We start from the raw sequence: 54,811 nt of genomic DNA, 5'->3' as shown, positions 1-54,811 counted from the left end.
CGCATGGTGGAGGGCGACGACGAGTACCATGAGCCCAACCGGACAGTGCGCATCGTCGTGGGCGTGTTGGGCGTGGCGCTGGTGACGTTCTTCGCCGGCTTCCTCGCCTTGTACGCGGCGTAAGCGGGCGGCACCGTGCGCAACGACATCAAGCGCCTGCGCAAAGCGCTGGGCCTGCGCCAGGAGGACCTGGCCCAGCGTTGCGGCGTGAGCCGCCAGACCATCGTGGCCGTGGAGAACGACAAGTACGACCCCACGCTGCCCCTCGCCCTGCGCCTCGCCCGCGAGCTCGGCACGACCGTGGAGGAATTGTTCCACCTGGAGTGACCGCCTCCCCATCTCGCGCAGGCCGGGGTCCTCGCAGGCACGTCCCGGCAACGTGGGAGGCGGATCGGCCGGGTTGCGGTATAATTCATCCCCATGGAAACCATCATCACGAAATCACAGGTCGCGGACGCTGTTTACGCGGCCATCCCGCGGCTGGCGTGCGAGCTGCCGGCCGACATCGAGGCGGGGATCGCCGCGGCGCGCGCCGTGGAGGACAACCCGCGCGGTCGGGCGGTGCTCGACCAGCTGGCGGAGAACGCGCGCATCGCGCGCGAGGACCGCGTGCCCCTCTGCCAGGACACCGGCACGGTGTGGGCGAGCCTCGAGATAGGCCCCGACGTGCTCGTGGCCGGCGACGTGTTCGCCGACGTGGACGACGCGGTCGCCCGCGCCTACGACGAGGCGCGCCTGCGCAAGTCGGTGGTGCGCGACGCCATCCTCGACCGCGCGAACACCGGCGACAACACGCCCGCGTTCTGCGACATCCACCCGGTGGACGAGCCGGGTGCGGCGCGGCTGCACCTCATGCTGAAGGGCGGCGGCTCGGACAACGCGAGCCGCGTGGTCATGCTCGTGCCGGGCGCCGGCAAGCAGGGCATCGTGGACGAGCTTGTGCGCTGCGTGCGCGAGAAGGGCGCGAACGCCTGCCCGCCGCTGGTGATCGGCATTGGCATCGGAGGCACGTTCGACAAGGTGGCGAGCCTTGCGAAGCGGGCGCTCATGCGCCCGGTGGACGAGCCGGCGGCCGATCCGCGTCTGCGCATGCTCGAGGAGGAGCTGCTCGCGGCCGTGAACGACACCGGCGTGGGCCCCGGCGGCCTCGGCGGCGCCACGACGGCGCTCGCCGTGCGCGTGGCCACGGCTCCGTGCCACATCGCGGCGCTGCCCCTCGCCATCAACATGGGATGCTCCGCCATGCGCCGGTGCACGATCGACCTCGCATCGGAAGGGGGCGCGCGATGAGCGACGAAGCGATCCGCCTGTCCCTGCCGCTCGACCGCCCGCGGCTCGCCGAGCTCCATGCCGGCGATGCGTGCCTTCTCACGGGTCCCCTGTACACGCTGCGCGATGCCGGGCACGTGCGCCTCATGGCCGAGCTCGAGGCCGCGGACGGCACGCTGCCCTACGGCCTGGACGGCCAGGCCATCTTCTACGCCGGCCCCACGCCCGCGGCCGCCGGCCGGCCGTTCGGCGCGGTCGGGCCCACCACGGCCAGCCGCATGGACTTCGCCGCCCCGGCGCTGCACCGCGCGGGCGTCGTGGCGACCGTGGGCAAGGGGCGCCGCTCCGCCGAGGTGCGCGACGCCTGCTGCGCCACGGGTTCCGTTTATTTCGTGGCGTGCGGCGGCGCTGCGGCCTACCTGGCCAAGTGCGTGGCATCATCGGAGACGGTGGCGTACGACGACTTGGGAACCGAGGCGCTGCGCCGCATCGAGGTGGTGGACTTTCCCGTGTTCGTGGGCGTGGACGTCCAGGGGCGCGACGTGTACGACCTCGCCTGAGCGCGCCGCTTCCGGCGCTGACCGTTAGGATCGAAAAGACACTGTGACGCAGGAACTTGCCGAAAACGATGCCCCGCGCGGCATCTTCATAACGTTCGAGGGTGGCGAGGGCGCCGGCAAGACGACGCATATCCGCTTCCTGTCCGAGAAGCTGTGCGAACGCGGCCGCGAGGTCGTGCGCCTGCGCGAGCCCGGCGGCACCGCCGTGGGCGAGGAGCTGCGCGCCGTGGTGCTGGACCCGAAGAACGACAACCTCTCCGACGAGGCCGAGCTGCTCATCTACGAGGCCGCCCGCGCGCAGATCGTGGCGGAGGTCATCCGCCCGGCGCTCGAGCGCGGCGCCGTGGTGCTGTGCGACCGCTTCGCGGACTCCACCATCGCCTACCAGGTGCACGGGCGCGGGCTGGACGCCGCCTTCGTGGAGCAGGCGAACGCGTTCGCCTGCCAAGGCGTGTCGCCCGACCGCACCATCCTGCTGACCACGGGCGGCTCGGCGCGCACGGGGCTCTCGCGCGCCACGCACCGGGGCGCCGACCGCGTGGAGCGGGCGGGCGAGGAGTTCCACACGCGCGTGAACGAGGGCTTCCTGGCCATCGCGCGGGCCCACGCCGACCGCGTGCGCGTGGTGCAGTCGGCCGCGCGGAAGTCGCGGACGTCGGAGCTCGTGTTCCGCGAGCTGGCCGACCTCTTCCCGTGGATGGCGGACGTCGTGGACGACCCGCCGTACTTCGCCTCGCTCGACGTGCGTCGCCCGCGCCCGCAGGGAGCGCGCGGCGGCTCGGGCAACCGCGGCGGCGGCAACGGCAACAACCGTGGCAGCGGCGGCACCCGCAACGGCGCCGACGGCGGCGCGAAGGGGAAAAGCGGCAACCGCGGCAACCCTGGTGCGAAAGCCGGCCGCAGCGGCGGCGGCCGTGCCAGGCAGGAGAAGCCCTCGCAGGGCTCGAGCGGCAGCGCCCCGCGCGGCAAGGGCCAGGGGAGATAGGCCGTGGCCGACGCCTTCGAGAACATACTCGGGCAGCCGCAGGTGCGCGAGTTCCTTCGCGCGAGCGTGGCGAGCGAGCGCGTGACGCATGCGTACCTGTTCACCGGCCCTGCCGGGTCAAACAAGACGATGGCCGCCTACGCGCTGGCCCAGGCGCTGCTGTGCCCGAAGGGACCCCACGGCCCGCGGGGCGGCGAGTGCGGCGCCTGCGACATCTGCCGGCGCGTCAAGCGCAAGAAGCACCCCGACGTGCGCTACTTCGCGCCCGAGGGCGCCGGCGGCTACCTGGTGGACCAAATCCGCGACATCGCGGCCGACACGGTGCTCGCGCCCATCCAGGCCGACCGCAAGATATACATCCTCGACCGCGTGGACCTGCTGGGCGTCCAGGCGGCCAACGCCTTCCTGAAGACGCTGGAGGAGCCCCCGTCCGACGTGGTGCTCATACTCCTGGGCCGCACGCGCGAGAGCGTGCTGCCCACCATCGTGTCGCGCTGCCAGGTGGTGCCGTTCCGCCACATCCCGGCCAGCGAGGCCGCCGGCATCCTGGCGCAGAACACGGGCGCGTCGCGGGAGAAGGCCCGCATCGCCATCGAGGCGTGCGACGGCTCCATCACGCGCGGCATCGAGTTCCTGAAGTCCAACGAGCGCCTGGCGTTCCGCGCCCGCGTGCTCGAGGCGCTGGCCCTGCTGCGCAACGCCGACGACTGGGACCTCGTGGGCCAGGCGGGCGAGCTCGTGGTGCTGGCGAAGGCCCCGCTCGACGTCGTGCGCGCCGCGCAGGAGGAGGAGCTGGCCGAGAACGCGGACTTCCTGGCGAAGTCGGCCATCCGCCAGATAGAGGCGCGCAACAAGCGCCAGCTGACGGCGAAGAGCCTCGAGTCGCTGCGCCAGCTCACGGCCATCATCCGCTCGTGGCTGCGCGACGTGCTGGCCGTGTGCGCCGAGACGCCCGAGCTCGTGATAAACGTGGACGCCCGCGGCGCGATAGAGGACGCCGCACGCGCCACCGACGAGGCCCGCGTGGCCGCCGCGCTTTCGGCCGTGCGCCGCTGCGACGAGGCCATCTCGTATAATGTATCCCCTGAGACATGCATCGACGCGCTGCTCTTCGAAACAAGGGACGCGCTCTACCGCCCCCGCCCGCCCGCGGGCGCCGGGGCCGTGAGATAGAGAGGTATCGGCAATGGTTCGCATAGCGCCCATCAGGCTCGCCTACAACCCCAAGACGCTCTGGTTCGACCCGGGCGACCTGGAATTGAAGAAGGAGGACCCCGTCGTGGTGTCCACGGCGCGCGGCCTGGAGTTCGGCCGCATGGCCGATGACGTGTTCGAGGCCGACGAGGCCCAGGTGAAGAAGCTGAAGACCGCGCTCAAGCCGGTGAAGCGCCTCGCGAGCGAAGAGGACGTCGCCCGCGCAGAGGAGATGTGCCGCCGCTCGGAGGAAGCGCTGCCCGTGTTCAAGCAGATGGCGGCCGAGGCGAGCGAGGACATGCACCCGGTGTCCGTGGAGTTCCTGCTCGACGGCGACAAGGCCGTGTTCTACTTCGAGGCCGAGGAGCGTGTGGACTTCCGCGAGCTCGTGCGCAGGCTGGCCGCGCACTTCCACGTGCGCATCGACATGCGCCAGATCGGCGTGCGCGACGAGGCCCGCATGGTGGGCGGCCTGGGGCATTGCGGCCAGGAGCTGTGCTGCAAGCGCCTGGGGGGCGAGTTCTGCCCCGTGTCCATCCGCATGGCCAAGGAGCAGGATCTCTCGCTCAACCCGCAGAAGATATCGGGAGTGTGCGGCCGCCTCATGTGCTGCCTGCGCTACGAGTTCGACGCGTACAAGGACTTCAAGAGCCGTGCGCCTAAGCAGAACTCGCAGGTGGAGACGCCGGCGGGCATGGCGAAGGTCGTGGACTTGGACGTGCCGCGCGAGATCGTGTCGCTCAAGGTGGAGGGCGAGAAGCCGGTGCGCGTGCCGCTCGCGGACTTCGAGCCGCCCGACGAGGGCTCGAACCGCCCGAACCGTGTGGGGCAGGACGCCTGGAACGAGGCCACGACGCAGGCCGTGATCGGCGTGGCGGGCGAGAGCTCCATCTTCGCCACCTCGCAGCTGACAGGCTCCGACAAGCTGGCCGATCCGAAGGCCGTGCGTCGCACGGGATCGGGCGGCAAGGGCGGCCCGAAGGGCCGCGGCGGCGCAGGGAAGGGATCCGGCACGGGATCGGGCGGCAGCTCGGCCGGCTCCGGCAACGAGTCGCGCAAGCCGCGGCGGCGCCGTTCCACGAAGGTGGCGGCCGACGGCACGGTCCAGCCTGCGACGACCGAGGAAACGCCCTCCAAGCGCAAGCCGAAGCAAGGAGGCGCGGCGGCCTCCGGAGGGGGCAGGAAGCAGGGATCGAAGAAGGGCGGCAACGGCGCCCAGGGCGGCGGAAACGGCGGCAAGAAGGGCTCCGGCTCCCAGAACGGCCAGGGGCGCAACGGCGGTGCTCCGACAGGCGGCGGCCGCGGCGGCGCGGACAAGAACGCCAAGAAGCAGGGCACGAAGGGCGGCCAGGGCGCTTCCAAGCAGGGACCGCGTCCCGGCCAGCGCTCGTCCGGCCTGCGCCAGCAGGGCGCCGGGGCCTCCGCGTCGGGCGCTCCCGGGGCCGCGCCGGGCGGCGAGGGCGGACACCGCCGGGCGCGCCGCCGCAGCCACAAGGCCGGCGGCCCGCAGGAGGGCCAGGGTGGCGCCGCGGGCGGCAAGGCCGAGTAGCCGGATGCTCGGGGAGGCGGCCCGCACCCTTGGCGGTGCCGCCGGGACGCTGCCGGCACCGGAACGCTGACGGAACGCCGCATGCTTGAGGAGGATGCATTGAAGCTCGATTACGCGCTGCTCACGGACCTGTACCAGATCACCATGGCGCAGGGGTACTGGGAAAGCGGGAAGGGCGCCACGGAGGCGTGCTTCCATATGTACTTTCGCGATTACCCGTTCAAGGGCGGCTACGCCGTGGCCTGCGGCATGGCCCAGCTCGCCGAGCTGGTGGAGGGCTTCGCGTTCTCCGAGGAAGACCGCGCCTACCTGGCGTCGCTCGACGCGCCGGGCGGTGGAAGGCTCTTCAAGCAGGAGTTCCTGGACTACCTGGCCGGCTACCGCCTGTCCGTGGACATCGACGCGGTGCCCGAGGGCACGGTGGTGTTCCCGCACGAGCCGATCGTGCGCGTGTGCGGCCCCATCATGGACTGCCAGCTTATCGAGACGGCGCTTCTGAACTGCGTGAACTTCGAGACGCTCATCGCCACGAAGGCGGCGCGCGTGTGCCAGGCGGCCCAGGCGCCCGTGGCGGAGTTCGGCCTTCGCCGCGCCCAGGGCGCGGCAGGCGGCCTCTGGGCGAGCCGCGCCGCCGTGGTGGGCGGCTGCGCGTCCACCTCCAACGTGCTGGCCGGCAAGCTGTTCGGCATCCCCGTGTCGGGCACGCATGCGCATTCGTGGGTCATGTCGTTCCCCGACGAGATATCCGCCTTCCGCGCCTACGCCGAGGCGTTTCCGAAGAACTGCATCCTTCTCGTGGACACCTACGATGTGGCCCAGGGCGTGAGAAACGCCATCACCGTGGGGCTGGAGATGCGCGCGCGGGGCGAGCGCCTGGCCGGCATCCGCATCGACTCGGGCGACCTCGCATGGCTCGCGAAGATGGCGCGGCGCATGCTGGACCAGGCGGGGCTCTCCGATTGCGGCATCGTGCTGTCGAACGACCTGGACGAGTTCACCATCCAGTCCATCCGCGACGAGGGGGCCCAGGTGATGTCGTGGGGCGTGGGCACGAAGCTGGCCTGCGCCTACGACCAGCCCACGCTGGGCGGCGTGTACAAGCTGTCGGCCACGCGCGAGCCGGGCGAGCGGGAGTGGACGGACCGCCTGAAGATCTCGGAGTCCGTGGGCAAGCTCACCACGCCCGGCGTGCTGGACGTGCGGCGCTACTTCTACTGCGACAACGGGCGGCTGGCCGGCGACATGGTGTTCGACGTGAACGCGCCGGGCGACCAGAGCCGCGAGGTGATCGTGGACCCCGCCGACGATCTTAGGCAGAAGAACCTTGCGGGGCTGTGCTCCAAGACGCTGCTCGAGCCGCTGGCGCGCGACGGCAGGACGGTGCTCGACGCCGCCGGGCGCGACGCGCAGGCGGCGCGCGCGCGGGCGCAGAAGGGGCTCGCGCTGCTCGACGAGAGCCAGAAGCGCATGCTGAACCCGCATACCTATCCTGTGGGCCTCGAATATGGTCTTTTTGAGCGCCGCCGCGAATTGGTTGCCCGCATGCGCGGCATCGCGTAGTTTAATGGGAGAACGATAACCTCGCGCCCCGTGCGCCCTAGCCCAAGGTAACGTGCCATGATCAAGATACTCACCGATTCGGTCGCCTCCATCCCCGCCGACGCTGCGCGGGAGGCGGGCATCGACGTCATAACGCTCTACGTGAACCGCGACGGCCGCGAGCTGGCCGATGCGGACATGGACCTGGACGCGTTCTACGCGGACATCTACGATATGGTCGACAACATCCCCACGTCGAGCCAGCCCTCGCAGGCTGCGTTGGAAGCGGTGTTCGAGGAGGCCGCGCAGGCAGGCGACGAGGTGCTGGGCGTGTTCATCTCCACGGGCCTCTCGGGCGCCTACGAGGGCGCGGTGCGCGCCGCGCGCGCCGTGGCCGCCCGCAACATCGGCTTCTCCTACGCGCTCGTGGACTCCAGCTCGTGCGGCTACGACGAGGCGTGGCCGGTGTTCGACGCCGTGGCCGCCCGCGCGGCCGGCGAGGACCTGGAGGGCTGCACGCGCGCCGTGCTGAAGGGCATCGAGTCCACGCGCTTCTTGTTCACGCCCGAGACGCTTACGTTCCTTCAGAAGGGCGGGCGCATCGGCAACGCGGCGGCGCTTCTGGGCAACCTCATACAGCTCTCGCCCGTGCTCACGGTGAGCGACGGCAAGGCCACAACCCTCGCGAAGGTGCGCACGCGCAAGAAGGCACTGGAGAAGATATTGGCCACGTTCAAGGACGACGTGGAGAAGCACGGGCTGAAGAACGTGGTGGTGCACTACATCGGCGACAAGACGCCGGCCGTGGCGTGGGCCCACGAGGTGGTGGAGCCGCTCTTGGGCCGCACGGTGCCGGTGCTGCCCGTGAGCCCCGTCATCGGCCTGCACGTGGGGCCGGCGGTGGGCATCGCCTACGAGTGCGCGAGCGCGCTGGCCGGCAAGCTCACGGCCCCGGTGCAGGCGCGCCTGTGCACGTCGTGAGCGTGCCGGCCCGCCCGATGGACGAAACCGTATTCGACAAGGAGGCCGACGCCCCTATGCCGCATTCCTGCAACCTTATCATCGACTCGTGCTGTGACCTGCCGTTCGAGACAGTCGACCGCGACGGGGTGGAGCTCATCGAGTTCCCCTACGTCATGAGCGACGGGGAGCACGCCGACGACCTGTACCGCGCATCGAGCGCCCACGACTTCTACCAGGCCATGCGCGACGGTGAGGAGCCCACCACGGCGCAGGTGCCCGTGCCGGTGTTCCGCGCAGCCTTCGAGCGAGCCGTCGAGAGCGGCGTGCCCACCGTGTACCTGAGCTTTTCAAGCGGGCTGTCCGGCAGCTTCGACGCGGCCGTGCTCGTGCACGGCCAGATCATGGCCGAGCATCCCGATGCGGAGCTCTACCTGGTGGACACGCACCTGGCCTCGGTGGCGGAGGGGTTGCTGGTGCACGAGGCGCTGCGCCAGCGCGACAAGGGCCTGACGGCGCGCGAGCTGGCCCAATGGGCCGAGGAAGCCCGCTACTTCGTGGACGCCGAGTTCATGGTGGAGGACCTGGATGCGCTGCGGCGCGGCGGGCGCATCCCGGGCTCGGTGGCCTATGCGGGTTCCAAGCTGGACGTGAAGCCCATGCTCACCATCGCGCCGGACGGCAAGCTGTCGCTGGCGGGCGTGGCGCGCGGCCGCAAGAAGGGCATCAAGCAGCTGGCCGAGTACTACCAGAAGCGCGTGGCGGAGAGCGTTCCCGGCCAGTGCGTGGTGGTGGCGGGCGCCGACTGCCCGAAGGACGTGGGGCGCCTCAAAGAGGCTCTGGGCAAGGTGGACGACTCCATCCTGTTCTTGGAGAGCAGCATAGGGCCCGTCATCGGCTCGCATGTGGGGCCGGGCATGATAGCCGTCGTGTTCTGGGGCGGCGACAAGTGCGAGGACATGTCGGTGGCCGACCGCATAGCGCGCAAGGTCAAGCAGGGATAGGCGCCGCCGAGGCGCGCGGCACGCATTCGAGAAACGACGCCCGGAAAGGGGCTGCTCTTATGGACAAGCGGTATGCATTTATCGGGAACGAAGCGGTAGGCGACGTGGTGCGAGAGCGCCTGGACGCGGCAGGCTGGACGCGCACGGCCGACGTGGCGAGCGCCGGCATGGTGGTAACGTACTGCACGTCCCAGACGGCGCTTGAGGACGCGTACTTCGACGAGAACGGCATCGTGCAGGCGGCGTCGCCGAATACGGTGCTCATCGACCTGTCGGCCTCGACGCCGAGCTTCGCGCGAGAGCTGAACGCCGTGGCCATCGTGAGCGATTTGGCGGCCGTGGAGGCGCCGCTCGTGGTGGCCGACCCGATGCTGTCCGACGCCCTCTCCGACCGCGACAACCTTATGTGCCTGGTGGGGGGCGAGGAGGACGACGTGGAGGCGGCGCGCCCCGTGCTGGACGCGCTCGTGGGCACCGTGCAGGAGACGGGCGGATCGGGGTCGGCCCAGCTGGCGCGCGCAGCTTACACGCTGCAGACGTCGGCGCAGATCATGTCGGCTATCGAGGCCGACGCGCTCTACCGCGCCGTGCAGCGATCGTCCGCCGCGTTCGGCGCCACGTTCGGGCGCGCGGGCGCCACGACGCCCGAGGCCGAGCAGGTGCTCGCGGCCGTGAACGCCGGGCGCTTCGACGGCGCGTATACCGTGGAGATGCTCATGTCCGAGCTGTCGGCCGCGCTCATGGCCGCCGACGACGTGGACCTCATCCTGCCGCAGGCCGAGGCGTGCCTGCACCTGCTGGAGCTTTTGGCCGTGATCGGCGGCGCCGACAAGGCGCCCTCGGCACTGGCCCTCGTGTACGGAGAGGAGGCGGCCTGCGCCGAAAACGGCTTGGATTGGACGCGCGCCGAGCAGGCCTACGCCTCCGAGGAGGCGGGGGAGGACTACGACTATGACGACGACGGCGGCGACGGCGACGGTGGCGACTTCCCCGGTGGCTTCGGAGCGTATTCGGCGAATTGAGCTCAGCCGTTCTGACGAGCGACGGAACGGGCCGACGCTACGGGCCGCCCTCGTACCCGATCTCCGCTCCTTCTCGCTTGCGCCTCGCGAGAAGCACGTGCGGCCGCGATACGGGTTGACCTTGGGCGCGAGGACGGCCCTCGCTGACTGATTTGGACCGGTGGGGATATGAAGCACAACCTTTCAACCTCCTGCGACCTCTGCCCTCGCCGGTGCGGGGCGGATCGTGCGGCGGGGGAGCGCGGGGTTTGCGGGGCCGACGATGCGCTCGTGGTGGCACGGGCGGCGCTGCACTTCTGGGAGGAGCCTCCCATCAGCGGCAGCCGTGGCAGCGGCACCGTGTTCTTCGCGCACTGCCCCCTACACTGCTGCTACTGCCAGAACGCCGTGATAGCCGCTGGCGAGGCGGGGCGCGCCGTAAACGTGGACCGGCTGGCGGAGATGCTCTTGGAGCTGGAGGCGCAGGGCGCGCTGAACGTCAACCTCGTCACGCCCACGCACTACGCCCCGCAGGCGCGCGCCGCCGTGGCGCGGGCGCGTGGGCGGGGGCTGGCGCTTCCCGTGGTGTGGAACACCTCGGGCTACGAGACGGTGGCGGCCGTGCAGGCGAACGCAGGTACCGTGGATGTGTACCTCGCCGACTTCAAGTACGCCGATCCCTTGCTGGCGGTGCGTTACTCGAAGGCGCCGGACTACCCGGATGCAGCGCTGGCCGCCCTTGGCGAGATGGTGCGCCAGACCGGCGCCCCGGAGTTCGACGAGGTGGACGGGGATCCGCGCCTCGTTCGCGGGACGGTGGTGCGCCACCTCATGCTGCCGGGAGCCCTCGAGGACTCGAAGCGCGTCGTGCGCCTCGTGTACGAGCGCTTCGGCGACGACGTGCTGCTGTCGCTGATGAACCAGTACACGCCGGTTCTGGCCGATGCGGCCGCCGCGGGCGACGAGCGCGCCGCGGCGGCGCTGCACCGCTGCCCAGAGCTTGCCCGGCGCGTCCCGGACGAGGACTACGAGCGCCTGCTGGACTACGCCGATGCGCTGGGTGTGGAGGACTACTTCTGGCAGGAGGGCGGCGCGGCCGAGGAGAGCTTCATCCCCCCGTTCGACCTGACGGGGGTGTAGGGGAGACGGCCACAACAAGGCGCGCGGGGAACGTGCGCTCCGCCGACGCCATCGCGCCGGTTCGACAAGGACGTGGCGTGCGAATGGCGCGGCCGAAGATGTTCGTTTTCGCATGTCTTCGGCCGCCCTTGGGAGGGGCCGAAGACATGCGGAGGCAGCGGGTGAAATAGCCCCTATCTCACATCCTCACCAGCTCGTACTTCCGCGTTCCCAGGCCGATCTTCTCGGCGTGCTCTAGGCAGGTGCGCCATTCCGACTCGGGGGTGGAGTTGGCGAAATGGTCGCCCGAGGGCTCGAAGCCGGGCGTGGCCAGGTTGTCCGAGAGCTTGCTGCCGGGGAGGGGGGAGGCGGCCAGACAGGCGTCGACGCAGGCCTGGTCGAGGGCGAGCGGGTCCATGGAGGCGAACATTCCCAGGTTCGGCAGGATGGGGGCGTCGTTCTCGGCGTGGCAGTCGCAATGGGGCGACACGTCCACCACGAGCGAAACGTGGAGCTGCGGCCGGCCGTCCACGACGGCCTTCGCGTACTCGGCCATGCGGCGGTTGAGGTCGGCGTTGGCGGCGTCCTGCGCGAAGTCGATGGCGTCGAAGTTGCAGGCGCCCAGGCAGCGCCCGCACCCTACGCAACGTTCCTTGTCCACGCCCATCTTCCGGGCGGCCTCGTCGAACACGAGGCCGCCGTTCGCGCATTCGGGCAGGCACTTCTTGCAGCCGCGGCACTTCTCCCCGTCGATGTCGGGCTGGCCGTTGCTGTGCTGCTCGGTCTTGCCGGCGCGCGAGCCGCAGCCCATGCCGATGTTCTTGATGGCGCCGCCGAACCCGGTGAGCTCGTGGCCCTTGAAGTGCGTGAGGCTCACGAACACGTCGGCGTCCATGACGGCGCGGCCGATCTTCGCCGCCTTCACGTACTCGCCGCCTGCCACCGGCACCTCCACGTCGTCGGTGCCCTTCAGGCCGTCGCCGATGAGGATGGGGCAGCCCGCCGTGAGCGGCGTGAAGCCGTTCTCCCATGCGCATTCCAGGTGCTCGAGGGCGTTCTTGCGGCTGCCGGGGTACATGGTGTTGCAGTCGGTGAGGAACGGCTTGCCGCCGAGCTCCTTCACCACGTCCACGAGGGCGCGTGCGTAGTTCGGGCGCAGGTAGCTCACGTTGCCCAGCTCGCCGAAGTGCAGCTTGATGGCCACGAACTTGCCGTCGAGGTCCAGGTCGGCTATGCCCGCACGGCGGACGAGCTTCTTCAGCTTCGTGGGCAGCCCGTCGCCGAACGCCTGCGTGCGGAAGTCTGTGAAGTACACCTTTGCCGTTTCCATGTTCCCTCCTTCTCGAGGTTGTGTCAAAAGCTCCGCCTTGTCGCCCTGCCGGGCTGAACGTAGGGCAAGGGCCTTGCCCTTGCCGATGATCGGGACCGTCCCGCAGGTTGCGGCAAGGGCAGGGCCCTTGCCCTACGGGGCGGCCCCTGGCGGGCTTGGGCCTCGGAGCTTTTAAAACGCCTCCCGTGCGGTTCTCTCGTCGGGTCTCATGATAGCGGTTCGCGGGTTCTGGGGAAACTCGCGAACCGCCTCTCCCTCAACCGCGCCAGAGGCGCTCGGTTCGCAGGGAGGCGGTGCGGGCCAGCTCGGTACCGGGGAGATCCTCGTGCATCTCCAGGATGTTCTTCCAGAGGCGCTTGGGCATGAACTGGCGGCGGAGCTCCGGGTTGTAGCGGGCCTCCACGGCGACGGTGCGGTAGAAGCGCTTCCAAGCTGCCTGCATGAGGTTCTCCTCCGCGGCGCGGTCGGGCACGTCCAGCTCGTCGGTGCGCACGAGGTACCAGTCGCGCCCCTCGTAGACGCCTGCCAGGTGGTGCACCTCGTCGTAGATGATGAAGGGCTGCGTGTTGAAGCGGCCGGCGAACCAGTCCATGAGCAGCGGCACCACCGAGGCCTTCGGGTTGCAGCGCGCGAGCCACACGCCGTTCTCCAGGTGCTCGAAGCGCAGGAACTGCACCATGTGGTGGCGCTCGTTGCCCACGGAGCGCACGAGGCGGTGCAGGGGCTCCACGGCAGGGTGGGCGAGGTCGTTCAGCACGCTGCCGCGCGCCTTTCCCGAGCAGCCGAGGGAATCGGTCGGCTGCGACGAGGCCATGGGGCCGCTGCACGATCCGCGCCGGCGGCATCCCGTGCAGTCGTGCGGGCGCTTGGCCGCCATGGCGTAGCGCACGAAGCGGTAGACGACGGTGCCGGCACTCGGGTCGTCCGAGAGCGAGGCGCGCATGACGGCGTCGTAGGCGGCGTGGCCGCAGACGCGCTTGATGCCGCGCTGGACGCGCACGGCGCGCTCCATGTCCGTCTCCACGAAGCGCACCGTCTGCCCGAGGCGTGGCTGGAGCGCGGCCTGCGCCGTGACGTCCTGCGGGTCCTCGCGGCGCACGTACGCCTCGAACACGGCCGACAGCAGGCCTTCCAGCGTCCCGTCGTAGGCGTAGGCCACGTTGGCGAGCGGCTCTTCCGGCGTTGCCGGCCCATGGGGGGCATCGCCGGCTGCGGCGGGCTCCCGTCCCGCTCCCGTCGCAGCCAAAGCGGCCGAACGGTTGCGCGCCCCCTTGTCCGGGGCGGCCGAGCGGCCGGAACCGGCCTCGGCCGCCGCAGCTCCCGAGGGCCGTTCGAAGCCGGTTCTGTGGTCGGTGCTCATGCGCAGGCCGCCTCGGGTTGCTCGAGGGCGTGCTGCCAGCCAAACGCGCCGTCGGCATTCCCGCGGCGCTGCCCGTTCGCCGCGTTGTCGTGCTGTCCGGCAGGCGCCGTTCCCAGGCGCTCGCCGGCCCTCGCGCCCAGGTGCCCGCGGGGATCGACACCCGCGCCCTGCGCGATGCGGGCCTTCTCGGGCGTTTCCACGCTCTCGAACAGGCTCAGCTGGCCGGGGATGGCCTTGTCTGCGCGACGGCCGTGGCCACCGCCCTTCGGCGTTGCGGCTAAATGCGCCCGCAGGCCCTCTCGAGAGAAGTCCGTTCCCTGGCCGGCGTAGCTGCCGTTGCAGGTGATGAAGAAGCGCGCCCGCTTGTAGGCGATGCCCAGCTTGCGCAGCTCGCGCTCGCCGAGCGTGGTGGAGTGCCGGGCGCGCATGATGGAGTGCGCGCCCTTCACGCCGATGCCGGGTACGCGCAGCAGTGCCTCGAGCGGCGCCTTGTTCACCTCCACGGGGAAGAAGTCCAGGTTGTTGAGGGCCCAGTTCGCCTTCGGGTCGACCTCGGGGTCCAGGAACGGGTGCTCCTCGTCGATGATCTCGGTGACGTCGAAGCGGTAGAAGCGCAGGAGCCAGTCTGCCTGGTAGAGCCGGTGCTCGCGGTTGAGCTGCAGGGCGTCGGTGCCGGGCAGGCGCGCGTCGTCGTTCACGGGCGTGTAGGCGCTGAAGAACACGCGCTTGAGCGAGAGCGTGCGGTAGAGCGCGGCCGAGAGGTTGAGTATCTGGAAGTCGCTCTCGGGCGTGGCCCCCACGATCATCTGCGTGGACTGGCCGGCGGGCACGAAGGCCCGCTCCTTCTTCTTCGGCTTGACCGCCTTCATGTAGGTCGTGTTCTTGCGCACGAGCGCGCGGGTGTCCTTGTCCACGGCGATGTTGTCGCGGATCTGGCGCATGGGGGCGATGATCTGCTGCTTGTTCTTCTCGGGGGCGAGCAGGGCCAGGCTCTGCTGCGAGGGCAGCTCCATGTTCACGCTCATGCGGTCGGCCAGATGTCCCAGCTCGTCCACGAGCTCGGGTGAGGTGCCGGGCACGGCCTTGGCGTGGATGTAGCCGCGGAAGCCGTGCTCGCCCCGCAGGAGCGACAGCGTCTGGATCATGAGCTCGGTGGTGTAGTCGGGGCTCTTGATGACGCCCGAGCTTAAGAACAGCCCCTCGATGTAATTGCGACGGTAGAATGCTATGGTGAGGTCGGCCAGCTCCTGCGGCGTGAAGGCGGCGCGCCTCACCTCGTTGGAGCAGCGGTTCACGCAGTAGGCGCAGTCGTAGACGCACACGTTGGTCATGAGCACCTTCAAGAGCGTGATGCAGCGCCCGTCCGCCGCGAAGCTGTGGCAGCATCCCGCCGCCATCGTGTTGCCCAGCTTCCCCTTCTGGGCGTCGCGGTCGATGCCCGAGGAAGTGCAGGCCACGTCGTATTTCGCCGCATCGGCAAGTATCTCCAGTTTGTCGATCAGTTCCATACGCACGCCCGTTCGCCAGATCAAGTGTTCGCGAGAATATCTGTTCGCTTAGTATGGGCGAACGGATATTCGTTGTCAAGATGGGGGGACGCTTCTTCCCGAAACGGGCAGGATGTCGTACAATACGCAGGCACGACAATTCTTATGCCAGTGTGGCGCAATGGTAGCGCAACAGTTTTGTAAACTGTGGGTTGCAGGTTCGAGTCCTGTCACTGGCTCCAGGAAACAGCAGGCCGGAGGGCACAGCCCCCGGCCTTTTTCGTCGCCGTGCGGCTCGAGGGGTGCGGGTGGCTGCGGTCTGCCCGGGTACGGCTTGCACGGTTGCGGTCGGCCCGGGCGTGGCTCGCTTGGCCGGTCCGGCTCGGGCGGGCGATGCCGGGTCGCGGCGATGCCCGGATCGAGGCCATTTCGTCGCGGCCTGCGATGCGCCTGCGCTGCCGTTAGCGCAGGCGCGCTCCCACCAGGCGCTTGAAGGCGGCGGCGTTGTCGGGCGACACGTTGATGGCGCGCACCGGGCGGCGCGTTCCGGCGAACGTGCGGACCTCCAGGGGCTCGGAGAGCTCGATCCAGCAGGGCGGGGCGCCCATGACGACCAGGTCGAGGCGCTCGCGCTTGGGGACGTCGGGCGCGGCGGCACCCACGCCGGTCACGAGGTGCAGCGGCACGTCCTCGCAGACGAAGGCGGCCCAGCGCACGGTGAGCGTCTCGTCGTCCACGAGCAGCGGGTTCAGCACGCTGGCGCGCGCGGCGGCCACGAGCCACAGAAGGGCGTACAAGGAGGTGGCGGTGAGCAGGCAGGCCGCGATCGTGCTCCACTGCGCCACCAGCAGGTGCACGGCGAACGCTTCCACGGGCAGCAGCGCCGCGATCACGCCCACGAGCGCCAGGAAGCCGCTTTCCCTATGGTAGCTGAACGCGTGTCGGCCGACGGGCGCGTCGGGGCGGGCGCGCCACGAGAACAGGGCGTAGTACCAGGTGGCACCTTCGATGCCTGCCAGATGCGCCGCGCGCCCACCCGGCGCGAGGACCTTGAACGCCTCGGCGAACCAGTCGTACGGGCGCGTGGAGGCGCCTCGTGCGGCGCGGAAGGCGCGCACGAGGCGGCGCGCCTCGCAGGCGATCACGGCGGCGTCGAGCGCGAGGGCGGCGGCGAACAGGGGCGGCAGCAGCGAGAACGTGCCGGCCGACCCCGCCGCCGCGGAGACCGCCAGCGGCGAGAGCAGCCCCGGCGCGACCAGCTGGGACGCCGCGAGGTACCCCGCCCACACCACCGGCAGCACGGCCAGGGGCGTGAGGCCGCGGCGGCGCACCACCAGCAGGTAGAACGCGGCGGGCACGCACACCATGAGGTCGAACGGCACGGCCACGTTCACGGCGAACGCGTGGGCCGAGGCGGGCACGGTGGTCGCGCACGCCAGGTCGACGGCGTAGAGCGCCAGGACGACGGCGAGCGCCAGCAGCAGGCGGCGCGCTCCGAGCGCACGGACGGGAGCGGCGGATGCGGTGGGTTCGGGGAGGTTCGAAGAGCGGGCCATGGCGTCTCCTGTCGTCGGCGGGAGGGCGTGTCGCGCGATGCGGGTCCATGATAGCAGACGGGCGAGGAGGGGACCGGGCCGGCTGTCGCCGGAGGAGCGGGCGGGAGTGAGCAGGAGGGGGAAGGGGGCTGGGGGTGCCCCCCCCCCCGTTTCAGCCGGTCGCAGGGGAGGGCGGCAGCGCGCGCTGGTGGGCGCAGCGTGACATGCCGGCCTTGCGCGTCGGTCTTGCCCGTCTGCCTCGCATGCGAGGCAGACATGGCTCGGGGGCGCCGGCCTCGCATGCGGGCCCGGCGCGCTACGGGCTTGGCGGCTCTCCCAATGAAAAAACCCTCCTCGACCCCTTCTAAAAAATAGTCAACGGGGTAGCATGATCTCCAATCCGTTGACCGAGCGGTCAACGGCCGCAGAGCGGCAGGAAGGGAGGCGGCGGCAATGAGCGCAACGGACGATAGGGGGCATGCGGACTTCAGCAAGTTCGAGAGCCTCCCCGAACAGCGACGCGAGGCTATCGTCAACGCCGCCGTGGAAACGTTCGGTCGATGCGACTACAAAAGCGCTTCGACCGAGGACATCGCACGGCGCGCTGGCATCTCGAAGGGCCTTCTGTTCTTCTACTTCAAGAACAAGAAGGAGCTGTACCTCTACCTCATGGAGCACCTCATGGAGAAGGTGTCCGATCTGGTGGTGGACGACGGATTCTACGAGATCGACGATTTCTTCGATCTGCTCGTGTACGCAGCTGAAACCAAGCGCAAGGTGCTTTCGCGTTTCCCCTACCTGCTGGAGTTCTCCGTCCGGGCCTTCTACCCGGAGCACAAAGACATCAAGGACACGATGGACAGCTGGACGCAGAGGCAAATCGATCTGATGTTCTCCACGTACTTCAGATGCGTGCGGTTTGACCGGTTCCGCGACGACATCGACCCGAAGTACGTGCTCGACCTGCTGATTTGGCTGGCTGACGGCTACCTGCACCAGCAGCGCGCCCTGCATCAGCGCCTCGACATGGATGCGATGCTGGACGAGATGTACCGCTGGTGCGACATGCTGAAAGCCTATTCGTACAAGGAGGAATACCGATGAGCGCAACAATCGGCCCCGCGATTGCGATCGAGGGGCTCAAGAAAGATTACGGAAGCGGACGCGGCGTGTTCGGCGTGTCGTTTGCCGTGGAGCGGGGCGAGGTGTTCGGCTTTTTGGGACCGAACGGCGCCGGCAAGACGGTGACCATGCGCAACCTCATGGGCTTCATCCGCCCTGATGAGGGAACCGTGAACATCAACGGCCTGAACTGCTTCAGCCAGCGCGCCCGCATCCAGGAGCACCTGGGCTACCTGCCCGGCGAAATCGCCTGCATGGACGAGATGACCGGCACGGCGTTCCTGGAATTCATGGCGCGCATGAAGAAGCTGCGCGACCGCACGCGCATGGAACAGCTGATCGAGTACTTCGAGCTGGACCCCGCGCGGCGCATTCGCAAGATGTCGAAGGGCACGAAGCAGAAAGTGGGACTGGTCTGCGCGTTCATGGCCTCGCCCGACATCGTCCTGCTCGACGAGCCCACGAGCGGCCTCGACCCCCTCATGCAGAGCCGCTTCATCGACCTCGTGCTGGAAGAGAAGCGCCGCGGCACCACCATCTTGCTGTCGTCGCACCTGTTCGAGGAGGTTGAGCGCACGTGCGATCGGGTGGCGTTCATCCGCGGGGGCAAGCTGGCCGCCGTAGAGCGCATGGACGACGTGCGGAAGTCGCGCAAGCGCATGTTCGTCGTCACGTTCGCCGACGAGGCCGCGCGCGACCGCTACGCGGCGGCCCACCGCGATACCGGTGTCAGCGTGCAGAAACAGGGGACGACCAGCGTGGAAACGGCCGTGTCCGGCAACCTCGACGCGTTCGTGAAGGACCTGGCCGCGAACGAGATCGTCGATCTCACCGTGCGCGAGCAGACGCTCGAAGAGCTGTTCATGCACCTGTACGGCACCTTCGGCGACGCGTCGAACCGCAGGTCGGGGTTGAAAGGAGGCTCCCATGAATAAGACGCTGTTCGCGAAGGAGCTGCGCGCCAACCTGTTCGTCAGCGGCATCATCGCCGCGGTGCTGGCTATGTACATCGGCATGATCGTGAGCATGTTCGATCCCGAGCTGGGCGAGAGCCTCGATCTCATGATGCAGAGCATGCCCGAGGTGTTCGCCGCATTCGGCATGTCGACGCAGGCCACCACCCTTATCGACTTCATGCTGAACTACCTGTACGGGTTCCTGCTGACTATCTTCATCCTCGTGCTGATCCTGATCATGGTGAACAAGCTGATGGTGCGCTACCTCGATCGCGGCGCGATGGCGTACCTGCTGGCAACGCCGAACGGTCGCACGCGCATCGCATGCACGATGATCGGCGTGATGGTGGCTATCCTTGCCGCCCTCATGGTGGCGGTTACGGCGCTCGAGGTGGGATTCGCCGAGACTCTGTTTCCCGGCGAGCTGGACATGCAGGCGTTGTTGCAGGTGAACGCGGGGTTGTTTGCGCTGTGGCTGGCTATCGCGGGCCTGTGCTTCCTGTCGGCCTGCCTGTTTTCGAACGCCACGGCGGCTTTGTGGGCGGGCGGCGGCCTTTGCATCCTGTTCTTCCTCATGCAGATGGTGTCGAAGGTGGGCGACAAGTTCGAGCTCCTGGAGAACGTCAACCCCTTGACGCTGTTCGACTATTACGGCTTGGCCGCAGGCGACGCGTCGGCAGTCGGCGGCGCGATTGCGCTGGCCGCGAGCGCGGTGGCGCTGTTCGCTGCGGCAGTTGCGGTGTTCGACCGGCGCGACTTGAGCATCTAGCAGATTCGAGGGCGTGACAGGGGGCGTAACAGGGGGGCGTGACAGGGGGACGGGGATAATGTCTCATTCCGCGATGCGGCAAGGCTTCGGCAGACGTATTGGAATGAGACATTATCCCCGTCCCCCTGTCTCGCCCCGTCCCCCTGTCACACCCAGGCGAAGCTCTCCGTGCCGGCGCCCACCTCGAAGTGGTATTTTGCGATGCCCAGGTCCACGGCGGTGTAGGCGCCGGAGAGGGTTTGGGCGCGCACCGTCTTGCCGTCGGGCAGCAGCTCGAAGCGGAACTTCTGCTGGTTCAGGGCCGTGGGGGCGAGCAGCGCCGCCCGCACGCCGCGTTCGAACCATTCCGGCGGCTTCCCGGCCGCACGGCTCACGTCCTCGGGTGCCTTCGACTTGCGCGGTCTGCCCTGCGTGGCGCCGTAGCCGAGCGCCAGCGCGCAGACAAGCCTCTCTTCCGGCCCGGCGAGGCGGCGGACCTGCCGCTTGCTGAACGTGAGGGCTGCCCAGCACGTGTTCAACCCGAGCGCCTGGGCCGCGAGCACGAGGCGCTCGCCGTAGTAGCCCGCGCGCCCGTCCAGGTCGTCGGCCGTTTTCCCGATGATCGCCACGTAATTGCGCACGTTGGCAAACTTCCCGTAGCGTGCCAGCATGCTGGAGAACGCCCGCGGCTCGTCGAGCACGACCTGCATGCGCAGGCCGCCCTCGCGGTTGCAGGCGTCCAGCTCGTCGCACAGTGCGGCGAGCACCGGGCCCTCGATACGTTGGCCGGTGAAGCTGCGCACTGAGTGGCGGCGCTCCATCGCCTCCTCGACGGTGCAGAGGGGGAGGGCGCCGCCTGAGGGGGTCGTGCGATCCTCGCACGCCGCAGCGTCCTCATACGCTCTCCCGGGCATGTCCTCGTCTTCGCGGACGCCGCCGGGCCCTTCTTCGACCTTCTCCATAATGCCGCGCTCCTTCTGCTCGTGCGGGTTCGTTGTCATCGCTGCACCTTTCCTTCGCTGTCTTGCAGGTAGCCTTCGAGGTTGGCCTGCTGTACCAGCTCGTAGACGCGGTCGACGAGCTGCTTGAGTTGCGCCCACTGCGCGTCGTCGGCGGCAATGTGGTAGAAGTTCATGGTGCCCGCGCGCCGAAGGGCGATGATGTTCGCGTCGCGCAGGATCTTCAGGTGGTGCGACACGGCGGGGCGGGAGAGGTGCGTGCGCACCGTGATCTCGCCCACGCGCAAGCCGCACTCCTCGGCCTCCAACAGCGCCATGATGATCTGCTGGCGCGTCTCGTCGCCAAGAGCCCCGATGATGCCCCGGCACTTCTTGAACCCCTCTGCGAGGTCCTGCCTGCTCTGCGCCCATTCGCGTTCGTCCATCGATGCTCCTTCGTCCATCGCGTCTTATACGGTTCGATTGTTCGAACCATTAAACCATGAAGAGGCTGCTCGCAAGGCGGGGGAAGGCTGGCGTTTTCCCTTGGGAAAGAAATTCGAGACGGAGGCCGGGGCCCTCCGGTTCCGCCCTGGCTCTTACCGCCGAGTGCCCCGTGACCGCTGGTGCGCCGCCGACCCCGTACCGCCGGCGCTTGCACCGGCCGTCGCGCATGACGCGCGGGCATTCGTTTCGCTACGGGTCGATGCGGGCAATTGCGCCGGGGTGCCGGGCATGGTTGCATGGGCGCATGGGATTTCGCAAGACATACGTGGACGTGGTGGCGAACATCGACGTGGACGGGCGCGTGACGCCGCTGTCCATCCGGTGGCGCGACGGCCGGACGTTCGAGATCGACCGGGTGCACGAGGCCATCCGGCGCGCGTCCACCCGGGTGGGCGGCACGGGGATACGCTACCTGGTGACGGTTCACGGCCGCGACAAGTACCTGTTCTTCGAGGACCCGCGCTGGTTCGTGGAAGAGGTCGTGCCCGAGAACGAGGGGAGCGCCCCGCTTGCGGGCGGGGCCCGCAAGCGGTAGAATGCCTGCGGGAATGAGGTTCTCCCTAAGCCGCTCGAAGGCTTGAACCGCGTAAAGCTGATGACTTCTGCAAACGGACTCCCCATGGGGGAGCGCCCGCGCGCGGGTCGTCGGCTTTTTTCATGCCGCGCGGCCGGCGGGGGGTGTGTCGGAAAGGACGGGATATGGCAGCGGTGCTCTGGGTGGGCGCCGGCGGGTTTCTGGGCGCCGTCGGGCGCTACCTGCTGGGGCTCGTGCCCTTCGAGGGGGACTTCCCCCTTATGACGTTCCTCGTGAACTTCGCCGGTGCGGTGGCCATCGGCGCGATAACCGAGGTGGCGGGTGCCACGTCGGCCCTGTCGGCCGAGGCGGCGCTCTTCTTGAAGACGGGCGTGTGCGGCGGCTTCACCACGTTCTCCACATTCTCGCTGGAGACGCTCGCGCTGTTCGAGGGCGGCAAGTACGCGACGGCCGCGCTCTACGCCGGCGGCAGCCTTGTTGCCTGCGTGTTGGGCGTAGCGGCGGGCAAGCTTGCCGTGCGCGGCGCGCTGTCGCTCGTGCAGCTCATCGGCGCACAGGGCGCCTGACGGAGCGGGAGGCGCGTTGGACGCGCGGCCGGCCGGCGCGCTTCACGCCGTATCGCCGGCCTCCTGGGCCTCCACGATGTCGATGAGCTCCTGCTGCGAATGAATGCCCATCTTCTGGTAGATGTGGTAGGTGTGCGTCTTGACGGTGCGCTCGGCCACGTAGAGCTGGTCGGCGATATGGCGCGCGTTGCGCCCCTTCACCAGGTAGAACAGTATCTCTCCCTCGCGTGGGGTAAGGTTGAAGGCGCGGGTCGCCTCGGCGCATTTGTGCTTGTAATGCTGCTCCACCACCGCCTCGGGGTCGGTCTCGGGCTCGGACATCGGGGCAGGAGGCGCCTCGACGGGCTCGGGCTCCTCGGCCACGATAGCGTACTGGTCGGGCCTGACGGTGGCGACCACGATGTAGGCGCATACCAGCATGATGAGGACCATGGCCGCCACGGTGAGCCAGCCCTTGCCGAAGTCCGTGGCCACGAACGCGCCGGCGAACCAGCCGAGTGCCTGGCCGAGGACGATGAAGAAGCGTCCTCTCGCGAAGCAGTAGCACGGCGAGATGGACAGCAGCGTGCCGCGCAGCGACAGCACCGTGGCGTTCGTGTAGTCCAGCAGGTACAGGATGACGAAGAGCGGCGGCGCGGCGACGGTGTTCCAAGGCGCCTGCAGGAATCCGGAGAGGATGAGCCCGCACACGAGGAAGGGCAAGAGCACGAGCTGCACCCTTCCCATGGCAAGGAGCCGGGGCGCCTTCCGGCTCAGGAGCAGGAAAATAAGCGCGACGCAGACGAACGCCGCGCCCATGGTGATGGGCGGCAGGACGCCCTTGCTGATTCGCGCGACGACGAGCCCTGCTATCACGCCGCACATCATGCCGTCGACCAGCATGATGTAGGAGCCGTTCGGGCTGTACCGGCTCGTCTCCGCCAGCCAGCGCTCGTCGCGCTCGCTCGTGAGCTCGGTCGTGCTCGGCGGTGAGGCTGCGAGAAGCGCGAACGAGCTCGCGCACAGCAGCAGGAACGCCGTGATGGCGGCAGGGCCGGGCATGGCCAAGACGCCGGCCACGATGCATCCTGCCAGTCCGAACGACCATAGGTTGGCTGCGCGGATGCGCTCCTCGCCAAGCGAGCTGCGCACGTCCGCCCAGACGCACGAAAAGTAGGCGCCCGAGGCGCCGAACACGGCCCAGAGCGCGAACTGGAGTACCAGGGGAAGTGCGAACGCGAGCACCGTCTCGAGCAGGACGATGCCGGGCAACAGCAGCTGCAGGGCCAGGAAGCCGGTTCGCACCCGGTTGGAGGAGACGAGCTCGTTGCGACCCTTGCAGCGCGTGACGACGAAGTAGAAGCCTGCCATGGCGGCGAACATCGTGCCGTGGGTGAGGCCGTGCATGACGGGCGTGTTGGTTGCGACCGTGGCCAGCAGCGGGCTGAAGGCGGCAAGCAGCACGGACGCGGTGAAGAGCGTGAACCCCGCGATCCCCGCCAGCTCCCGCTCGCTGTAGCGGTTCGCCTTGCGATTTGCATGCCCCTTGGTGGTTTCGGCCATGGTCGCGTATCCCCCCTGATTCCACGTACCCATGCGAAAGCCGGCGCGCGGCTCGGCTTGGGAGGGCCCGCCCTCCGATGCGCTGCTCCGCAGGTTTCGGATATATCGTATTCTATCGCGTGCGGTATGCTATCGAGAGTACGTTTTCTCGTTTCGATGCCGCTGGAGCCGATTTAATCCTCTGAGTAGCAAGACAAAAACCGTCCCCGTGGCAATTATGGCCAAGCGACGGGCGGATGCCCTGCGGCGCGCGAGGGGTGCGGTCGCAGGCGCGGCCTCCGTCGGTCCGGCGGCAGGGCCCGTGCTGCGTTGTACTCGGCGACGCAAGCGGCCCTCGGCGTAAAGGGGAAGGCGCCATGAGAGAGACGTTTCGCAGGTTCTTCGCCTATTTCAGGATCGAGCACGCGCTCGTGCTCGTGCCCGTGTTCGGGTTCGCGGTGTACGACAGCGTGTTCTCGGCGTTCTCGTCGATTCTCGGCGTGCTGGGCGACGCGTATCCGGACGTGCCGCGCACGATGGTGCAGATGGTGCTCTCGGTGCCGCCCCTGGTGAGCATCCCCGGAACGCTGTTATCGGGGTTCTTGTCCTCGTACGTGCGCAAGAAGCGCATCGCGGAGTTCGCGCTGGCGGTGCTGTTCGTCGGGGGCATGATCCCCGCAGTCTTGCCCGAGCCCAGCATCTTCGCCCTGTTCGCGTGCAGCGCCTGCGTGGGTCTCGGGCAGGGCCTCCTGCATCCCATGGCGAACGCTTTCGTCTGCCAGACCTGGGACGACGACGGCGAGCGCAGTCGCGCCCTCGGGTTCAAGCAGGCGTTCAACTTCATTGGGGAGGCGCTGGTCGCCCTGCTCGTGGGGTTCTTGGCGCTTTCCCATTGGGGCAACGCGTTCCTCGTGTACCTGGGTGTGATACCCGTGTTCGTCGTAGCCCATATCGCGCTCCCCGAGGGCGGCCTGGACAAGCGGCTCGTCGGCGGGAAGGGACGTGCGGCCGGTTTGGGAGAGGTATTCAAGCCCCGCGCCGTCTACCTGTTCGCCCTGTTCTTCTTCGCCATGATGTTCCTGTTCGGCTTCCACACCAATATCGCCATGCTGGTGCAGGAGCGCGGCCTGGGCACGACGGCCGACGTGTCGGTGGTGGCCTCGTCGGTGAGCGTCGTGTCCTTCCTTGTGGGCATCGCATATGGGAAGGTGTCGAAGACGTTCGGCCCTTCCACGCTGTGCATCGGGTTCGGGTGCCTCTCCGCGGGAATGCTCGCCGTGGCGGCGTTCGGCTACAGCTTTCCGGTGATCATGGCGGGCGGGGTGCTGTTCGGCATCGGATCAGGCATCCAGCAGATCAGCACCATCTACTACATCTCGAAGACGGTGGACAAGAACGTGGTGACCATGGCCATCTCGGTGCTGGTCTCGTTCGTCTCGCTCGGCGCCACCTTGTCGCCGCTCGTTATCAACGGCCTGCAGGTGCTCGTGTGGGGTGCGGAATCGGCAGCGGGCTCACTCGCCGTGGCCGGATGCGGCTTCGCGGCGCTCGTCGCGGTGGAGGCGATGTCCTCCCGATGCAAAAGAGGGGCGGGTCGGCAGGGAAAAGGTGCTGGGCGCGGCTAATACCCAGAGTATCGCACCCCGTTGGAACAGTTTCAAACCGCCAGTTCAGAGCATGGTTTCCAAGTTAATACCCAGCAGCAGATGCGTCGGCGCCGCCAACCGGGGAAACTCGTCGGCATCGAAGCCGCCGTGGGCCAAATGAGCCGAGACGCGGTGGGGTCGAAGGATGAAGGAGGGCCTCGGGGAAGTTGGCGGCCCGAGGGAGTTGCGAGGAAGGAAGGTTCATATGGCAGATCAGGAGTTGCTCGCCCGGTATGCGCCGACGATCGATTCGCCGGAGACCAAGGAGGCTTACCTGCTCGACGGCGAGCTGTACATCCGCCACGAGTTCCGCGACCCGGCCGAGCTCCAAACGCGCATGACCTACCACCGGGTGGGGGAGGACAACGTCGTGTCGAACGACAACCTTGTCATGCTGGGCGTGTGGGCGCGCGCCCAGAAGCAGGGCGAGCAGGTGAAGTGATACGAGAGCGAACGCTGGAAGGAGAATTGCATGAGAGAGTGCTTCGATCCTCAAATCTACAAGAAGGATTGGCAGTACCAGGAAGGGGACCTCACCGTCACGCGCACGTGCCAATGGTCGGCTCCCGGCTGCCACCAGGGGTGCAGCATCCTGTTCTACACCGACAAGGAGGGCAAGCTCGTCAAGGTGGAGGGCGACCCGAACTCGCCGGTGACGGACGGCCGCCTGTGCATGCGCTGTCTGGCCATGGTGGAGGCCGTGTACCATCCCGACCGCATCATCCATCCGCTGAAGCGCGCCCGCGAAGACCGCGGCAAGGACAAGTGGGAGCGCATCACCATGGACGAGGCGTACGAGCTGTGCGTCGAGATGGTGAAGGACACCACCGAGAAGTACGGCGCGAAGTCCATCTGCACCGGCGCGGGCACGGGCCGCAACGCCACCTGGCAGTCCAACGTGCTTGGGCAGGGCGCCTTCGGCACGCCGAATGACAACTGCGGCCTGCTCGCGGGCAACTGCTGCTACACGCCGCGCATGCAGGGCATGAACGCGGTCTTGGGCGACACGTTCATCGCCGACTGCGGACAGCTCAACGAGGCGCGCTTCGACCACCCCGACTACCGGCGCCCCGACCTGTTCATCATCTGGGGCAACAACCCGCTTCGGGCCAACGCCGACGGCTTCTACGGGCACTGGATCATCGACTGCATGCGCCGCGGCTCGGAGCTGTTCGTGGTCGACCCGCAGGTGACGTGGCTCTCGGCGCATGCCAAGCTCTACGTGCAGGTGCGTCCCGGCACCGATGCGGCACTCGCTCTGGCCATCGGGCACGTGATGGTGGAGGAGGAGCTCTACGACAAGGAGTTCGTGGAGTGCTGGTGCTACGGTTTCGACGAGTACAAGGAGCGCGTGAGCGATTGGACGCCCGAACGCGCCGCGGAGATCTGCTGGTGCGAGTCTGAGAAGATCTACGAGGCAGCGCGCCTCATCGGCACCGCCGGCGTGACCACGCTGCAGTGGGGCGTGGCCTTCGACCAGACGAAGTGGGCGAACGGCACGGCGCATGCGGCCGTGGCCGTGCAGGCGCTTACCGGCAACATCGACAACCCCGGCGGCTTCGTGGGCATCAACTTCGGCTACGTGCAGTCCGACATCCGCGAGAACATTGCCAAGAGCCTGCCGAACGTCCGCGAGGGCCGCTTGGGCGACGACGGCAACTGGGGCCTCATGAACGCCGTGGGCAAGGGCGGCCACGCCATTCCCGAGGCCATCCTCGACGCGGCCGAGACGGGGGTGCCGTATCCGGTGAAGATGCTGTTCATGTGCTCCACGACGGCGTTCACCAACATGGCCGGCCAGGCACGGCGCGTGTACGACGTGTACAAGGACATGGACCACGTGGTGGTGTGCGACCTGTTCATGACGCCCACCGCCATGGCCATCGGCGACCTGTTCATCCCTATGGCCATGGGCTGCGAGCGCAACGGCGTGCGCGGCTGGTACACACCCCTGCGCTCCATCGTGAAGGTCACGCAGACCGGCGACGCCGTGGGCGACGAGCAGATGATGCTCGAGCTCGGCAAGAAGATGAACCCCGACCTGTTCTATTGGGACGACGTGCCCGAGATGCTGGAGTTCTGCACGAACAACATGGCCACGGTTCCCATCCATATCACGTTCAGCGAGCTGCGCGAGAAGGTGATCGTGTACCCCGAGTTCGAGTACTACAAGTACAAGACGGGCAAGCTCCGCTTCGACGGCAACCCCGGGTTCAACACGCTGTCCGGGCGCGTGGAGCTGTTCTGCAACATGTACAACAACGTGGGCATGGACCCGCTGCCCTACTTCAAGGAGCCGCCCGAGAGCCCCGAGAGCACGCCCGAGCTGTTCGCCGAGTACCCGCTCGTGCTCACGACCGGGCGCCGCTGCTGGGAGTACTTCCATTCCGAGCATCGTCAGCTGCGCTCCATGCGCGAGTTCCACAAGTGGCCGATGTTCGCCATCAACCCGGCCGACGCCGAGGCGGCGGGCATCAAGGAGGGCGACTGGGCCGTCATCGAGAACGCGCACGGCAAGGCCATTGAGGTGGCCCATGTCACCGACACCATCATGAAGGGCGTGGTGAGCGCCGAGCACGGCTGGTGGTTCCCCGAGCGCGACAAGGAGGAGCCGTCGCTTTACGGGGTGTGGGAGTCCAACATCAACTGCCTCACCGTGCAGGGGGACTTCGGCCCGAGCGGCTACGGCTCGTCGTACAAGACCCAGCTCTGCCGTGTCTACCCGGCGCCGGAGGGATACGGGGCCGAGTTCGAGAGGATGTACGCGGAGCACCACAACCTGTAGGCGCCGCCATACTAAGGAAAGGAGATGGGACGCATGGCACAACATGGTCTTTTGATCGATTACGAGTTCTGCACGGGCTGCCACGCCTGCGAGATGGCGTGCAAAGTGGAGAAGGGCCTGGGCGAGGGCGAGTGGGGTATCAAGCTCGCCCAGATAGGGCCTTGGAAGCTGGACGGCGACGCGTGGGAATGGGACTACGTCCCACTGCCCACCCAGCGCTGCGACCTGTGCGCGGAGCGCGTGGCGGCGGGCAAGGTCCCGGCGTGCGTGCACCACTGCCAGTCGCTGGCGATGGAGTTCGGCCCGGTGGACGAGCTTGCCAAGAAAGCGGTCAAGCCGCGCATGGCGCTGTTCACGGTTTGGTAGGGGATTATGCCCCCGCAGTGCACCGGGAGGGCGCGCCGCGGGGGCCGGCATACGGCAAAGGGGGTTTCGCATGAGCGAGAAGGTTTCACAGCTAGGGGACCGGGCGGTTTCGGCCATCCAGAACAACGTTGGGCAGGCGCTCGGCCTGATATACGGCCTCGGCATGCTCACCTGGACGGCGTTCAACCAGATGAACAGCAACTACTGGTCGTATTTCCTCACCGAGATCTGCGGTCTCGAGCCCACCGTCATGGGCACCGTGAAGGCGGTCACGGGTGTGGGCGAGTGGTTCTTCGTCATCATAGCCGCCATCATCATCGAGCGCGTGTGGCTCAAGCACGGCCAGTACCGCAGCTGGCTTCTGGTGGCGCCGCCGGCGACGTTCGTCTGCCTGCTCATGACATTCGTCGATCCCGTGTTCCTGGACATGGGCGCCAAGACGGCTTGGATGATCTTCTTCCAGATCGTGGGCGGGTTCTTCTCCAGCTTCTTCATGATAGCCGCCACGTCCATCGTGCCGGTTATCAGCCGGACCGAGGCCGACCGCACGCTGCTCTCGCAGCGCAAGGCGCAGGGCAACATGCTGGTGAAGGTGCTGTTCGCCGCCATCTCGCTGCCGGCCATCCTGGCCATCAACGGCCTCGTGTACCGCGTGCCTGCCGGCGAGAACGCCCAGAACGCAGGGCCGGCCGGCTTCACGGTGCTGGCGCTCGTGTTCGGCATCATCATGATCGTCATGTTCGTGGTCATGTACAAGCGTATCGACGGCATGGATCCCACGCAGAAGATATGCGAGGAGCGCGCTGCGGCCAAGAAGCGCGGCGAGAAGGTGCCGCCCCTCGCCGCCGGCGAGAAGGTGGGCCTGGGCGAGATGCTCAAGTACTGGCTCACGAACCTGCCGGCCGTCATCGGCCTGTTCGCCGAGATCATCCGCTTCGTGGCGCAGATGACCATCCAGAGCATGGCCATGTACGTGTTCACCTACGCGTTCGGCGACGTGGCCATGGCGGCCGTCATGCTCACGGCGTGCAACGTCACGGGCCTCGTGGCCACGTTCGTGTCCGAGCCCGTCGCCCGCAAGGTGGGCATCCGCGCCACGTACCTGGTGGGCATCGGGGTGTCGTTCGCGTTCTCCGTTGTGTGCCTCTTCGTGGGCGCGTCGAGCATGATGGCCTTCATCGTGTGCATATGCGGCATCTACTTCGGCATGAACTTCATGAACGGCACCATGATGGGCATGCAGTCCAACGCCATCGCCTACGGCGAGTGGCGCGACGGCAAGACCGCCAAGGCGTTCATCATGTCCACGTTCCAGTGGTGCCCGAAGATTGCCAACGCGGTGGCCGGCCTGCTCACAGGCTTCGGCTTGGCCGCCATCGGGTTCGTGTCGGGCATGGAGGCGTCGCCCGAGCTCGCACAGGGCATGGTGAACATCATCTGCCTCATCCCTGCCGTGTGCTTCGGCGTGGCGTTCGCGGCCTTCTTCTTCGGCTACCGTCTGACACCGAAGAAGATGGAGCGGATCGCCGTCGACCTCGCTGCTCGCGAGGCTGAAAAGGGCGCGGACGGTAAGTAGCCGGCCGCCGATCGACTACAACCGGGCGGGCCGCAAACAGCGTGCTTGCGGCGGGGACCGAGCGTCCCGGTCAGCGACCTGCGCCGCGGCGAATGGCTGCGGACGGCCCGTCCCCAACGGAAAAGAGGACTCACATGTGCTTCAGACCAGCTGCCATCAGCATGGACAAGACGTGTCCCGCCTGCGGCGCGACCAACGATTTCAATAACGAGAACTGCGACCAGTGCGGCGCGACGCTGCCGAGCGCCCCGCCTATCGCGGGCATGCCGGGGGCGCCCGGGGCGCCAGGTGCCCCCGGAGCGCCAGCTGCCCCGAAAGCCCCGGCGGCGCCGGGAGCCCCTGCGGCCCCGAAGGCCCCTGCGGCCGAGTAGCGCCGGAGACGCAGCCAAGGACGGGAGGCGAGCCATGGACTTCAAGAAACTCGAGAGGGCGGACGATGAGGCGACCGGCGCGGTGGAGGTTGCCGTCGTGCTGGACGCCGCCGAGGTGCACCGACAGCTGGCGGAGTTCTACGGCGCGGCGGGCGCGGCGTGCAAGCTGCCGTCCGATGCGCAGTGGGACGATGTGGACGCCGCCGCCGCGCGCACGATGCCGCCGGAGGACTACCGCGAGGTGCGGCGCGACTTCGTGGTCAACCGAGCGGCGGGCGAGGCGCTCGCGGCGCTCGGCATCGAGCCGGCGCTCACGCCGCGCGTCCGCGCCACGGCGTACCCGGACGCGGGCGAGGACTTCGCCTTCGAGCTGTCCGCGGTGGAGAAGCCGGCGCTTTCGCTGTCGTCGGCGGACCCCGTGGAGATCGAGACGGAGGATGTCCGGGTGACCGGCGAGCTGGTCGATGCCCGCATCGCGGAGCTCATGGAGGCGCGCGCGGAGTTCCTGCCGGCCGACCCGCACCCGGTCGTGCTCGGCGACGTCGTGAGCGTCGACGTGGCCACGTTCTTGGAAGGGCGGCCGGTGCCGCGCCTCACGGGCAAGAGCATGGTGCTCGAGCTGGCGGACGGCTCCATGCCCGAATCCTTCGTCGAGCGGCTCGTGGGCATGGACGTGGGCCAGACGCGCACCTTCGACTACGAGGTACCGCGGCCGCGAGCCCTCGGCGACGGCGACGTGGAGTGCTACACGGCCACGGTCACGGTTCTCGGCCAGCTGCGCAAGGAAGTGCCGGCCCTCACCGACGCGTGGGTCGCCGAGAGCATAGAGGGCGCCTCCACGGCGGCGGAGTTCCGGGCTGCGGTGGCCCGCGGCCTCGAGGCTGAGGCTACGCTGCTCAACCGCGACGCGCATGCCCGCCTGGCGAACATCGAGCTGGAGAAGCGCCTGCAAGGGGTTATTCCCGACGCGTTCTACCAAGCCTCGCGGGACGGCCTGCGCCGCTCGCTCGAACGCGAGCTGGCCGGCAAGGGCCAGACGATCGACGACTACTACGAGCAGGAGCGCATGAACGAGGAGGAGCTCTCCGTGCAGCTGCTCATCAAGTCGGGCGAGAACCTGCGCCAGGGCTTCGCGCTGGAGGCCCTGTTCGACGCACGCGGCATGGAGCTTGCCGAGGATGACCTTCGGCTTGCGTGCGAGGAGGCGTTCGGCGCCGGGTCGTACGACCTGGAAACGCTCGAGCGCACGGGGAGGCGCCGTGTGGTGGAGGATGCAGCGAAGCGCATCGCCGCCCTCAACTGGCTCGCCGACACGGCGGTCGTGAAGGGCTGACCGGTCATGGAGCGCTGCTACGTGTGCAACCACTGCGGGAAATGCGACGAGATGGAATGGGGTATCGCCCCACCGCCGCCCGTCTGCCTCGACTGCGGGCATGTTGTGGAGCCGGGCGAGAGCCTCGTCCGCTGCGCCGTGTGCGGCAGCGGGCTCTTCGCGGCGGCCGACCGGGCCGCATCGCCCGGGCCCGGCGGCGCGCAGCCCTCCGTCGGCCCGCACAACCAGGGAAACCGCTTCGCTAACGGGCGGAGCGCAACAGAGAGGAGAGAGCATGAGTGAGTTGACCCGCGTGTCCGAGACGCCTCGCGTCACGGAGCTCGAGGATGGGACGAAGGTGTACCGCACGGCCCAGTGGTCGCCCCCGGGTTGTCACGGCGTCGGCTGCGGCCTGAGGGCGTTCGTCAAGGACGGCAAGTTGGTGAAGGTGGAAGGAGACCCCGACCAGCCCATCACGAACGGGCGCCTCTGCGTGCGCTGCCTGACGCTGCCCGAGTACCTCTACCACGAGGACCGTCTCCTGTATCCCATGAAGCGCGATCGCGCGTACCGCGGCCAGCCCGACAAGTGGGAGCGCATCTCGTGGGACGAGGCGTACGATATCATCGTGGAGAAGTACCGCGAGCTTACCGAGAAATACGGCCCCGACACGGTGTCGGTTTGGACGGGCACCGGCCGCGAGGCCAGCGCGTACCAGTTCCAAACGTGCAACCAGGTGTTCCACAGCCGGACGGCCATCCACGCCAACGGCGGCTGGTCGTGCGTCATCCCTCGCCAGACCGCCATGGATTGGCTTCTGGGCTGCGCCTACGTGGAGTACGACGGCGCCTTCGGCTTCAAGGACCGCTACGACGACCCGCGCTACGAGCTGCCTCGCTACATGCTCGTGTGGGGCCGCGACACGCTGTGGTCGAACCCGGACGGCCTGTTCGGGCACAGCACGGTTGACATGATGAAGCGCGGCATGAAGGTCATCGTGGTCGACCCTCGCGCCAACTGGCTCGCCCGCCACGCCGCCTACCATTTCCAGATCCGGCCCGGCACCGACGCGGCGCTCGCCATGGCATTCAACGCGGTCATCATCAAAGAGGACCTCTACGACCACGACTTCGTGGAGAAATGGACGTACGGCTTCGACGAGTACGCGGAGCGCTGCTGCACCATGACGCCCGAGAGGGCCGCCGAGATCTGCGAGGTGCCGGTCGAGGACATCTACGCCGCCGCCCGTTGCCTTGCGCAGAAGCCGTGCACGGCGTCGGTGGGCCTCAAGACCGACCAGAACCCCAACACGCTCCAGATATGCCATGCCATCTGGGGTATCTTCGCCATCTGCGGCAACCTGGACAACCCGGGCGGCATCAAGCTGGGACAGACCATGCTCAACGGCGGCTCCACGGGCCGCAAGGGCGTGGGCATGCTGGTGGAGGAAGAGGACACGAACCCCATCCCCATCGCCGGCCACGACCAGTATCCGGCCATGGACTTCATCATCAACACCACGCAGCCCGACTGCACGTTGGACACGCTGCGCACGAACATCCCGTACCCGATAGAGTTCCTGTTCATCCAGAGCTCGAACTTCATCTCGTCGTGCATCACCCAGCAGCCCATGCAGTGGATGGAGGCATGCCGCCACAAGGAGTTCGTGGTGGCCACCGACATCTTCATGAACCCCACTATCCAGGCGCTCGCCGACGTGGTGCTTCCGGTGTCCACCTCGCTCGAGCACGAGGGCATCGTCACGTTCCACGGCTGCAACCAGCCCGGCCAGTTCCATGCGCTCACGAAGGTGCTCGAGCCGCTCGGCGAGTGCAAGTCCGACCTGGAGATCATGCTCGACCTCGACCACCGCATCAACCCCGACCGCACCGAGGACGCCGAGAAGTGGTCGAGCCCGCATGCGTACCTGGACAACAAGATCCAGAACATACCCTACACGGCCGACCCCGACACGGGCGAGGACATGACCTACGAAACGCTGCGCGAATGGGTGTACGGCCGCTACGAGATTCCCTACTACCAGTACGAACTGGGGTTGCTGCGCGCCGACGGCAAGCCGGGCTTCAAATCACCCACCGGGCGCGTGGAGCTGTGGAGCACGGTGAAGCAGCACCTGGGCGAGGATCCGCTGCCCTACTACGAGGAGCCGCGCTTCTCCAAGCGCTCGCGCCCCGAATGGATCGACGAGTACCCGCTCGACTTCGTCACGGGCGCCCGCCGTCCCACGTCGTTCCACACCGAGCACCGCATGATCGATTCGCTGCGCGAGATACGCACCGCAGCCACGGTGGAGATCCACCCCGCCACCGCCGAGAAGCACGGCATCGGCCAGGGCGATTGGGTGACCATCGAGAACCCCTGGGGGAAGTGCCAGATGGTTGCCGACATCACGCCCATCGTGAAGGAGGGAGTCATCGGGTGCGACCACGGATGGTGGTACCCGGAGGACAAGGACGCCGAGCTGTTCAGCGTGCGCAAGTCGTCCATCAACTCGCTCATGCCGTGGAAGGAGATCGGGAAGCTGGGCCTGGGCTCCCACTACGGAGCGCTGCCCTGCAAGATCTACCGGACCGAAAACTAGCCTGGAAGGGAGGTATTGATATGGCCACCTATGGACTGATGATAGACAACGAGTACTGCACCGGCTGCCACACCTGCGAGATCGCCTGCCGCAACGAGCTGAGCCTGCCCTTGGGGCAATGGGGCATCAAGCTTTTGGAGATGGGGCCGTGGCGCAAGACCGACGGCACCTGGGAGGGTAAGTACGTCCCCGTGCCCACCACCTCGTGCAACCTGTGCGAGGGCCGCGTTGCCGCGGGCGGGGAGCCCTCGTGCGCGCTGCACTGTCTAGCTAACGCCATCGAGTACGGCACGCTCGAGGAGCTGGCCGCGAAGATGTCCGAACGCGGGGCGCAGTGCTCGGTGTTCCTGCCGTGAGCGCTGGGAGCCGGGCTCAAGGCACGCGGTCGGGAACGGCCGCGCCCGGCTCCTCTCCAGCTTGAGCGGCGCCGGTGCTTGGCGCGTACGACGTGAACTTGGCTCGGCCTGGATTCCAGCTTTGGGAGCCAGGGCCGCGGGGAGGGGGGAGGCATGGGGAGGGCAAAGCTGTGGAACCCGAAGTTCGCGCAGCTGTTCTGCATCGAGGCGATGCTACAGTTCGGGCTGTACCTCACGCGCCCCCTCGTCGCAGGCTATGCGGTTTCGTTGGGAGCGTCCCTGACCTTGGCAGGGTTCCTCGCGGGGCTCCTTGCCGCAGCAGCCCTTGCCGCAAGGCCGGTGAGCGGAATCGCGGCGGACAGGCTGGGGAAAAAGGACCTGCTCTCCGTGTCCTGCGGGCTTTTCGCGATATCGGCTTTGGGGTGCGCCCTGTTCCGGTCGATTCCGCTCATGACGCTTTTCCTGACCCTGCAGGGGTTTGCCTTCGCCTTCAAATCGACCGTCGTCGTATCGCTTGCATCGCTTGTGGTCCCCGAGGAGAGGGTGGGGAGCGGCGTGGGGTGGCTGGGGGCGGCCTACACGATAGCCTGCGCCCTCGGTCCTGCGTTCGGCTCCCTCGTCGGCGACACGGCAGGTTATGCGGGCGCCTTCGCCGTCTCGGGGGCTTTGCTCTCGGCGGGGTTCGTCATGGCGGCCCTGTTCAAGGCGCCTCCCGCTGCGGGGGCTCGCGCGTCGTCGGGCGGGCGGTTTCGCGGTGGGCCCTCAGATTGGCTCTACGGCCCCGCGCTGCTGCTTTCCGCGATAGCCGGCCTGCTGATGGTGGCGCAGGGTGTGACGTCGTCGTTCGTGCTCGTGGTAGGCGAGATGCGCGGTATCGAGGGTGCCTCCCTGTATTTTCTGCTGTACTCCTTGGCAACGGCGACGGCGCGGCCTTTGGCTGGGCGCATCAGCGATGCGCGTGGTGTCCGCGCGGTAGCGGCTCCCATGATGATGCTCGCCGCATTCGGGATGCTGGCGGCGGCGTTCGTGGACTCGTTCGCGGGCATCGCCGTGGCGGGAGTGTGCATGGGGGCGGGGCAGGGGTCCGCGTACTGCGCCCTGCAGGCAGAGTCGGTGCGCGGGGTTTCGAAGGATCGGATTGGGCGCGCTGCGAACACGTTCTATCTCGGACCGGATCTCTGCATGGGCTTGGGTCCTGTTCTGGGAGGTTTCGTACTGCAGGCGGCGGGGGCGGCGGCCCTGTTCCTGTTCAACGCAACGGCCGTCCTGGCAGGCTTGGGGCTGCTTGTCGTTTGCGGAAGGCGGCGTGCCGACAGCGCCTCTTGACGGCAGCCGTGCAGCCACGCTCCGTCGGCTGCGAAGGCTGCCGTGCCCCCTCATGCTCCCGTCCCTTAAGCGTTCCTTAACCGGCGCTGAAGTTGCGGCTACGGTTGGCGCGCGCGGGGTGGGGCGGGGGCCTCAGGGCGGTACGCTTCTTCCTGCCCCGGTTGCGCGCACCGGGGCGCAACCGGGCGGAAGCGGAGAAGGAGCGGCCTTATGGAGCAGTCAAAGGCTTGCGGCGGTGCAGGCAAGGCAGCGGTCAGGGCGGACGGCCCTGCGAGGGACGGCGAACGCGACGGCGGGCCCCGCGGCGCGACCGAACGCGGGCTGGGACGCAGGGCCGGGCACGGGGCAGGTGGCGTGGCGGACGGCCTTCCGGGTATCGCCGCACCGGCGGCGTTCCAGATGGAACGGCCGGCGGGGTTCTTGGGAAGCCGGGCGCTCACCGGGTTCCTCTTCGCGGTCTATCTGGCGTTCTTGGTATGGATCGTCCTGCTTAAAGGGCAGTTCTCGCTTGACGTGGCAGGCACGATGCGCAGCGTGAACCTGGTGCCGTTGGCGGGCGCGACGGTCATCAACGGCGCGGCCGACTACCGCGAGACCGTGGAGAACCTGGTGGCGTTCGTGCCGTTCGGGCTGTACCTGGGCATGCTCGCAGGGCGCCAGCCGCTGTGGCGGGGCATCGCGGCCGTGGCGGCCGTGAGCCTGGGCTTCGAGGTGCTGCAGTTCGCGTTCGCCATGGGGGCGTCGGACGTCACCGACCTGATCGCGAACACGGCGGGCGGCGCGCTGGGGCTGGGCTTCTACGCGCTCGCGCGCCGCGCCTTCCGCTCGGAAGGGCGCGCGCTGCGCTGGTGCAACGCCGCGGGGCTTGCCTGCACGCTGCTCGTCCTGGCGCTGACGGCCCTGCTCGTGGCGGCGAACGGGTAGCGAGGCGACCTGGGTCTGCCCGGGAGGAACGACAGGGGGAGCGCACCATGCGCTCCCCCTGTCGTTCCTCCCGATGGCCGTCTTTTGCCTCGTTCGGCCTGACGGCCGCACCTGCGGGAGGGCGGGGCTACCTCGCGCCGTACTGCTCGTAGTAGGCGTCCAGTGCGGCCTTCACCTCGTCGTCGATGACGACGCGGCCCTGGCACTCGCGGTTCAGCAGGTGCTCCGTGACCTCGGCCATGTCCACGATGGACGCGCATGCGAAGCCGTAGCGCTCGCGCACCTCGTCGAGCGCGCAGATTTCGCCGCCCTTTCCGACTTCCATGCGGTTGAGCGACACCATGAGGCCCACCACCTCCACGTTCGCCTGCTGCATGAGGATGGGGTGCGTCTCCTCAATGGACTTGCCCGACGTGGTCACGTCCTCCACGATGACCACGCGGTCGCCGTCATGAAGTGCCGAGCCCAGCAGGATGCCCGTGTCGCCGTGGTCCTTGACCTCCTTGCGGTTCGAGCAGTAGCGCGCCTCCTTGCCGTAGAGCTCCGAGAGCGCCATCGTGGTGATCACGGAAAGCGGGATGCCCTTGTACGCCGGGCCGAACACCACGTCGAAGTCCAGGCCGAACTCGTCGTGGATGGCGCGGGCGTAGAACTGGCCCAGGCGGTGGAGCTGCGAGCCCGTCACGTAGGCGCCCGCGTTCATGAAGAAGGGGGACTTCCGGCCGCTCTTCAGCGTGAAGTCGCCGAACTTGAGCACGTCGCTCTCCACCATGAACTCGATGAACTCCTGCTTGTAGGCCTCCATGGGCGCTCCCTTCCTCCCGCGTGCGGCACCGTGCCGCACGCGCGCGTTCCGTCGTGCAACCATGATACAAGAACGCGGCCCGCTCCGCGTCTATTCGCGAAAAACTACAATAGGAGTCATTGACAACTATTAGATTGCGTCATACAGTAAGGGCGGTCTGAAACACAGGTAGGCGCGCCCGGCATCCCACCCCCCAAGGGATGCCGGGCGCGCCTCGTTCGTGCGAGCTGGACCCGTCCTTCGCCTTGCCGTTCCAGGTGCCGTGCTACGCGTGCGCAACTCCTTTCCGACGCCGGCGCGTTCGACGACGGGGATCCGTCCCGGTTCTGCCTCGAGGCGAACGACTGCGACCCCGGCATACGCTTCCGGTCCTGGCTGGCCGGGGGCGGCACCAAACCTCTCCTGCGCCGCCGCTGCGCCCGGGCGTTCCGGTTGTCGATTTTTTCTCCCGATTGCCATGCGCGCCCGTCAACGCCTGGTTGAAAGGCCATACTGCCAGTGGCGCGCTATTGCCAAGGGGGTGCGCAAGCGACGATGAAGGGCGAGGGGAGCCCTCCGTCGAACCGTGAGGCTTGGCAGGCTGGGGGATGGGCATGAACCCGCTTTTCGACAAGGCGATCGCGTACGTTTCAGAGACGGTGCGGCTGTTCTACTCCGGCAAGGACGTGGAACGCGTGGTCGGCCGCTTCGCCGACGGCTTCTCCTGGATAGGCGCCGGCGAGGTCGAGTTCTCCACCGATTCCGAGGGCATCGTGTCGTACCTGCAGGAGCGCGCCCCGCTCGCGCCGCCATGCGAGGTGTCGGACGAGGATTTCCGCCTGGTGAACGTGGGGGAGCGCTCCTGCACGGTCATGGGGCGCTACCGGGTGCGCACGAGCGCGGACTCGGGCCTGGTGCTGGAGGAGCGCCAGCGCTGCAGCTACGAGCTGGTGGACGAGGGCGGCGAGCTGAGGATCGGGCACGTCCACGTGTCGAACCCCTACCAGGCCATGAAGGACGAGGAGTACTTTCCCTTCGAGGCCGGCCGGCAAAGCTACGAGTACCTGCAGCAGCTGGTGCGCGAGAAAACCGAGACCATCGACCTCATAACGGCGAATATCGCCGGTGGCCTGAAGGTGAGCGAGGACGGCGAGCCCTACCGGTTGGTGTACGTGAACGAGGGCCTGGCGCGCATGCTGGGCTACACCACCGAGGAATTCATGTCCATGAGCGGGGGCACGGCCTCCGGTATCGTGCACCCGCCCGACCTTGACCAAGCGCTCGCGGACGTGCGCCGCTGCTTCGCGCAGGGGTCGTCGTACGAGACGGAGTACCGCGTGCGCAAGAAGAACGGCGAGCTGGCGTGGATCATGGACTCGGGTCGCAAGATGAAGGCCGTCGACGGGTCCGTGAAGATCAGCAGCCTGCTCATGGACATCACGTCGCGCAAGCGGGCCGAGCAGGCGCTGCTGCTCGAGCAGGAGCGTTACCGCATAGCGCTGCGCAGCGTGACCGACGTGCTGTTCGAGTACGACGTGGAGCAGGACGCGCTCATAGAGTTCGAGCGCGGAGCTGCGACTGCGGACGGGGCTCCGCCCGAGGAGCGCCGCTACCCGCGCTACACCGCGTCCGCGGAGTCGGGGCGCATCCACCCAGACGACTTCCGCCGCCTGTCCGAAGCGCTGCGCGACGACGGCTCCACCACGATGGAGGTGCGCCACCGCGTTGCCGGGAGCGGCGATGCGTGGCGCTGGGTGCGCATGCATGCCCGCATGCTGCGCGACGCCGAGGGAAGGCCCGTGCGCACCATCGGCAGCTGGAAGGACGTTACCGAGGAGCGACGCCGCATCGAGCAGCTGGTCGACCAGGCGCGCCGCGACCCGCTGACGAAGCTGCTCAACCAGGGGGCGGCCGCCGAGTTGGTCGCGCAGCAGCTGCCTGCATGTGCCGAGCGCGGAACCGGCGCCCTGCTGGTGGCGGACATCGACGACTTCAAGGCCGTCAACGACACATACGGCCATCTGGCGGGCGACGACCTGCTGGTGGGTGTGGCGGGCGTGCTGGCCGAGGGGCTGCGCGGCGAGGAGGGCTTCGCCGCGCGCATAGGCGGCGACGAGTTCGTGCTGTTCCTGCCGCACGCCGACGCGGACCGTGCGCGCAAGGCCGGCGAGCGCCTCGGCCGGGCGGCGTCGGCGCTGCAGGTGTCGGGCCGGCAGGTCACGCTCAGCGTGGGCGTGGCGCTGGCGGGCGCGGACGGCGACGACTACGAGCATCTCTTCGCCGCCGCCGACCGGGCGCTCTACGACGCCAAGCGCGAGGGCAAGGACTGCACCCGCTTCGCCGGCGGCCGCCGCCCGTGAAAGCAGGGCGCAGTGCCAGCGAGGACGTTCAGTTCGCGCCCGAAGTGTTGTCAGTCGTGCGCCAACCCAGGGAGGACTCGGCGCGCACGAACACGTTCGTGCGCGGGTAATAGGTGAGGCGCACGAAACCGCCGGTGTCCACGATCTGCTGGAGCACGGCGCGGTCCTGCTCCTTGATGGACACGTACACGTGCTTGTTGCCGACCCCGGTGGTGAAATCGATTACGAGGTCGGTGGCGTTGAAGGCGGCGCCGCGACCCGAGGGGCGCTGCTCTTTGAAGCCGTTGAGCATGCACGCTTCCTCGCTGGGGCCCTCGGCGGCATCCGCGATGGCATCGGCGGCCTGCATCCCTCCGATTATGCCGGCGACCAAGCCGAACGCGAGCATGATAAGGACGATGCCGAACGGCTTGAGGTGATCGTACGTGCAGCGGTGCTTCCATCGGTGCCACCGGTACCGCACCAGCACGGCGAGGGAGATCAGCATGGTGATGCCTGCGGCGACCGGCGCGCGGCCGAGCGCGGTGAGGGCGCCGAGGGCGACGAGCCCCGCGCCCACGTAGCACACGAGGTTGAGCGCGATAACGCCCGCCTCGCGTGCTGCCTCGCCCCGCAGCGTGCGCCAGCCCTCTTCGGTGCGGGGACGGGAGCGCCAGGGGTCGCGCAGGATCACCGGCACGAAGCAGACCACGCCCGTGCCCATGGCCACGAAGCCGAGGGCCCTGATGCCGTAGTCGATCACGCCTTGGAGCCCGATCGAAGGAGAGAATTCCCCGTACATGAGCACGGCGAACCCGCCGAACAGCAGCGCGATCCCGGCTATGACGAGGGCCTTCCACCCCCATGTGAAATCGGCGCGCAGAAAGCCCATGCGGTTCCTTCCCCTTCCGAGAACGAACTCCCATTATAGGGCACCGCGTGCGCGCGGCGATTGTTTCCCCTGCCTTTAACGAATCTTTAAGAATCGGGCGCATCCTGGGTTCAGGCAAGAGAAAGGAAAGGTCTATGGGAAACCTACTGGAAACGAACGCGCTCACGAAGACGTTCAAGGGGCAGACGGCGGTCGATCATGTGTCGCTGCACGTGCCGGAGGGCTCGGTGTACGGCCTCTTGGGGCCGAACGGCGCGGGGAAGTCGACGCTGCTTAAAATGGTGTGCGGCATGCTGCGCCCCACGTCGGGCAGCATCGCCTTCGCGGGGCGCCCGTGGACGCGCGCCGACCTCGACGGCATCGGCGCGCTCATCGAGACGCCGCCGCTCTACGACAACCTCACCGCGCGCGAAAACCTGCGCGTGCGCACGACGCTCTTGGGCGTGCCCGAGAGCCGCATCGACGAGGCGCTGGCCACGGTGGAGCTCGCCCATACGGGCTCGAAGCGGGCGGGGCAGTTCTCGCTCGGCATGAAGCAGCGCCTTGGCATCGCGCTCGCGCTCATGGGCAGCCCGCGCCTGCTCATCCTCGACGAGCCGACGAACGGTCTCGACCCGGTGGGCATCCAGGAGCTGCGCGCGCTCATCCGGTCGTTCCCGGAGCGCGGCATCACCGTGGTGCTGTCGAGCCATATCTTGAACGAAGTGGAGCACGTGGCCGACCTCGTCGGCATCATCGTGGAGGGCCGGCTGGCCTACGAGGCGCCGCTCGACGCGGGCGTCGATCTGGAGAGGTTGTTCATGGACGTATGCATGGGGAAGGCGGTGGCATGATGGGAGCCGAAGCGGGAACGTTTCCCTCCGTGTTCAAGGCGGAGGTGCTCAAGGGACGCCGCGCCGCCCCGCGCAAGGTGGCGCTCATCGCGCCGCTGCCGTTCTGCGCGTTGGGCGTGCTGTCCTCCGGCGTGATCCCGGGCACGGGCGCCGTCGGCGGCATCGCGACGTGCTTGTGGAACTACTGGTACGCGCTCATGATGCCGGTGGCCATCGCGCTGATCTGCGCGTCCATCGCGAACCTCGACGCGCGGCAGAAACTGCGCCCGGTACTCGGGCTTCCGCTGCCGCCGGCGCGCACGTGGTGGGCCAAGGTGGCCTACGCGCTCGCGCTCGCGCTGGGGGCGAACCTCGTCGTGCTCGCGTGCTCGACGGTGCTCACGGCGCTCGGCGCCGAGGGGCCGAGCTTCGCCGAGGGACTGGCCGCGGCGGCTCTGCTGACGATCGCCAGCTCGTGGATGGTTCCCGCCGCGCTCGCGCTGACCCTGCGTTTCGGCACGCTCGCCGGCATCGCGATTCCGGCTTTGGTGCAGGTGGGCGTGGGCATCGCCCTGTGGACGTCGGAAGCGTGGTTCGCGTTTCCCCCGGCCACGACGCTGTGCGCGGTAGCACCGCTCTTGGACGTGGCACCCTCGGGCGTGCCGCTCGAGGCGGGAGACGCGCTCGGCGCGTTCGGCGGGGACGCCGTGCTCGGCCTCGCGCTGGCCGTCGCCCTGTTCGCCGCGCTCGCCATCGCCGGGGCGGCGTGGTTCTCGAAGCGCGAGGCCGCATGATGGCGCGGGTGACGTTCGCGCACGCGCTGCGCTCGGAAGCGGTACGGTTGCGCCGCTCGCCCCTCGTGTGGCTCCATGCGGTGTTGGCGACGGTCCTCGGCGGGCTGGCGGGCGCGTACTTCGCGTTCTCGGCCTGGGATTCGCTCATGGGGACCGACGCGTTCTTCCAGCTGCTCGGCGCCGGCGCGCCGCTGCTGGCGGGCATCGCGTGCGGGCTGGCGGCCGACGCGGAGCAGCGCGCGGGCGAAGGGGCGAACCTGCTGGGCGTGTCGTCGCGTCGCGCTGCGCTCGCGGCGAAGCTCGCGGCGCTGCTGGCGCTCGGCCTCGCGGCGGCGGCGTGGGCGGCGGCGCTGTTCTGCGCGGCTTTGGCGCTTGCGGGGCGGGCGCTGCCGGAGTTTTCGGCCCTCGCGCTGGCCGTGCTGGGCATCGCGCTGGGAAGCGCGTGCTCGTACGCGATCTTCCTGCTCGTGGCGCTGAAATGGGGACGCAACGCGTCCATCGGCCTGGGTGCGCTCGGGTTCATCGCCGCCATGGCGCTGCTCGGCGGGCTGGCGAACGGGCTGGTGACGGGAACGCTGTCGGGCGCGCTGGGCATCGGCTTGGCCGCGGTCGTGCCGTTCGCCTGGCCGTCCCGCCTGGCGACGCTCCCGCTCGAGGCGTCCATCGCCTCGGCGATGGGCGCGGCTGGCCAGGCGCAGGCGCTCGCGTCGGCCTGGACGACGGTGGCGATCGCGTGCGTCGTCGCGACGGCTTTGGTGCTGGTCGTAACGCTGGCCTGCGCGAACCGCTTCGAAGGCCGCCGCGGCGGGGAATGAGGCATCGCCCCTCGCGCCTCGGCTCTGCTTTCCGTGCCCGACCGGAGCCCCCCGGTCCGCATATTCGCCCGAAACACACGCGAAACGGCCTCCAAGCGTGTGTTCGGGGCGAATATGCGGACCGGGACCGGCGGGAAGCGGTGGCAGGGCGCGAAGGCGGCGGAGCGGGGCGGCGGGACGGGGTAGCCGCCTCGTGCTACACTCGACGACGGATGAAAGGAGCGACGATGGCGCGGATACTGGCGGTGGACGACGAGCCGGCGATCAGGAGCCTGCTCGAACGCACGCTCGGCAAGGACGGGCACGACGTGCGTTGCGCGGCGTGCGCCGATGAGGCGCTCGCGGCGCATCCCGAGCGCTACGACCTGGTGCTGCTCGACGTGATGATGCCCGGCATGGACGGCTTCGAGCTGTGCCGCATCGTTCGCGAGCGCACGGACGCCCCCATCGTGTTCCTCACGGCGAAAGCCGCGGAGGAGGATGCGGTGTTCGGCTTGGGCGTGGGCGCGGACGATTATATTCGCAAGCCCTTCGGCGCGGCCGAGCTGCGCGCGAAGGTGGCGGCCCATCTGCGGCGCGAGAAGCGCGAGCGCGTGTACGCCCTCGCGTTCGGCGACGTGCGGCTCGACCTCGCGGCGCGGGAGCTGTACGTGGGCGAGGCGCGCGTGGCGCTGACGAAGACCGAGTTCGACGTGTGCGAGTTCTTGGCGCGCCATCCCGGCCAGGTGTTCTCGCGCGACCAGATCGTCGAGGGCGTGCTGGGGTGGGGCGCCGAAAGCGACGCGGCCACGATCTCGGTGCACGTGAGCAACGCGCGCGCGAAGCTGAAGGCGGCGGGCGCGGAGCCCGTGCAGACCGTATGGGGGGTGGGGTACAAATGGATCGCGTGAGCGGAAGAGGAACCCGGCGCGCCCGCGGGCGCGGTCTGCCGTTGAGCCTGGTCATCCTGCGCTACTTCGCCTACGTGCTGGCGGCAGCCCTCGCGCTGGCGCTGGGTACGTACCTCGTGTTCGGCATCCTCGTGGGGACGGGCGCGGTGTATCCGGCGAACTACGGCGACACGGCGCTCGCGGAGACGTCGGCGCGCCTGGCTGAGCTGCCGAGCGACGATGCGGAGGCCGTCGACGCCGCCGTGCCGTCGAGCTTCCGCTGGGCCCTGTTCGCGAAGGACGGCGCCTACGTGGCCGGCGATGCGCCCGAGCGCGCGCGGGACGATCTCAAGGCGGCTGCCTTCGACGGGCTGGCCATCGCCTACGGGGGGCTGAGCACGACGCGTTACGAACCGGTGGAGCTGGCCGACGGCTCGGTGTGCGTGCTGACGTACGACTACATGCCGCAGTTCGCGTCGAAGGGGCTGCGCGACGCGCTGCCGAACCCGCAGAACCTGCTGCTGGGAGGGTTCGCCGTGCTGGCGGTGCTCGTGCTCGTGGGCATCGCCGTGCGCGCGGCGCGCGTGCTGTCGCGCAAGATGGCCCCGTTGGCCGACGCCGCGCGCCGCATCGAGGAGCGCGACCTCGATTTCGAGGTGGGGACGTCGGGCGTGCGCGAGATCGACGACGTGCTGGGCGCGATGGACGAGATGCGCGCCTCGCTGAAGGACTCCCTCGAGGCGCAATGGAGGAGCGAGCAGGCGCAGCGCGAGCAGATCGCCGCGCTCGCGCACGATCTGAAGACGCCGCTCACCGTGGTGCGCGGCAACGTCGACCTGCTGCTGGAGGGCGAGCTGACGGACGATCAGCGCCCGTGCGCGGTCGACGCGGCCGAGGGGGCGCGCCAGATGGGGACGTACCTGGCTGCGCTCATCGACGCGACGCTGGGCGACGCGACGGCGTTCGCGCCGGTCGAACGTCCGCTGCGTCCCCTGCTCGCGCGGTTGCGCGCGCAGGCCGAGGCGCTCGCGGGGTGCGGCGGCGCGCAGGCGGCGTGGAGCGAGGGCGCGGGGCTGCCCGAGGCGCTGCGGATGGACGAGGCGCTCGTGGAACGCGCCGTGATGAACGTGGTGGCGAACGCCGTGGAGCACGCGCCCGCCGACTCGACGGTGGAGGTGCGCGTGCGGGCGGACGGCGCGGCCGATGCCGGCGGCGTGCTCGCGGTGAGCGTGGCCGATGCGGGGCCCGGCTTCTCGCCCGAGGCGCTGGAGCGCGGATGCGAGCGCTTCTACCAGGGCGATCCCGCCCGCGCCGCGCGCGGGCACCGCGGGCTGGGGCTGCACGTGGCCGCGGAGGCCGCCGCGCGCCACGGCGGCTCGGTGGAGCTGGCGAACCGCGAGGACGCGGAGGGCGGCGCTTGCGTGACGCTGCGGTTTCCGCTGGGCTAGGGGCGCCCGCTCCCATGGTGCGGAGCGGGCGCCCTGGGCGGTCGAGCGCCCCTTCGCGGCAGGGGCGCCGCGTCCGGCGCTACCCGGGGTAGAAGCCGTCCTTGTGGAGCTTGAACCAGGCGTCGGGGTCGTCCTTCGCGCCCAGCTCACGCAGCACCTCGCGCGCGAACTCGAGCGCGGCGCTGCCGTTCGCCGTGACCACGCCGCGGTCGGCCACCGCCTGCGCTTCCACGAAGTGCTCGGCACCGCGGTAATGGGGTGCGCACTGCTGCACGTACTCGAGCGTGTTGCCCGTGTGGGCGCAGTCGTCGAGGAAGCCGTGCTCGGCCAGAAACGCGGCCGCGTTGCAGATGCCTCCCACGAGCGCCCCCTGCTCCCGCGCACGGCGGACGAGGGGCTCAACGGCGTCGATGCCGCTCGTCGGGTCGAGCCAGGGGTTGCCTCCGATGAGCAGCAGGGCGGCGAATTCCTCGGGGACGTCGTCCAGCGCGTAGTCGGGCACCACGGCGATGCCGCCCATCGAGCGTTTCGGGGCATGGTCGGGCGCGACGGTTTTCACCTCGAAGGAGTCGGTTTGGTTGAGCTCGGCGCACACGTACGAGCTTTCCCAGTCGGCGAAGCCGTCGAACACGTAGACGAGCACGGTTTTCTTCGGATGCTGCATGGTGGATCCTTTCCTTAGGGGGCGGAACCCATAGTACGGGAGCAACCATGACAGCTGTATGTCATGGTTTTCGAATATGTGCGAGATCGCCCAGGAATCCGCAGAGCCTTTGCACCCAGGCGGCGTCGTCGGTGCGGAAGCGCGCGACGCCGGCGGCTTCGTCCGCTCCGCGTTCGAGGAAGCGCGCGTCGATGGTTTCGACGAGGGCGAACTCGTCGGCCGCGTCGTAGTCGAGCTCTACGAGGAAGGTGCCCGGGACGTCCTCGTCGGGCGGCAGCAGCAGCGGGGCGTGCGGGGCGGAAAGGGCGAGCGCCGGGGTGTCGCGCGGTTCGAACGTTTCGCCCAGCACCTCGAGAGCGGCGATTCGTTTGAGCTTGAACAGGCGAAACGCCTCGCGTTCTCGGCAGAAGGCGTGGAGGTACCAGCTCGATTGCTTGTAGACGAGCCGCGCCGGCTCCACGGTGCGCGCGCTGCGCCCCGACCGCGCGATGTACTCGATCCGCGCGCAGCGCCGTTCGCGCACGGCGTCGAGCAGAAGGGCGAGCTTCTCTTGCGCGATGCCGTCGGCGAACCACGACGAGAGGTCGAGGGCGATGGGGCCGCTCGCGGTGGCCTGCGCGTTCTCGTCGGCGCCGGGGACGAGCCGGGCGATGAGCTGCGTGACGGCCTGGTCGCCGTCGACGCTGCGCAGCCCGTCGAGCGCCGCGTACAGCGCTGCCGCGTCGTGCGTGCTCAGCAGGTCGCGGCGCACCTTGAAGCCCTCGACGACGCCCACGCCGCCGCCTGCGCCCGGGAACGTGACGAGGGGCACGCCCGCCTGTCCCAGCGTGTCGAGGTCGCGCGCGATCGTGCGCGTCGACACCTCGAACCGCTCGGCCAGTGCCCCGATGGTCGTGCGCTGCGCATCCGCCAGCACGCACATGATCCCGATGAGCCGTTCCATCCGCATGGGTCCCCCTTTCCCGCTCGCATTCAAGGTGCGAGCTTGCCGAGCGGCGCGCCAGAGCGCCAAGTGCCGGCTAGCCGTGTGCCAGCTTGCCGTGGTGCAAACCTGACGGGGCGCAAACTCGCCAAGCGCCAGCTTACCATGCCTCCGACGGAGTGCTTAGCGTGAAACATCTGTTCTCTTTATTATGCGCCGGCTGTTCTGTTCCGGGTGCCCGCGATGCAAGTAAAGTCAACTTGACATATCTTCGCCCGCCTGCCATACTAGGTAAAGTCAACTTTACTACTATCGAATCGAGCCGACCGTGGACACCATCAGGAACCGGGTGAGGGAGCTGCGCGAGGACCGCGGGCTCTCCCAAAGCGAGCTGGCGCGGCTCACGGGCGTCACCCGCCAGACCATCATCTCGCTGGAGAAGGGGAGCTACGTGCCGTCGCTGCTTTTCGCGCTCAACCTGTGCGAGGTGTTCGATGCCGCGGTGGAGGACGTGTTCAGCAAGGAGGAGCAATCATGAAGAAAGTGGTGTTCGAGAGCGTGGGCAACGTGCTGCTGTTCGTGCTCATGGGGCTGGCGTTCATGTTCCCGTTCTCGCGCTACGAGGGCGGTGCGACCGCAGACGGCTTCTCCCTTTCCGTCCACCTCTCGCCGCTCATGGCGGTGTTCGTGGTGTTCCTGGTGCTCTATCCCATCGCCCGTGCGGTGTTCGTGAGGCGCAGCGGGCTGCATGCGAGCACGCGGGACAACCTGGAGCTCGCAGCCGACGACGAGCGCGAGCTCCAGATAACGGGCCGCGCGCTCAGAACCGCGTACCGGGTGCTCATGACGTGCCTGATCGTGGGCCTGGGCGTGCTGGCCGCCGCCCAGTTCCTCTCCGCAACCTTCCTGGGCGACGCCGTAGCCGTGTACCGCACGGCCGTGGGAATCATCGCCGCCACCCTCGTTGCCGCGAGTGCTTCGTACTGCATCCGGTGGTGCCTCGAGTACCGGAAGTGAGGGGCGGCCCGCCTCCCGGCGCGACCCTCGCGGCATCGGGCAGGCCTTCCGGTGTCTCCACCCTCCAAGCCCCGAAGTCTCCCTGCTCCCGGCACCCGTGCCCACGTGCGCGCCGTCACGCCGAGGCGCGCAGGCTGAACGTCATCGGGAACCTGTCGTCGTTGCCGGGGAGCTCGTAGAGGCCCTTCTCGGGGGAGAGCTCGAGGCCGCCCGAGTCGAAGAAGTTCTCGGGGAACTCGTTGAACGCGTCGATGCGCAAGCCGGCCCCGATGAGCGCGTTCAGGATGTCCGAGACGGGGTGCATCCAGAAGTACGCCTCGACGCCCTCCTTCGGCTCCGAGGCGTAGCCGCCGATGCAGTCGTCCACGTCGGGCTCCTTGCCGAAGTAGGGGTACGCCAGGTCGTACTCGCCGCGTCCCAGCTTGGTCTCGTCGAAGGCCAGGTAGAACGGATGCGAGTCGAACACGTAGAGGAAGCCGCCGTCCGCGAGCAGCCGTCGCACGCCGCGCGCCCAGGAATCGAGGTCGGGGAGCCAGCCGAGCACCCCCTCGGATGTGAACACCACGTCGTAGCGGCCGTCGAGGCTGGCGGGCAGGTTGCAGGCGTCGGCCTCGACGAAATCGACGTTCGCGAACCCGAAGTCCTCGGCGAGCATCCGCGCACAGCGCACGTTCTCGGGAGCCAGGTCAACGCCCGTTACGTGCGCCGCGCGCTCGGCCAGCGCCAGCGTGTCGAACCCGACGTTGCACTGCAGGTGCGCCACGCGCTTGCCGGCCAAATCGCCCAGCTCTTCCCGTATGTGGGCGTTCAGGCGGTTCTCCCCGTCCTCGATGCGCTTCCGGTAGTGGCGGTAATGGTCCTCGGCCAGCATGCCCCAGGCATGCCGGTTGCTCTCCACCTCGCTCATGCCAGGTCCTCTCCCCTCGTTGGGCTAGGGGCGGTTGCTCCCCAGCTTTCCCATGATAGCGCGGTTGAGGGCGTCCTGCTTCGTGCTCTGGTACGTTTTCGCGCCCGTCAGCAGGTCGTCGCAGAACGCGGCCATGTCCTCGCCGGTGACGTCCAGCACGTCCCGACCGGCCGCGGCACCCTGTTCGAACAGGTCCACGAGGTCGGCCAGCACCACGGTCATGTCCATGCCGTCGCCGGCCACATGGTTCCACATATAGTGCTGGATCTTGTCGTATACGAAGCGGTAGTCCTCGGGCAGCGCCTTGACGCGCTCCATGGCCTCGCGGTACTCGCGCTTCTCGCGGGCGACCTTCTTGAAATAGGCGACCGGGTTCTTCATCGGCTCTCCTTCAGCTCGTTGATCTTCGACGCGACGAACTCCCATTTCGCCCAGAAGCGCACGAGCTCCTCGCGGCCCATATCGTTCAGCGTGTAGAACTTGCGCGGCGGGCCCAGCTCGGACGGCTTCTTCTGGGTCTCCACCAGCCCGTTCCTCTCCAGGCGCACGAGGATGGCGTACACCGTGCCCTCCACCACGTCGGCGAAGCCCAGTGCGTTCAGGCGCCGGGTTATCTCGTAGCCGTACGTCTCCTCGCGGCCGATGATCTCCAGCACGCAGCCCTCCAGCACGCCTTTCAGCATCTCGGTTAGGTTCTCCATCGCTCCCTCCTTCCGGGCGGTTCGGGCGGATGGTATTCAGCGGTGCTTAGTACCAGTATATAGTAACACAGAATAGTGAGGATCCAAGAGGGTACGGGCAAGGTGGTAAGGTGCGGGGGGCAGGAGCGCGGGCGGGCCGGATCGCGGGTATGGGCGCTAGGCGGGGCGCTGGGGGCGTGATACGGCGGCTCGCCTACCGCCGCGGCGTGCGAGCGTCCCTACGAGTTCGCCTGCCGCTCGCGCAGGTGCGCCTCGAGCCGCTTGAAGTCGCAGCACACCGCGGCCAGATGCGGGTCCTTTCCCGAGGTTGCCATATCGTAGACGTGCTGCGCCTTCGAGACGATCTGCCGCGCCTTGCGGTTGCAGTACTGGAGTTCCTCCAAAAGCAGGAAGCGTCGGGCGTCGTCTTCCTCCGAGAAGTTCTTCACCATGCGCAGGTCGGCGGGAATGGGGAACATGAAGCTGAATCGCACGCATCCGACCGGCTTCCCATTGGAGTTCTTGATGATGAAATTCGTCTTCTGCTGCTTCGTGAACGAGGAAACGGGCGCGAAGTAATCGAAGCCGTGGATGCGGAAAAGGATGCCGCACACGAACTTATTGTGCTTCTCGTACTGCACATTCGGCACCTTCGGTTCGATGGCCTGCAGCTCGTCGACGTAGACCTGATCGACGGTATAGAAGTTCAGCGCTCCCATAACATCCCCCTTATAACAAAAGATGAGCGGCTCGACTACTCGAACCGCTCATGCTCACCATCCGCAGCTTATCGGTGGCGGAACACCTTGCATAAACCATCCGCAGCTTATCGGTGGCGGAACACCTTGCATAAACCATCCGCAGCTTATCGGTGGCGGAACACCTTGAATAACCTTAGTATGGCACGCGCGCGTACGCAGCGCAAGCGAACAAACGATGGGGAAACTATGCTTTACGTCTATACGGCTCGAAGGCGCCCGTCGCGCTTGCCAATGCATATCCCAAAAGGGACGCCCCCATTAGGGGCGTTCCGAGGCGTGCCGGCTAGGCGGGGCGCCTCGCGGCATCCTTCGCATCCGCCGTATCCTCCGCAGCCTCGGCCTGCGCCCTCATGTGGGGAAGCTGCGAGATGGCGATGCCGGCGAGGATGGCGACGATGCCGACGGCCTGGAGCGCCTCCACCGGCTCGCCGATGACGAGCGCGGACAGGGCGATGCCGCAGGGAAGCTCGGAGGACGCCATGATGGCCGAGAGTCCCGGCGTCAGGTGCGGCGTGGCGATGCCGAACAGCACCACGGGGACGAACAGGGCGCACAGCCCCAGGACCAGGCCGAACTTCCAGATGCCGTCCTGCAGCGCGCCGCTGGCGAAGTAGTCGGGGCACAGCGCGAAGCCGAGCGCGCACGCGCCCAGGCACACGACGAGCCCGCGCTGGATGGGCGGCAGGCCGCGTCCGACGCGGCTTGAGAAGAACATGAAAAAGGTGCAGCTCGCGGCAGAGAGCAGCCCGCACGCCACGCCGACGGGGTCGAGCGCCCCCACGTCGCTCGAGAACGCCCTGCTGGCCAACAACGTCCCTCCCAGGATGACGGCGACGGCGACGACCTCGGCCGCGCGCGGGCGGCGGCGCACGACGACCAGCTGGAGGACGATGCTCATCCACGTGAACTGGAACAGCAGCGTGATGGCCACCGACACCGGCAGCAGGGTGAGCGCATAGTTGTAGAGCACGGTGCCGATGCACGTGTTCAACCCGAGGGCCAGAAGGGCGAGCACCTGTTTCGGCGAGAGCGGAACGAGGCGCCTGCCGCGCGAGCGTTGCACGAGCAGCGCCGCCGCGAACAGCAGCGCGGCGAACAGCGCCTGGCTTGCCACCGTCTGGGTCCAGGTGAAGCCGGCGGCGTAGGTGATCTTGACCGTGGTGGCCTGGGCGCCGTAGCTGGCGCCGGCGAGGAAGACGATCCCGGAGTATTTCAAGGTGTCCTTCTGCATGGGGCCTATTCTAGGGCATGCCGCGGGCGCCCGGAGGCGGGCGGGGCGGCGGGCCGTGCCGTCGGCAGAAGGCGTGCGCCGTGGGCCGCGCCGCGCCGCCTTGCCCGGTCGCGCGGTGCGCTACTTTCGCGTTCGAGAATCAACCGATGATCGCTTGCGTCAACCAATGCGACTCCCTCATACTAGAAGCGCGGAAAGCGCCCCGGACCCGGGCGCGGGCAAATCCCAGGAAGCGGCCGGGACCCGAAAGAGAGGAAGGCCACTATGAACGATGTGGGGATCGGCGCCACCATCGCGCGCGAGCGACGCGCAGAGGGCGTCACGCAGGCCCAGCTGGCGGAGCGCCTGGGCGTGACGAAGGCTGCCGTGTCGAAGTGGGAGCTGGGCCAGAGCCTGCCCGACGTGGCGCTGCTGCCGCGCATAGCCGCCTACTTCGGCATCTCGCTGGACGACCTGTTCGCGTTTCGGCCGCAGCTGGCCGAGGACGAGGTGTGCGACGTCTACCTGGAGCTGTGCCGCCTGTTCGCCGAAGACGCCGACGCCGCCTACGCGCGCATGGACGAGCTCGTGCGCGACTACGCCTCGTGCTGGAACCTGCTCATGCAGATGGCCTCGCTGTATTCGCAACGCTCGCTCGTGGAGCCGGAGCGCGCCGAGGAGCTGCTGGACAGGACGTGCAGCCTGGCCGAGCGGGTGGAGGCTAATGCCGACGACGTGGAGTTGGTGCGCTCGGCGCGCGTCGTGCGCGCGCTCGTCATCAGCCAGCGCGGCGGCATGGACGAGGCCATCGCCCTGTTGGAGGGCGTGAAGCCCGCACGTCCGCTGGGCATCGAGGGGATGCTTGCGGGCCTGCACAGTATGCGGGGCGAGCGCGAGGCGTGCCTGAAGCTCTGCCAGGAGATGCTGTTCTGGGGCGAGATGAACGTGATGCAGAGCATCGGCATGCAGCTTGCGCTTTACACCGAGGACCCGGCGCACCTCGCCGCGCTGCTGCGGGCGGCCGAGGGGGTGATGGAGGGCTTCGACGTTGAGGAGGTGAACCCCATGGAGGCCGCCACGTTCTGCGGCTCGGCGGCCACGGCGTGCCTGCGGGCCGGCGACGAGGAGGGCGCGCTGTCCTATCTGGAGCGGTTCGTGGGGCTGCTCAAGCGTTTCGACTTGGACGGCTTGCTGTTCCCTCGGCGCTCCGCGCTGTTCGACCTCGTGCCCGAGCTGGCGGAGACCGACGTGGAGCGCGAGCAGGCGACCGCCGACACGCTGTTCGGCGGTCTCGATATGAGGGGGCAGTGCAAGCTGGCCGTCACCGGCGATGCCGCGTGGGAGCGCGTGGCCGACGATCCGCGCTTCCGCCCGCTGCTCGACCGGCTGGCCGCGGCGTAGGGAGTGCGAGGCGATTCCAGCCGGCGGGACTGTGCCAACAGTTTCGCAATCGGCTTTTCGCGGCGGAACCATCCTGTAGGGCAAGGGCAGAGCCTTTGCCGCCACTTGCAGGACAATCTCGGTTGACGGCAAGGGCAGAGCCCCTTGCCCTACAGCGAACCTGGTGTGACTTCTGATGGAAACCTTGCGATCGGTCCAGGAAGACGAAAGAGGGCGAATGGACGCATTGGACGGAGAACCGCGCGCTGCGGCGCCCGCGCTGCGGGTGGAGGGGCTGGCGTACCGCTACGTGCGCCACGACGTGTGGAGCGACGTGTCGTTCTCTCTGGAGGCCGAGAGCATCGCGTTTCTGACCGGGCCGAACGGCGCGGGCAAGTCCACGCTGCTGCGCTGCCTGGCCGGATGGGACGCGCCGGCCGAAGGCACGGTGGAGCTTGCCGGCCGGCCGTTTCGGCCCGAGCGGCTGGATCAGCGCCGCTCCGTGTCGTTCGTTCCCGACGTGCCCGCCTTCTACGACGACCTGACCGCCGGGGAGCACCTTGACTTCGTGCTGAGGGCGAACCGGCTGCCCGCAGACGACGCCCGCGCGGCCGGGCTCGTGGAGGCGCTCGGGTTGGCGGGGCATCGCGACCAGTGCCCCTCGGCGTACTCGCGCGGCATGCGCCAGAAGCTCGCGCTCGTGCAGGCGCTGGCCGTGCGCCCGCGCCTGCTGCTGCTTGACGAGCCGTACGGGCCGCTGGACCCGGACGCCTCCGCCGTGCTGAGCGGCCTTCTGGACGCGGCGCGCGCCGAGGGCGCGGCGGCCCTCGTGAGCTGCCACCACGACGTGCCGGGCCTGGAGCCCGACCTGCTGCTGCACGTGGAGGGCGGGCGCCTGGCGGCGGCCGTCCCCGGGCGGGGCTGACGCCATGCTGTGCGACATCCGCCTGCTGCTATGGCTGCGCGCCCGGCATGCGCGCACGGCTCTCGTGCGGCTCGTCCACTTCGGCGGCACCGACCTCGTGGAGGACCGCAGTCCAGGGGAGCGCGCCTACCAGCTGTACCTGGCGACCATCGCGGCGGTGTGGGCGGCGCTCATGTGGGCGGCCCTGCTGGACGCCACGGCGGCGGCATTCGCCGCGGTCGGGCCGGCATCGTCGGCCATGGCGCTGGCATTGGGCCTGCTGGCGCCTGTTGCCGTGTTTGCGTGGGCGGCGGTGCGGGCGCTGCGCACGTCGCCGGTGAAGCTGGCGCGCGCCGACATGCCCTTCGTCGCGGCGGGACCCTTGGGCATGCGCGCCATCGCGGGTATGGGCTGCGCCTCCTCCATGCTCGCGGGCGCCGCGGCCGGGGCGCTGGCGGGGTACGTGCTGGGCGTGGGGCTTGAAAGCGGGCTGGGGGCGTTCGCGCCGCCGGCGGCCTGCGCGCTGGCCGCCGCGCTGCTGGTCGCGGCGGCGGTGGGCGGCGC

55 protein-coding genes, 1 tRNA gene, 1 pseudogene and 1 riboswitch (1 of these 58 cut by a window edge) are annotated in these 54,811 nt (G+C 68.4%); of the genes and pseudogenes, 41 read left to right on the top strand and 16 right to left on the bottom strand.

Going from position 1 to position 54,811, the window contains the following annotated elements; translation table 11 throughout:
* The 12 genes from LB310_RS10740 to LB310_RS10685 all read left to right on the top strand — a co-directional run.
* Window positions 1-123, top strand: partial view of a hypothetical protein gene (locus LB310_RS10740; RefSeq protein WP_015540341.1) — the 3' portion only. 198 nt of this gene lie to the left of the window's left edge; the window shows 123 of its 321 coding nt (coding positions 199-321); its start codon lies beyond the left edge, outside the window; the stop codon is at window positions 121-123.
* A gap of 24 nt (window positions 124-147) precedes the next feature.
* The gene (locus tag LB310_RS10735) at window positions 148-327 is read left to right on the top strand and encodes a helix-turn-helix transcriptional regulator (protein ID WP_301155078.1); all 180 of its coding nucleotides are present in this window, start codon (window positions 148-150) and stop codon (window positions 325-327) included.
* Window positions 328-420: 93 nt separating this feature from the next.
* Window positions 421-1,290, top strand: coding sequence for a fumarate hydratase (locus LB310_RS10730; RefSeq protein WP_278806935.1), 870 nt, complete (start codon window positions 421-423; stop codon window positions 1,288-1,290).
* Entirely contained in the window at window positions 1,287-1,829 is a 543-nt protein-coding gene (locus LB310_RS10725) for a fumarate hydratase C-terminal domain-containing protein (protein ID WP_087190982.1), read from the top strand. The genes LB310_RS10730 and LB310_RS10725 overlap by 4 nt, the downstream gene beginning before the upstream one ends.
* Before the next feature lie 43 nt (window positions 1,830-1,872).
* Window positions 1,873-2,814 carry a dTMP kinase gene (gene tmk / locus LB310_RS10720; RefSeq protein WP_278806934.1) on the top strand — a complete coding sequence of 314 codons (942 nt, stop codon included), beginning with the start codon at window positions 1,873-1,875 and terminating at the stop codon, window positions 2,812-2,814.
* A 3-nt stretch (window positions 2,815-2,817) separates the two neighbouring features.
* Window positions 2,818-3,987: a DNA polymerase III subunit delta gene (locus tag LB310_RS10715; protein ID WP_096228178.1), complete on the top strand. Its 1,170-nt coding sequence runs from the start codon at window positions 2,818-2,820 to the stop codon at window positions 3,985-3,987.
* A 13-nt stretch (window positions 3,988-4,000) separates the two neighbouring features.
* The gene (locus LB310_RS10710; protein ID WP_278806933.1) at window positions 4,001-5,557 is read left to right on the top strand and encodes a regulatory iron-sulfur-containing complex subunit RicT; all 1,557 of its coding nucleotides are present in this window, start codon (window positions 4,001-4,003) and stop codon (window positions 5,555-5,557) included.
* 81 nt (window positions 5,558-5,638) lie between these two features.
* On the top strand, window positions 5,639-7,117 hold the full coding sequence (locus tag LB310_RS10705; protein WP_181813785.1) for a nicotinate phosphoribosyltransferase: 1,479 nt from the start codon (window positions 5,639-5,641) through the stop codon (window positions 7,115-7,117).
* 57 nt (window positions 7,118-7,174) lie between these two features.
* Window positions 7,175-8,077: a DegV family protein gene (locus LB310_RS10700; protein ID WP_114568438.1), complete on the top strand. Its 903-nt coding sequence runs from the start codon at window positions 7,175-7,177 to the stop codon at window positions 8,075-8,077.
* A 56-nt stretch (window positions 8,078-8,133) separates the two neighbouring features.
* Window positions 8,134-9,060 carry a DegV family protein gene (locus LB310_RS10695; protein WP_301155059.1) on the top strand — a complete coding sequence of 309 codons (927 nt, stop codon included), beginning with the start codon at window positions 8,134-8,136 and terminating at the stop codon, window positions 9,058-9,060.
* Between the two features lie 59 nt (window positions 9,061-9,119).
* Entirely contained in the window at window positions 9,120-10,082 is a 963-nt protein-coding gene (locus LB310_RS10690; RefSeq protein WP_227155021.1) for an NAD(P)-binding domain-containing protein, read from the top strand.
* A gap of 168 nt (window positions 10,083-10,250) precedes the next feature.
* Window positions 10,251-11,201, top strand: coding sequence for a radical SAM protein (locus LB310_RS10685; RefSeq protein WP_278806931.1), 951 nt, complete (start codon window positions 10,251-10,253; stop codon window positions 11,199-11,201).
* A 178-nt stretch (window positions 11,202-11,379) separates the two neighbouring features.
* Here LB310_RS10685 and LB310_RS10680 read toward each other — a convergent pair whose 3' ends face one another.
* The 3 genes from LB310_RS10680 to LB310_RS10670 form a co-directional block, all read right to left on the bottom strand.
* Window positions 11,380-12,510 (bottom strand): DUF362 domain-containing protein, encoded by a 1,131-nt coding sequence (locus tag LB310_RS10680; RefSeq protein WP_278806930.1) that lies wholly within the window; start codon window positions 12,508-12,510, stop codon window positions 11,380-11,382.
* A 256-nt stretch (window positions 12,511-12,766) separates the two neighbouring features.
* A complete protein-coding gene (locus LB310_RS10675; RefSeq protein WP_278806928.1) occupies window positions 12,767-13,870 on the bottom strand; it encodes a TIGR03915 family putative DNA repair protein in 1,104 nt (367 codons plus the stop codon).
* Entirely contained in the window at window positions 13,867-15,378 is a 1,512-nt protein-coding gene (locus tag LB310_RS10670) for a putative DNA modification/repair radical SAM protein (protein ID WP_278806927.1), read from the bottom strand. The genes LB310_RS10675 and LB310_RS10670 overlap by 4 nt, the downstream gene beginning before the upstream one ends.
* A 146-nt stretch (window positions 15,379-15,524) precedes the next feature.
* Between LB310_RS10670 and LB310_RS10665 the strand changes: the two genes are divergently transcribed.
* Window positions 15,525-15,599, top strand: a tRNA-Thr gene (locus LB310_RS10665).
* A 219-nt stretch (window positions 15,600-15,818) separates the two neighbouring features.
* Here LB310_RS10665 and LB310_RS10660 read toward each other — a convergent pair.
* Window positions 15,819-16,913, bottom strand: coding sequence for a hypothetical protein (locus tag LB310_RS10660; protein ID WP_301155058.1), 1,095 nt, complete (start codon window positions 16,911-16,913; stop codon window positions 15,819-15,821).
* A gap of 432 nt (window positions 16,914-17,345) precedes the next feature.
* On the opposite strand from LB310_RS10660, the gene LB310_RS10655 reads away from it, so the two are divergent.
* The 3 genes from LB310_RS10655 to LB310_RS10645 are packed head-to-tail and all read left to right on the top strand — an operon-like array spanning window position 17,346 to window position 19,739.
* Entirely contained in the window at window positions 17,346-17,996 is a 651-nt protein-coding gene (locus tag LB310_RS10655) for a TetR/AcrR family transcriptional regulator (RefSeq protein WP_087191985.1), read from the top strand.
* Window positions 17,993-18,949: an ABC transporter ATP-binding protein gene (locus LB310_RS10650; protein ID WP_227155017.1), complete on the top strand. Its 957-nt coding sequence runs from the start codon at window positions 17,993-17,995 to the stop codon at window positions 18,947-18,949. Before LB310_RS10655 ends, LB310_RS10650 begins: the two co-directional genes overlap by 4 nt.
* Window positions 18,942-19,739: an ABC transporter permease subunit gene (locus LB310_RS10645; RefSeq protein ID WP_278806926.1), complete on the top strand. Its 798-nt coding sequence runs from the start codon at window positions 18,942-18,944 to the stop codon at window positions 19,737-19,739. Before LB310_RS10650 ends, LB310_RS10645 begins: the two co-directional genes overlap by 8 nt.
* A 146-nt stretch (window positions 19,740-19,885) precedes the next feature.
* Here LB310_RS10645 and LB310_RS10640 read toward each other — a convergent pair whose 3' ends face one another.
* Window positions 19,886-20,719 carry a nitroreductase family protein gene (locus LB310_RS10640; protein ID WP_301155057.1) on the bottom strand — a complete coding sequence of 278 codons (834 nt, stop codon included), beginning with the start codon at window positions 20,717-20,719 and terminating at the stop codon, window positions 19,886-19,888.
* On the bottom strand, window positions 20,716-21,102 hold the full coding sequence (locus LB310_RS10635) for a helix-turn-helix transcriptional regulator (RefSeq protein ID WP_114568429.1): 387 nt from the start codon (window positions 21,100-21,102) through the stop codon (window positions 20,716-20,718). Before LB310_RS10635 ends, LB310_RS10640 begins: the two co-directional genes overlap by 4 nt.
* Before the next feature lie 305 nt (window positions 21,103-21,407).
* Here LB310_RS10635 and LB310_RS10630 point away from each other — a divergent pair, with 305 nt between their 5' ends.
* Both LB310_RS10630 and crcB read left to right on the top strand, forming a co-directional pair.
* Complete coding sequence (locus LB310_RS10630) at window positions 21,408-21,698, top strand: hypothetical protein (RefSeq protein WP_181813784.1); 291 nt, start codon at window positions 21,408-21,410, stop codon at window positions 21,696-21,698.
* A riboswitch (Fluoride riboswitch) is annotated at window positions 21,699-21,775 on the top strand. It begins immediately after the preceding gene.
* A gap of 87 nt (window positions 21,776-21,862) precedes the next feature.
* Window positions 21,863-22,264 carry a fluoride efflux transporter CrcB gene (gene crcB / locus LB310_RS10625; RefSeq protein WP_114568427.1) on the top strand — a complete coding sequence of 134 codons (402 nt, stop codon included), beginning with the start codon at window positions 21,863-21,865 and terminating at the stop codon, window positions 22,262-22,264.
* Between the two features lie 42 nt (window positions 22,265-22,306).
* Here the strand turns inward: crcB and LB310_RS10620 are convergent, their stop codons facing one another.
* Window positions 22,307-23,806, bottom strand: a complete 1,500-nt coding sequence (locus LB310_RS10620; RefSeq protein ID WP_143412777.1) for a response regulator transcription factor — start codon at window positions 23,804-23,806, stop codon at window positions 22,307-22,309.
* Between the two features lie 356 nt (window positions 23,807-24,162).
* Here LB310_RS10620 and LB310_RS10615 point away from each other — a divergent pair, with 356 nt between their 5' ends.
* The 12 genes from LB310_RS10615 (at window position 24,163) to LB310_RS10560 (ending at window position 37,049) form a co-directional block, all read left to right on the top strand.
* A complete protein-coding gene (locus LB310_RS10615; protein ID WP_301155056.1) occupies window positions 24,163-25,410 on the top strand; it encodes an MFS transporter in 1,248 nt (415 codons plus the stop codon).
* Between the two features lie 226 nt (window positions 25,411-25,636).
* Complete coding sequence (locus LB310_RS10610) at window positions 25,637-25,873, top strand: hypothetical protein (RefSeq protein ID WP_087191976.1); 237 nt, start codon at window positions 25,637-25,639, stop codon at window positions 25,871-25,873.
* 30 nt (window positions 25,874-25,903) lie between these two features.
* Complete coding sequence (locus LB310_RS10605; RefSeq protein WP_278806920.1) at window positions 25,904-28,216, top strand: molybdopterin-dependent oxidoreductase; 2,313 nt, start codon at window positions 25,904-25,906, stop codon at window positions 28,214-28,216.
* Window positions 28,217-28,249: 33 nt separating this feature from the next.
* A complete protein-coding gene (locus LB310_RS10600) occupies window positions 28,250-28,582 on the top strand; it encodes a 4Fe-4S binding protein (protein WP_114568556.1) in 333 nt (110 codons plus the stop codon).
* A 70-nt stretch (window positions 28,583-28,652) separates the two neighbouring features.
* On the top strand, window positions 28,653-30,158 hold the full coding sequence (locus LB310_RS10595; protein ID WP_114568423.1) for an MFS transporter: 1,506 nt from the start codon (window positions 28,653-28,655) through the stop codon (window positions 30,156-30,158).
* Between the two features lie 134 nt (window positions 30,159-30,292).
* Window positions 30,293-30,529 (top strand): hypothetical protein, encoded by a 237-nt coding sequence (locus tag LB310_RS10590; protein ID WP_087191973.1) that lies wholly within the window; start codon window positions 30,293-30,295, stop codon window positions 30,527-30,529.
* Between the two features lie 34 nt (window positions 30,530-30,563).
* Window positions 30,564-31,862 carry a trigger factor gene (locus tag LB310_RS10585; RefSeq protein WP_278806918.1) on the top strand — a complete coding sequence of 433 codons (1,299 nt, stop codon included), beginning with the start codon at window positions 30,564-30,566 and terminating at the stop codon, window positions 31,860-31,862.
* 6 nt (window positions 31,863-31,868) lie between these two features.
* On the top strand, window positions 31,869-32,144 hold the full coding sequence (locus LB310_RS10580; protein WP_114568421.1) for a hypothetical protein: 276 nt from the start codon (window positions 31,869-31,871) through the stop codon (window positions 32,142-32,144).
* Window positions 32,137-34,443 (top strand): molybdopterin-dependent oxidoreductase, encoded by a 2,307-nt coding sequence (locus tag LB310_RS10575; RefSeq protein ID WP_114568420.1) that lies wholly within the window; start codon window positions 32,137-32,139, stop codon window positions 34,441-34,443. The genes LB310_RS10580 and LB310_RS10575 overlap by 8 nt, the downstream gene beginning before the upstream one ends.
* Before the next feature lie 20 nt (window positions 34,444-34,463).
* Entirely contained in the window at window positions 34,464-34,799 is a 336-nt protein-coding gene (locus tag LB310_RS10570) for an oxidoreductase (protein ID WP_114568419.1), read from the top strand.
* Between the two features lie 153 nt (window positions 34,800-34,952).
* Complete coding sequence (locus LB310_RS10565) at window positions 34,953-36,125, top strand: MFS transporter (protein ID WP_114568418.1); 1,173 nt, start codon at window positions 34,953-34,955, stop codon at window positions 36,123-36,125.
* A 210-nt stretch (window positions 36,126-36,335) separates the two neighbouring features.
* A complete protein-coding gene (locus LB310_RS10560) occupies window positions 36,336-37,049 on the top strand; it encodes a VanZ family protein (protein ID WP_114568417.1) in 714 nt (237 codons plus the stop codon).
* Window positions 37,050-37,176: 127 nt separating this feature from the next.
* On the opposite strand, the gene pyrE is transcribed toward LB310_RS10560, so the two are convergent.
* Complete coding sequence (pyrE, locus tag LB310_RS10555; protein WP_278806914.1) at window positions 37,177-37,854, bottom strand: orotate phosphoribosyltransferase; 678 nt, start codon at window positions 37,852-37,854, stop codon at window positions 37,177-37,179.
* A gap of 593 nt (window positions 37,855-38,447) precedes the next feature.
* Between pyrE and LB310_RS10550 the strand changes: the two genes are divergently transcribed.
* The gene (locus tag LB310_RS10550; RefSeq protein ID WP_278806912.1) at window positions 38,448-40,193 is read left to right on the top strand and encodes a GGDEF domain-containing protein; all 1,746 of its coding nucleotides are present in this window, start codon (window positions 38,448-38,450) and stop codon (window positions 40,191-40,193) included.
* A gap of 28 nt (window positions 40,194-40,221) precedes the next feature.
* Here the strand turns inward: LB310_RS10550 and LB310_RS10545 are convergent, their stop codons facing one another.
* On the bottom strand, window positions 40,222-41,064 hold the full coding sequence (locus LB310_RS10545) for a hypothetical protein (RefSeq protein ID WP_114568415.1): 843 nt from the start codon (window positions 41,062-41,064) through the stop codon (window positions 40,222-40,224).
* A gap of 134 nt (window positions 41,065-41,198) precedes the next feature.
* On the opposite strand from LB310_RS10545, the gene LB310_RS10540 reads away from it, so the two are divergent.
* The 5 genes from LB310_RS10540 to LB310_RS10520 all read left to right on the top strand — a co-directional run bounded on the left by LB310_RS10540 (window position 41,199) and on the right by LB310_RS10520 (window position 45,802).
* Window positions 41,199-41,897 (top strand): lantibiotic protection ABC transporter ATP-binding protein, encoded by a 699-nt coding sequence (locus LB310_RS10540; RefSeq protein ID WP_278806909.1) that lies wholly within the window; start codon window positions 41,199-41,201, stop codon window positions 41,895-41,897.
* Entirely contained in the window at window positions 41,894-42,670 is a 777-nt protein-coding gene (locus LB310_RS10535; protein WP_278806907.1) for a hypothetical protein, read from the top strand. The genes LB310_RS10540 and LB310_RS10535 overlap by 4 nt, the downstream gene beginning before the upstream one ends.
* On the top strand, window positions 42,667-43,485 hold the full coding sequence (locus LB310_RS10530) for a lantibiotic ABC transporter permease (protein ID WP_301155055.1): 819 nt from the start codon (window positions 42,667-42,669) through the stop codon (window positions 43,483-43,485). Before LB310_RS10535 ends, LB310_RS10530 begins: the two co-directional genes overlap by 4 nt.
* 227 nt (window positions 43,486-43,712) lie before the next feature.
* Entirely contained in the window at window positions 43,713-44,375 is a 663-nt protein-coding gene (locus tag LB310_RS10525) for a response regulator transcription factor (protein ID WP_278806903.1), read from the top strand.
* Complete coding sequence (locus tag LB310_RS10520) at window positions 44,372-45,802, top strand: HAMP domain-containing sensor histidine kinase (protein WP_278806901.1); 1,431 nt, start codon at window positions 44,372-44,374, stop codon at window positions 45,800-45,802. Before LB310_RS10525 ends, LB310_RS10520 begins: the two co-directional genes overlap by 4 nt.
* A gap of 79 nt (window positions 45,803-45,881) precedes the next feature.
* On the opposite strand, the gene LB310_RS10515 is transcribed toward LB310_RS10520, so the two are convergent.
* Both LB310_RS10515 and LB310_RS10510 read right to left on the bottom strand, forming a co-directional pair.
* Window positions 45,882-46,466 (bottom strand): type 1 glutamine amidotransferase family protein, encoded by a 585-nt coding sequence (locus LB310_RS10515; protein WP_096228211.1) that lies wholly within the window; start codon window positions 46,464-46,466, stop codon window positions 45,882-45,884.
* A gap of 61 nt (window positions 46,467-46,527) precedes the next feature.
* Window positions 46,528-47,415 (bottom strand): YafY family protein, encoded by an 888-nt coding sequence (locus tag LB310_RS10510; protein WP_301155054.1) that lies wholly within the window; start codon window positions 47,413-47,415, stop codon window positions 46,528-46,530.
* A gap of 301 nt (window positions 47,416-47,716) precedes the next feature.
* On the opposite strand from LB310_RS10510, the gene LB310_RS10505 reads away from it, so the two are divergent.
* Together LB310_RS10505 and LB310_RS10500 are read left to right on the top strand one after the other, a co-directional pair.
* Window positions 47,717-47,926 carry a helix-turn-helix transcriptional regulator gene (locus tag LB310_RS10505; RefSeq protein ID WP_087191957.1) on the top strand — a complete coding sequence of 70 codons (210 nt, stop codon included), beginning with the start codon at window positions 47,717-47,719 and terminating at the stop codon, window positions 47,924-47,926.
* Window positions 47,923-48,405 (top strand): hypothetical protein, encoded by a 483-nt coding sequence (locus LB310_RS10500; RefSeq protein ID WP_114568410.1) that lies wholly within the window; start codon window positions 47,923-47,925, stop codon window positions 48,403-48,405. The genes LB310_RS10505 and LB310_RS10500 overlap by 4 nt, the downstream gene beginning before the upstream one ends.
* A 115-nt stretch (window positions 48,406-48,520) precedes the next feature.
* On the opposite strand, the gene LB310_RS10495 is transcribed toward LB310_RS10500, so the two are convergent.
* The 5 genes from LB310_RS10495 to LB310_RS10475 form a co-directional block, all read right to left on the bottom strand.
* Window positions 48,521-49,312 carry a bifunctional 2-polyprenyl-6-hydroxyphenol methylase/3-demethylubiquinol 3-O-methyltransferase UbiG gene (locus LB310_RS10495; protein ID WP_114568409.1) on the bottom strand — a complete coding sequence of 264 codons (792 nt, stop codon included), beginning with the start codon at window positions 49,310-49,312 and terminating at the stop codon, window positions 48,521-48,523.
* Window positions 49,313-49,336: 24 nt separating this feature from the next.
* Window positions 49,337-49,693: a DUF1048 domain-containing protein gene (locus tag LB310_RS10490; RefSeq protein ID WP_278806897.1), complete on the bottom strand. Its 357-nt coding sequence runs from the start codon at window positions 49,691-49,693 to the stop codon at window positions 49,337-49,339.
* A complete protein-coding gene (locus LB310_RS10485; protein ID WP_114568407.1) occupies window positions 49,690-50,013 on the bottom strand; it encodes a PadR family transcriptional regulator in 324 nt (107 codons plus the stop codon). The genes LB310_RS10490 and LB310_RS10485 overlap by 4 nt, the downstream gene beginning before the upstream one ends.
* Window positions 50,014-50,231: 218 nt before the next feature.
* Window positions 50,232-50,711: a type III toxin-antitoxin system ToxN/AbiQ family toxin gene (locus LB310_RS10480; protein WP_114568406.1), complete on the bottom strand. Its 480-nt coding sequence runs from the start codon at window positions 50,709-50,711 to the stop codon at window positions 50,232-50,234.
* 325 nt (window positions 50,712-51,036) lie between these two features.
* Window positions 51,037-51,984 (bottom strand): DMT family transporter, encoded by a 948-nt coding sequence (locus LB310_RS10475; protein WP_114568405.1) that lies wholly within the window; start codon window positions 51,982-51,984, stop codon window positions 51,037-51,039.
* A 264-nt stretch (window positions 51,985-52,248) separates the two neighbouring features.
* Between LB310_RS10475 and LB310_RS10470 the strand changes: the two genes are divergently transcribed.
* From LB310_RS10470 to LB310_RS10460, 3 genes and pseudogenes are all read left to right on the top strand, one after another.
* Window positions 52,249-53,364, top strand: coding sequence for a helix-turn-helix domain-containing protein (locus LB310_RS10470; RefSeq protein WP_278806896.1), 1,116 nt, complete (start codon window positions 52,249-52,251; stop codon window positions 53,362-53,364).
* Between the two features lie 217 nt (window positions 53,365-53,581).
* The gene (locus tag LB310_RS10465) at window positions 53,582-54,268 is read left to right on the top strand and encodes an ABC transporter ATP-binding protein (RefSeq protein ID WP_278806895.1); all 687 of its coding nucleotides are present in this window, start codon (window positions 53,582-53,584) and stop codon (window positions 54,266-54,268) included.
* Window positions 54,269-54,272: 4 nt separating this feature from the next.
* A pseudogene (locus LB310_RS10460) lies at window positions 54,273-54,811 on the top strand (hypothetical protein); the annotation flags it as partial.

The organism is Gordonibacter sp. RACS_AR49, from assembly GCF_030418435.1.
GTDB classification, from domain to species: Bacteria; Actinomycetota; Coriobacteriia; order Coriobacteriales; family Eggerthellaceae; genus Gordonibacter; species Gordonibacter urolithinfaciens.
The sequence above is the reverse complement of the archived record's forward strand: the minus strand, read 5'-3'. Positions and strand labels throughout refer to the sequence as shown.

Bases quoted from the DNA above. Each gene is read 5' to 3' on its own strand.
- LB310_RS10670 (WP_278806927.1), bottom strand. From the start codon at position 15,378: ATGGAACTGATCGACAAACTGGAGATACTTGCCGATGCGGCGAAATAC.
- LB310_RS10600 (WP_114568556.1), top strand. From the start codon at position 28,250: ATGGCACAACATGGTCTTTTGATCGATTACGAGTTCTGCACGGGCTGC.
- LB310_RS10490 (WP_278806897.1), bottom strand. From the start codon at position 49,693: ATGAAGAACCCGGTCGCCTATTTCAAGAAGGTCGCCCGCGAGAAGCGC.
- LB310_RS10480 (WP_114568406.1), bottom strand. From the start codon at position 50,711: ATGGGAGCGCTGAACTTCTATACCGTCGATCAGGTCTACGTCGACGAG.
- LB310_RS10500 (WP_114568410.1), top strand. From the start codon at position 47,923: ATGAAGAAAGTGGTGTTCGAGAGCGTGGGCAACGTGCTGCTGTTCGTG.
- LB310_RS10710 (WP_278806933.1), top strand. From the start codon at position 4,001: ATGGTTCGCATAGCGCCCATCAGGCTCGCCTACAACCCCAAGACGCTC.
- LB310_RS10645 (WP_278806926.1), top strand. From the start codon at position 18,942: ATGAATAAGACGCTGTTCGCGAAGGAGCTGCGCGCCAACCTGTTCGTC.
- LB310_RS10545 (WP_114568415.1), bottom strand. From the start codon at position 41,064: ATGGGCTTTCTGCGCGCCGATTTCACATGGGGGTGGAAGGCCCTCGTC.
- LB310_RS10485 (WP_114568407.1), bottom strand. From the start codon at position 50,013: ATGGAGAACCTAACCGAGATGCTGAAAGGCGTGCTGGAGGGCTGCGTG.
- LB310_RS10540 (WP_278806909.1), top strand. From the start codon at position 41,199: ATGGGAAACCTACTGGAAACGAACGCGCTCACGAAGACGTTCAAGGGG.
- LB310_RS10680 (WP_278806930.1), bottom strand. From the start codon at position 12,510: ATGGAAACGGCAAAGGTGTACTTCACAGACTTCCGCACGCAGGCGTTC.
- LB310_RS10560 (WP_114568417.1), top strand. From the start codon at position 36,336: ATGGAGCAGTCAAAGGCTTGCGGCGGTGCAGGCAAGGCAGCGGTCAGG.
- LB310_RS10595 (WP_114568423.1), top strand. From the start codon at position 28,653: ATGAGCGAGAAGGTTTCACAGCTAGGGGACCGGGCGGTTTCGGCCATC.
- LB310_RS10640 (WP_301155057.1), bottom strand. From the start codon at position 20,719: ATGACAACGAACCCGCACGAGCAGAAGGAGCGCGGCATTATGGAGAAG.
- LB310_RS10535 (WP_278806907.1), top strand. From the start codon at position 41,894: ATGATGGGAGCCGAAGCGGGAACGTTTCCCTCCGTGTTCAAGGCGGAG.
- LB310_RS10495 (WP_114568409.1), bottom strand. From the start codon at position 49,312: ATGAGCGAGGTGGAGAGCAACCGGCATGCCTGGGGCATGCTGGCCGAG.
- LB310_RS10510 (WP_301155054.1), bottom strand. From the start codon at position 47,415: ATGCGGATGGAACGGCTCATCGGGATCATGTGCGTGCTGGCGGATGCG.
- LB310_RS10690 (WP_227155021.1), top strand. From the start codon at position 9,120: ATGGACAAGCGGTATGCATTTATCGGGAACGAAGCGGTAGGCGACGTG.
- LB310_RS10635 (WP_114568429.1), bottom strand. From the start codon at position 21,102: ATGGACGAACGCGAATGGGCGCAGAGCAGGCAGGACCTCGCAGAGGGG.
- LB310_RS10655 (WP_087191985.1), top strand. From the start codon at position 17,346: ATGAGCGCAACGGACGATAGGGGGCATGCGGACTTCAGCAAGTTCGAG.
- LB310_RS10675 (WP_278806928.1), bottom strand. From the start codon at position 13,870: ATGAGCACCGACCACAGAACCGGCTTCGAACGGCCCTCGGGAGCTGCG.
- LB310_RS10565 (WP_114568418.1), top strand. From the start codon at position 34,953: ATGGGGAGGGCAAAGCTGTGGAACCCGAAGTTCGCGCAGCTGTTCTGC.
- LB310_RS10525 (WP_278806903.1), top strand. From the start codon at position 43,713: ATGGCGCGGATACTGGCGGTGGACGACGAGCCGGCGATCAGGAGCCTG.
- LB310_RS10705 (WP_181813785.1), top strand. From the start codon at position 5,639: ATGCTTGAGGAGGATGCATTGAAGCTCGATTACGCGCTGCTCACGGAC.
- LB310_RS10610 (WP_087191976.1), top strand. From the start codon at position 25,637: ATGGCAGATCAGGAGTTGCTCGCCCGGTATGCGCCGACGATCGATTCG.
- LB310_RS10660 (WP_301155058.1), bottom strand. From the start codon at position 16,913: ATGGCCCGCTCTTCGAACCTCCCCGAACCCACCGCATCCGCCGCTCCC.
- LB310_RS10590 (WP_087191973.1), top strand. From the start codon at position 30,293: ATGTGCTTCAGACCAGCTGCCATCAGCATGGACAAGACGTGTCCCGCC.
- LB310_RS10685 (WP_278806931.1), top strand. From the start codon at position 10,251: ATGAAGCACAACCTTTCAACCTCCTGCGACCTCTGCCCTCGCCGGTGC.
- crcB (WP_114568427.1), top strand. From the start codon at position 21,863: ATGGCAGCGGTGCTCTGGGTGGGCGCCGGCGGGTTTCTGGGCGCCGTC.
- LB310_RS10730 (WP_278806935.1), top strand. From the start codon at position 421: ATGGAAACCATCATCACGAAATCACAGGTCGCGGACGCTGTTTACGCG.
- LB310_RS10700 (WP_114568438.1), top strand. From the start codon at position 7,175: ATGATCAAGATACTCACCGATTCGGTCGCCTCCATCCCCGCCGACGCT.
- LB310_RS10585 (WP_278806918.1), top strand. From the start codon at position 30,564: ATGGACTTCAAGAAACTCGAGAGGGCGGACGATGAGGCGACCGGCGCG.
- LB310_RS10550 (WP_278806912.1), top strand. From the start codon at position 38,448: ATGAACCCGCTTTTCGACAAGGCGATCGCGTACGTTTCAGAGACGGTG.
- LB310_RS10630 (WP_181813784.1), top strand. From the start codon at position 21,408: ATGGGATTTCGCAAGACATACGTGGACGTGGTGGCGAACATCGACGTG.
- LB310_RS10580 (WP_114568421.1), top strand. From the start codon at position 31,869: ATGGAGCGCTGCTACGTGTGCAACCACTGCGGGAAATGCGACGAGATG.
- LB310_RS10575 (WP_114568420.1), top strand. From the start codon at position 32,137: ATGAGTGAGTTGACCCGCGTGTCCGAGACGCCTCGCGTCACGGAGCTC.
- LB310_RS10615 (WP_301155056.1), top strand. From the start codon at position 24,163: ATGAGAGAGACGTTTCGCAGGTTCTTCGCCTATTTCAGGATCGAGCAC.
- LB310_RS10515 (WP_096228211.1), bottom strand. From the start codon at position 46,466: ATGCAGCATCCGAAGAAAACCGTGCTCGTCTACGTGTTCGACGGCTTC.
- LB310_RS10465 (WP_278806895.1), top strand. From the start codon at position 53,582: ATGGACGCATTGGACGGAGAACCGCGCGCTGCGGCGCCCGCGCTGCGG.
- pyrE (WP_278806914.1), bottom strand. From the start codon at position 37,854: ATGGAGGCCTACAAGCAGGAGTTCATCGAGTTCATGGTGGAGAGCGAC.
- LB310_RS10650 (WP_227155017.1), top strand. From the start codon at position 17,993: ATGAGCGCAACAATCGGCCCCGCGATTGCGATCGAGGGGCTCAAGAAA.
- LB310_RS10475 (WP_114568405.1), bottom strand. From the start codon at position 51,984: ATGCAGAAGGACACCTTGAAATACTCCGGGATCGTCTTCCTCGCCGGC.
- LB310_RS10570 (WP_114568419.1), top strand. From the start codon at position 34,464: ATGGCCACCTATGGACTGATGATAGACAACGAGTACTGCACCGGCTGC.
- LB310_RS10695 (WP_301155059.1), top strand. From the start codon at position 8,134: ATGCCGCATTCCTGCAACCTTATCATCGACTCGTGCTGTGACCTGCCG.
- LB310_RS10620 (WP_143412777.1), bottom strand. From the start codon at position 23,806: ATGGCCGAAACCACCAAGGGGCATGCAAATCGCAAGGCGAACCGCTAC.
- LB310_RS10530 (WP_301155055.1), top strand. From the start codon at position 42,667: ATGATGGCGCGGGTGACGTTCGCGCACGCGCTGCGCTCGGAAGCGGTA.
- LB310_RS10470 (WP_278806896.1), top strand. From the start codon at position 52,249: ATGAACGATGTGGGGATCGGCGCCACCATCGCGCGCGAGCGACGCGCA.
- LB310_RS10725 (WP_087190982.1), top strand. From the start codon at position 1,287: ATGAGCGACGAAGCGATCCGCCTGTCCCTGCCGCTCGACCGCCCGCGG.
- LB310_RS10605 (WP_278806920.1), top strand. From the start codon at position 25,904: ATGAGAGAGTGCTTCGATCCTCAAATCTACAAGAAGGATTGGCAGTAC.